General features: G+C 39.0%; 62 protein-coding genes, 1 other RNA gene and 1 riboswitch (2 of these 64 running past the window's edge). Of the genes, 15 read left to right on the forward strand and 48 right to left on the reverse strand.

All coding sequences use genetic code 11. The features are described from left to right. From ACH6EI_RS21670 to ACH6EI_RS21775, 22 genes are all read right to left on the reverse strand, one after another. On the reverse strand, positions 1–32 hold the beginning of the coding sequence (locus ACH6EI_RS21670; RefSeq protein WP_141483520.1) for a methionine/alanine import family NSS transporter small subunit. 85 nt of this gene lie to the left of the window's left edge; only the first 32 of its 117 coding nucleotides appear in the window; it begins with the start codon at positions 30–32; its stop codon lies beyond the left edge, outside the window. Further along, the gene (locus ACH6EI_RS21675; RefSeq protein WP_394530492.1) at positions 32–1,546 is read right to left on the reverse strand and encodes a sodium-dependent transporter; all 1,515 of its coding nucleotides are present in this window, start codon (positions 1,544–1,546) and stop codon (positions 32–34) included. The genes ACH6EI_RS21670 and ACH6EI_RS21675 overlap by 1 nt, the downstream gene beginning before the upstream one ends. A 248-nt stretch (positions 1,547–1,794) precedes the next feature. Beyond that, positions 1,795–2,547, reverse strand: a complete 753-nt coding sequence (gene yunB / locus ACH6EI_RS21680) for a sporulation protein YunB (RefSeq protein WP_034264201.1) — start codon at positions 2,545–2,547, stop codon at positions 1,795–1,797. Between the two features lie 89 nt (positions 2,548–2,636). Beyond that, positions 2,637–2,939, reverse strand: coding sequence for a YunC family protein (locus ACH6EI_RS21685; RefSeq protein WP_013059641.1), 303 nt, complete (start codon positions 2,937–2,939; stop codon positions 2,637–2,639). Between the two features lie 120 nt (positions 2,940–3,059). Further along, positions 3,060–3,914 carry a DUF72 domain-containing protein gene (locus ACH6EI_RS21690; RefSeq protein WP_048021828.1) on the reverse strand — a complete coding sequence of 285 codons (855 nt, stop codon included), beginning with the start codon at positions 3,912–3,914 and terminating at the stop codon, positions 3,060–3,062. A gap of 101 nt (positions 3,915–4,015) precedes the next feature. Then, positions 4,016–5,413 (reverse strand): Fe-S cluster assembly protein SufB, encoded by a 1,398-nt coding sequence (gene sufB / locus ACH6EI_RS21695; protein ID WP_013059643.1) that lies wholly within the window; start codon positions 5,411–5,413, stop codon positions 4,016–4,018. Between the two features lie 45 nt (positions 5,414–5,458). Continuing rightward, positions 5,459–5,893 carry a Fe-S cluster assembly sulfur transfer protein SufU gene (gene sufU / locus ACH6EI_RS21700; protein WP_251440666.1) on the reverse strand — a complete coding sequence of 145 codons (435 nt, stop codon included), beginning with the start codon at positions 5,891–5,893 and terminating at the stop codon, positions 5,459–5,461. Beyond that, positions 5,883–7,103 (reverse strand): cysteine desulfurase, encoded by a 1,221-nt coding sequence (locus tag ACH6EI_RS21705; RefSeq protein WP_098627025.1) that lies wholly within the window; start codon positions 7,101–7,103, stop codon positions 5,883–5,885. The genes sufU and ACH6EI_RS21705 overlap by 11 nt, the downstream gene beginning before the upstream one ends. Then, positions 7,103–8,410 carry a Fe-S cluster assembly protein SufD gene (gene sufD / locus ACH6EI_RS21710; RefSeq protein ID WP_098627026.1) on the reverse strand — a complete coding sequence of 436 codons (1,308 nt, stop codon included), beginning with the start codon at positions 8,408–8,410 and terminating at the stop codon, positions 7,103–7,105. The genes ACH6EI_RS21705 and sufD overlap by 1 nt, the downstream gene beginning before the upstream one ends. A 17-nt stretch (positions 8,411–8,427) precedes the next feature. Then, on the reverse strand, positions 8,428–9,213 hold the full coding sequence (sufC, locus tag ACH6EI_RS21715) for a Fe-S cluster assembly ATPase SufC (protein ID WP_013059647.1): 786 nt from the start codon (positions 9,211–9,213) through the stop codon (positions 8,428–8,430). Between the two features lie 238 nt (positions 9,214–9,451). Then, the gene (locus ACH6EI_RS21720) at positions 9,452–9,817 is read right to left on the reverse strand and encodes a carboxymuconolactone decarboxylase family protein (protein WP_016765828.1); all 366 of its coding nucleotides are present in this window, start codon (positions 9,815–9,817) and stop codon (positions 9,452–9,454) included. A gap of 121 nt (positions 9,818–9,938) precedes the next feature. After that, positions 9,939–10,775, reverse strand: a complete 837-nt coding sequence (locus ACH6EI_RS21725; RefSeq protein ID WP_014457885.1) for a MetQ/NlpA family ABC transporter substrate-binding protein — start codon at positions 10,773–10,775, stop codon at positions 9,939–9,941. Between the two features lie 17 nt (positions 10,776–10,792). Next, complete coding sequence (locus ACH6EI_RS21730; RefSeq protein WP_016765829.1) at positions 10,793–11,461, reverse strand: methionine ABC transporter permease; 669 nt, start codon at positions 11,459–11,461, stop codon at positions 10,793–10,795. Further along, a complete protein-coding gene (locus ACH6EI_RS21735; protein WP_034264210.1) occupies positions 11,454–12,479 on the reverse strand; it encodes a methionine ABC transporter ATP-binding protein in 1,026 nt (341 codons plus the stop codon). The genes ACH6EI_RS21730 and ACH6EI_RS21735 overlap by 8 nt, the downstream gene beginning before the upstream one ends. Positions 12,480–12,610: 131 nt before the next feature. Then, a riboswitch (SAM riboswitch) is annotated at positions 12,611–12,718 on the reverse strand. Between the two features lie 180 nt (positions 12,719–12,898). Beyond that, positions 12,899–13,198 (reverse strand): thioredoxin family protein, encoded by a 300-nt coding sequence (locus ACH6EI_RS21740; protein WP_033580445.1) that lies wholly within the window; start codon positions 13,196–13,198, stop codon positions 12,899–12,901. Positions 13,199–13,212: 14 nt separating this feature from the next. Beyond that, positions 13,213–13,563 (reverse strand): toprim domain-containing protein, encoded by a 351-nt coding sequence (locus ACH6EI_RS21745; protein ID WP_025752660.1) that lies wholly within the window; start codon positions 13,561–13,563, stop codon positions 13,213–13,215. A gap of 181 nt (positions 13,564–13,744) precedes the next feature. Next, entirely contained in the window at positions 13,745–13,990 is a 246-nt protein-coding gene (locus ACH6EI_RS21750) for a YusG family protein (protein WP_014457881.1), read from the reverse strand. Positions 13,991–14,069: 79 nt separating this feature from the next. Then, positions 14,070–14,453 carry a glycine cleavage system protein GcvH gene (gene gcvH, locus ACH6EI_RS21755; protein ID WP_014457880.1) on the reverse strand — a complete coding sequence of 128 codons (384 nt, stop codon included), beginning with the start codon at positions 14,451–14,453 and terminating at the stop codon, positions 14,070–14,072. A gap of 135 nt (positions 14,454–14,588) precedes the next feature. Then, a complete protein-coding gene (locus ACH6EI_RS21760) occupies positions 14,589–14,945 on the reverse strand; it encodes an arsenate reductase family protein (RefSeq protein WP_049166274.1) in 357 nt (118 codons plus the stop codon). A 115-nt stretch (positions 14,946–15,060) separates the two neighbouring features. Then, positions 15,061–16,845: an acyl-CoA dehydrogenase family protein gene (locus ACH6EI_RS21765; RefSeq protein ID WP_033580444.1), complete on the reverse strand. Its 1,785-nt coding sequence runs from the start codon at positions 16,843–16,845 to the stop codon at positions 15,061–15,063. Positions 16,846–16,868: 23 nt separating this feature from the next. Next, a complete protein-coding gene (locus tag ACH6EI_RS21770; protein ID WP_014457877.1) occupies positions 16,869–18,047 on the reverse strand; it encodes an acetyl-CoA C-acetyltransferase in 1,179 nt (392 codons plus the stop codon). A 12-nt stretch (positions 18,048–18,059) separates the two neighbouring features. Then, positions 18,060–20,441 (reverse strand): 3-hydroxyacyl-CoA dehydrogenase/enoyl-CoA hydratase family protein, encoded by a 2,382-nt coding sequence (locus ACH6EI_RS21775; protein ID WP_189643495.1) that lies wholly within the window; start codon positions 20,439–20,441, stop codon positions 18,060–18,062. 184 nt (positions 20,442–20,625) lie between these two features. Between ACH6EI_RS21775 and ACH6EI_RS21780 the strand changes: the two genes are divergently transcribed. After that, a complete protein-coding gene (locus tag ACH6EI_RS21780) occupies positions 20,626–20,775 on the forward strand; it encodes a YuzL family protein (protein ID WP_013059660.1) in 150 nt (49 codons plus the stop codon). A gap of 79 nt (positions 20,776–20,854) precedes the next feature. On the opposite strand, the gene ACH6EI_RS21785 is transcribed toward ACH6EI_RS21780, so the two are convergent. From ACH6EI_RS21785 to ACH6EI_RS21810, 6 genes are all read right to left on the reverse strand, one after another. Next, positions 20,855–21,772 carry a proline dehydrogenase family protein gene (locus tag ACH6EI_RS21785; RefSeq protein ID WP_028412084.1) on the reverse strand — a complete coding sequence of 306 codons (918 nt, stop codon included), beginning with the start codon at positions 21,770–21,772 and terminating at the stop codon, positions 20,855–20,857. Between the two features lie 178 nt (positions 21,773–21,950). Beyond that, entirely contained in the window at positions 21,951–22,208 is a 258-nt protein-coding gene (locus ACH6EI_RS21790; RefSeq protein WP_028412083.1) for a YusU family protein, read from the reverse strand. Further along, entirely contained in the window at positions 22,201–22,971 is a 771-nt protein-coding gene (locus tag ACH6EI_RS21795) for an IucA/IucC family C-terminal-domain containing protein (protein WP_028412082.1), read from the reverse strand. Before ACH6EI_RS21795 ends, ACH6EI_RS21790 begins: the two co-directional genes overlap by 8 nt. After that, positions 22,961–23,788 carry an ABC transporter ATP-binding protein gene (locus ACH6EI_RS21800; RefSeq protein WP_013059664.1) on the reverse strand — a complete coding sequence of 276 codons (828 nt, stop codon included), beginning with the start codon at positions 23,786–23,788 and terminating at the stop codon, positions 22,961–22,963. Before ACH6EI_RS21800 ends, ACH6EI_RS21795 begins: the two co-directional genes overlap by 11 nt. A gap of 26 nt (positions 23,789–23,814) precedes the next feature. Further along, a complete protein-coding gene (locus ACH6EI_RS21805) occupies positions 23,815–24,864 on the reverse strand; it encodes a FecCD family ABC transporter permease (RefSeq protein ID WP_028412081.1) in 1,050 nt (349 codons plus the stop codon). Continuing rightward, on the reverse strand, positions 24,861–25,865 hold the full coding sequence (locus tag ACH6EI_RS21810) for a FecCD family ABC transporter permease (RefSeq protein ID WP_028412080.1): 1,005 nt from the start codon (positions 25,863–25,865) through the stop codon (positions 24,861–24,863). Before ACH6EI_RS21810 ends, ACH6EI_RS21805 begins: the two co-directional genes overlap by 4 nt. Before the next feature lie 179 nt (positions 25,866–26,044). Between ACH6EI_RS21810 and ACH6EI_RS21815 the strand changes: the two genes are divergently transcribed. After that, positions 26,045–27,031 carry an ABC transporter substrate-binding protein gene (locus ACH6EI_RS21815; protein ID WP_028412079.1) on the forward strand — a complete coding sequence of 329 codons (987 nt, stop codon included), beginning with the start codon at positions 26,045–26,047 and terminating at the stop codon, positions 27,029–27,031. 112 nt (positions 27,032–27,143) lie between these two features. Continuing rightward, positions 27,144–27,317 (forward strand): YozQ family protein, encoded by a 174-nt coding sequence (locus ACH6EI_RS21820; protein ID WP_080754494.1) that lies wholly within the window; start codon positions 27,144–27,146, stop codon positions 27,315–27,317. 33 nt (positions 27,318–27,350) lie between these two features. Here the strand turns inward: ACH6EI_RS21820 and ACH6EI_RS21825 are convergent, their stop codons facing one another. Together ACH6EI_RS21825 and ACH6EI_RS21830 are read right to left on the reverse strand one after the other, a co-directional pair. Then, entirely contained in the window at positions 27,351–27,488 is a 138-nt protein-coding gene (locus ACH6EI_RS21825) for a hypothetical protein (RefSeq protein WP_014457868.1), read from the reverse strand. A gap of 36 nt (positions 27,489–27,524) precedes the next feature. Further along, positions 27,525–30,635, reverse strand: a complete 3,111-nt coding sequence (locus tag ACH6EI_RS21830; RefSeq protein WP_108674339.1) for an efflux RND transporter permease subunit — start codon at positions 30,633–30,635, stop codon at positions 27,525–27,527. Between the two features lie 268 nt (positions 30,636–30,903). Between ACH6EI_RS21830 and ACH6EI_RS21835 the strand changes: the two genes are divergently transcribed. Further along, complete coding sequence (locus ACH6EI_RS21835; protein WP_028412077.1) at positions 30,904–31,776, forward strand: TetR/AcrR family transcriptional regulator; 873 nt, start codon at positions 30,904–30,906, stop codon at positions 31,774–31,776. Between the two features lie 21 nt (positions 31,777–31,797). On the opposite strand, the gene ACH6EI_RS21840 is transcribed toward ACH6EI_RS21835, so the two are convergent. Beyond that, a complete protein-coding gene (locus tag ACH6EI_RS21840; RefSeq protein WP_028412076.1) occupies positions 31,798–32,382 on the reverse strand; it encodes a DUF502 domain-containing protein in 585 nt (194 codons plus the stop codon). A 170-nt stretch (positions 32,383–32,552) separates the two neighbouring features. On the opposite strand from ACH6EI_RS21840, the gene ACH6EI_RS21845 reads away from it, so the two are divergent. Together ACH6EI_RS21845 and ACH6EI_RS21850 are read left to right on the forward strand one after the other, a co-directional pair. After that, positions 32,553–33,347: an SDR family oxidoreductase gene (locus ACH6EI_RS21845; RefSeq protein ID WP_028412075.1), complete on the forward strand. Its 795-nt coding sequence runs from the start codon at positions 32,553–32,555 to the stop codon at positions 33,345–33,347. 129 nt (positions 33,348–33,476) lie between these two features. Beyond that, positions 33,477–34,679, forward strand: coding sequence for an MFS transporter (locus tag ACH6EI_RS21850; protein ID WP_108674340.1), 1,203 nt, complete (start codon positions 33,477–33,479; stop codon positions 34,677–34,679). A 38-nt stretch (positions 34,680–34,717) separates the two neighbouring features. Here the strand turns inward: ACH6EI_RS21850 and ACH6EI_RS21855 are convergent, their stop codons facing one another. From ACH6EI_RS21855 to ACH6EI_RS21865, 3 genes are all read right to left on the reverse strand, one after another. Next, complete coding sequence (locus tag ACH6EI_RS21855; RefSeq protein ID WP_014457862.1) at positions 34,718–35,149, reverse strand: carboxymuconolactone decarboxylase family protein; 432 nt, start codon at positions 35,147–35,149, stop codon at positions 34,718–34,720. A 136-nt stretch (positions 35,150–35,285) separates the two neighbouring features. Further along, entirely contained in the window at positions 35,286–36,179 is an 894-nt protein-coding gene (locus tag ACH6EI_RS21860; protein ID WP_108674341.1) for a LysR family transcriptional regulator, read from the reverse strand. Positions 36,180–36,336: 157 nt separating this feature from the next. After that, the gene (locus ACH6EI_RS21865) at positions 36,337–36,963 is read right to left on the reverse strand and encodes an FMN-dependent NADH-azoreductase (protein ID WP_108674342.1); all 627 of its coding nucleotides are present in this window, start codon (positions 36,961–36,963) and stop codon (positions 36,337–36,339) included. Positions 36,964–37,176: 213 nt separating this feature from the next. On the opposite strand from ACH6EI_RS21865, the gene ACH6EI_RS21870 reads away from it, so the two are divergent. After that, entirely contained in the window at positions 37,177–37,890 is a 714-nt protein-coding gene (locus ACH6EI_RS21870; protein WP_028412072.1) for an FTR1 family protein, read from the forward strand. Positions 37,891–37,920: 30 nt separating this feature from the next. On the opposite strand, the gene ACH6EI_RS21875 is transcribed toward ACH6EI_RS21870, so the two are convergent. The 3 genes from ACH6EI_RS21875 to ACH6EI_RS21885 all read right to left on the reverse strand — a co-directional run bounded on the left by ACH6EI_RS21875 (position 37,921) and on the right by ACH6EI_RS21885 (position 41,265). Then, complete coding sequence (locus ACH6EI_RS21875; RefSeq protein ID WP_033580431.1) at positions 37,921–39,276, reverse strand: sensor histidine kinase; 1,356 nt, start codon at positions 39,274–39,276, stop codon at positions 37,921–37,923. After that, entirely contained in the window at positions 39,254–39,979 is a 726-nt protein-coding gene (locus tag ACH6EI_RS21880; protein ID WP_025752630.1) for a response regulator transcription factor, read from the reverse strand. Before ACH6EI_RS21880 ends, ACH6EI_RS21875 begins: the two co-directional genes overlap by 23 nt. 158 nt (positions 39,980–40,137) lie before the next feature. After that, a complete protein-coding gene (locus ACH6EI_RS21885; protein WP_098627033.1) occupies positions 40,138–41,265 on the reverse strand; it encodes an MGDG synthase family glycosyltransferase in 1,128 nt (375 codons plus the stop codon). A 162-nt stretch (positions 41,266–41,427) separates the two neighbouring features. On the opposite strand from ACH6EI_RS21885, the gene ACH6EI_RS21890 reads away from it, so the two are divergent. The 3 genes from ACH6EI_RS21890 (at position 41,428) to ACH6EI_RS21900 (ending at position 43,550) form a co-directional block, all read left to right on the forward strand. Continuing rightward, positions 41,428–42,054, forward strand: a complete 627-nt coding sequence (locus ACH6EI_RS21890) for an undecaprenyl-diphosphatase (protein WP_098627034.1) — start codon at positions 41,428–41,430, stop codon at positions 42,052–42,054. Positions 42,055–42,443: 389 nt separating this feature from the next. After that, complete coding sequence (locus tag ACH6EI_RS21895; protein WP_016765850.1) at positions 42,444–42,881, forward strand: MarR family winged helix-turn-helix transcriptional regulator; 438 nt, start codon at positions 42,444–42,446, stop codon at positions 42,879–42,881. Positions 42,882–42,908: 27 nt separating this feature from the next. Further along, positions 42,909–43,550, forward strand: a complete 642-nt coding sequence (locus ACH6EI_RS21900; RefSeq protein ID WP_013059680.1) for a nitroreductase family protein — start codon at positions 42,909–42,911, stop codon at positions 43,548–43,550. Positions 43,551–43,582: 32 nt separating this feature from the next. On the opposite strand, the gene moaD is transcribed toward ACH6EI_RS21900, so the two are convergent. The 5 genes from moaD to ACH6EI_RS21925 are packed head-to-tail and all read right to left on the reverse strand — an operon-like array spanning position 43,583 to position 47,093. Then, complete coding sequence (gene moaD / locus ACH6EI_RS21905; RefSeq protein WP_028412068.1) at positions 43,583–43,816, reverse strand: molybdopterin converting factor subunit 1; 234 nt, start codon at positions 43,814–43,816, stop codon at positions 43,583–43,585. A gap of 2 nt (positions 43,817–43,818) precedes the next feature. Further along, the gene (locus tag ACH6EI_RS21910; protein ID WP_025752620.1) at positions 43,819–44,283 is read right to left on the reverse strand and encodes a molybdenum cofactor biosynthesis protein MoaE; all 465 of its coding nucleotides are present in this window, start codon (positions 44,281–44,283) and stop codon (positions 43,819–43,821) included. Then, entirely contained in the window at positions 44,280–44,807 is a 528-nt protein-coding gene (gene mobB / locus ACH6EI_RS21915) for a molybdopterin-guanine dinucleotide biosynthesis protein B (protein WP_108674343.1), read from the reverse strand. The genes ACH6EI_RS21910 and mobB overlap by 4 nt, the downstream gene beginning before the upstream one ends. Further along, complete coding sequence (locus ACH6EI_RS21920; RefSeq protein WP_394530498.1) at positions 44,795–46,060, reverse strand: molybdopterin molybdotransferase MoeA; 1,266 nt, start codon at positions 46,058–46,060, stop codon at positions 44,795–44,797. Before ACH6EI_RS21920 ends, mobB begins: the two co-directional genes overlap by 13 nt. Before the next feature lie 16 nt (positions 46,061–46,076). Then, on the reverse strand, positions 46,077–47,093 hold the full coding sequence (locus tag ACH6EI_RS21925; RefSeq protein ID WP_028412065.1) for a molybdopterin-synthase adenylyltransferase MoeB: 1,017 nt from the start codon (positions 47,091–47,093) through the stop codon (positions 46,077–46,079). A gap of 161 nt (positions 47,094–47,254) precedes the next feature. Between ACH6EI_RS21925 and mobA the strand changes: the two genes are divergently transcribed. Continuing rightward, positions 47,255–47,824, forward strand: a complete 570-nt coding sequence (gene mobA, locus ACH6EI_RS21930) for a molybdenum cofactor guanylyltransferase (RefSeq protein WP_028412064.1) — start codon at positions 47,255–47,257, stop codon at positions 47,822–47,824. Between the two features lie 13 nt (positions 47,825–47,837). Here mobA and moaA read toward each other — a convergent pair whose 3' ends face one another. The 3 genes from moaA to ACH6EI_RS21945 are packed head-to-tail and all read right to left on the reverse strand — an operon-like array spanning position 47,838 to position 50,056. Next, positions 47,838–48,854, reverse strand: coding sequence for a GTP 3',8-cyclase MoaA (gene moaA, locus ACH6EI_RS21935; protein ID WP_028412063.1), 1,017 nt, complete (start codon positions 48,852–48,854; stop codon positions 47,838–47,840). 44 nt (positions 48,855–48,898) lie between these two features. Next, positions 48,899–49,696 carry a formate dehydrogenase accessory sulfurtransferase FdhD gene (gene fdhD / locus ACH6EI_RS21940; RefSeq protein ID WP_033580428.1) on the reverse strand — a complete coding sequence of 266 codons (798 nt, stop codon included), beginning with the start codon at positions 49,694–49,696 and terminating at the stop codon, positions 48,899–48,901. Positions 49,697–49,711: 15 nt separating this feature from the next. Next, positions 49,712–50,056, reverse strand: coding sequence for a Na-translocating system protein MpsC family protein (locus tag ACH6EI_RS21945; protein ID WP_013059689.1), 345 nt, complete (start codon positions 50,054–50,056; stop codon positions 49,712–49,714). A gap of 366 nt (positions 50,057–50,422) precedes the next feature. Between ACH6EI_RS21945 and fdhF the strand changes: the two genes are divergently transcribed. The 4 genes from fdhF to modB all read left to right on the forward strand — a co-directional run bounded on the left by fdhF (position 50,423) and on the right by modB (position 55,440). Next, a complete protein-coding gene (fdhF, locus tag ACH6EI_RS21950) occupies positions 50,423–53,362 on the forward strand; it encodes a formate dehydrogenase subunit alpha (RefSeq protein ID WP_028412061.1) in 2,940 nt (979 codons plus the stop codon). Positions 53,363–53,373: 11 nt separating this feature from the next. Next, the gene (locus ACH6EI_RS21955; protein WP_028412060.1) at positions 53,374–53,853 is read left to right on the forward strand and encodes a helical membrane plugin domain-containing protein; all 480 of its coding nucleotides are present in this window, start codon (positions 53,374–53,376) and stop codon (positions 53,851–53,853) included. A 125-nt stretch (positions 53,854–53,978) separates the two neighbouring features. Beyond that, complete coding sequence (gene modA / locus ACH6EI_RS21960) at positions 53,979–54,776, forward strand: molybdate ABC transporter substrate-binding protein (protein ID WP_033580425.1); 798 nt, start codon at positions 53,979–53,981, stop codon at positions 54,774–54,776. Between the two features lie 7 nt (positions 54,777–54,783). Continuing rightward, a complete protein-coding gene (modB, locus tag ACH6EI_RS21965) occupies positions 54,784–55,440 on the forward strand; it encodes a molybdate ABC transporter permease subunit (RefSeq protein ID WP_034264255.1) in 657 nt (218 codons plus the stop codon). A gap of 154 nt (positions 55,441–55,594) precedes the next feature. On the opposite strand, the gene ssrA is transcribed toward modB, so the two are convergent. The 3 genes from ssrA to rnr all read right to left on the reverse strand — a co-directional run. Beyond that, positions 55,595–55,956: a transfer-messenger RNA gene (gene ssrA / locus ACH6EI_RS21970) on the reverse strand. Between the two features lie 137 nt (positions 55,957–56,093). Further along, positions 56,094–56,561 carry an SsrA-binding protein SmpB gene (smpB, locus tag ACH6EI_RS21975; RefSeq protein WP_013059694.1) on the reverse strand — a complete coding sequence of 156 codons (468 nt, stop codon included), beginning with the start codon at positions 56,559–56,561 and terminating at the stop codon, positions 56,094–56,096. A gap of 141 nt (positions 56,562–56,702) precedes the next feature. Then, positions 56,703–56,955, reverse strand: the end of a protein-coding gene (gene rnr / locus ACH6EI_RS21980; protein ID WP_028412057.1) for a ribonuclease R. Its footprint extends 2,090 nt past the window's final position; 253 of the gene's 2,343 nt are visible here — the last part of the coding sequence; its start codon lies beyond the right edge, outside the window; the stop codon is at positions 56,703–56,705.

Genomic DNA, 56,955 nt, shown 5'->3' on the forward strand with positions numbered 1-56,955 from the left:
ACAACCATCATTGTAATTGAACTTCCATCCATTATTTAGAAACCCCCTTCTCTTTAACTGACAAACGAGTCGCCCCATCTTTCCATCGTGCAAAAGAAAAAGCAATTCCTAAAATAACAGCCAGAGCTGCCACGCCCCAACCAAAAGGACCTACAAAAGTCGTTGCATACTGCTCGTAATTTTCTGAAATATTTTTTCGGAAGTTATCAAACATCATATACCCAAGTACAAGCGGTGTAACTACTCCTAAACATATCTTCCACCATGAACCGATTCGAATATCAGAAACTTCGTTTGCATGCTGCTGAAGGCTGCTCAGCTTTTTAAATACCCAAGCAACTAATACAACTTCTACTAAGCCTGCTAAAGCAACTCCGAAGTTATTAATGAAATAATCGACCACATCTAAGAAATAAAGTCCGCCCTGTGTTGCAAATAATAGGGAGCAAATTGAAGCGATTCCTCCGCCTATTAATACGGATTTTGTACGTGAGATAGTAAATTTATCTTGAATGCCTGCTACAAATGTTTCAATAATTGAAATAAGCGACGTTAACCCTGCTAATGTTAAGGAAGCAAAGAATAACATGCCAAACAGCTGTTTAAAGGCTGGAAATTCATTAATAATTTGCGGGAAAACAACAAAGGCTAGTCCTACGCCTCCCTGAACCACCTTATCGATTGGGATACCTTGCTGAGTAGCCATAAAACCAAGTGCGCTAAACACACCGATTCCTGCTAGTAATTCAAAAGCGGAATTACCGAATCCAGTAATAAACGCATTATTAGTTAAATCAGATTTTTTTGGAAGGTAACTGGAATAAGTGATCATAATAGCAAAACCAACAGATAAACTAAAGAAAATTTGACCATATGCTGCAATCCAAACCTTTCCATCTCCAATTGCGCTCCAGTTTGGTTTAAAAAAAGCGTGCAGACCTTCCATCGCTCCGTCCAATGTTACTGCTCGAATGACAATGATTAAAAATAGAACAATTAGTGTTGGTAAAAAGATTTTATTTGCCGCTTCAATTCCTTTTTTGATTCCTTTTAATAACACACCTAACGTCACAATCCATACAAGTACAAGCGGAATTAAAACATGTAATACGATGCTTCCTGTTTGTCCTGGTGCTTCGGCTAACTTTAAGTAATCTCCATATAAAAACTCTTCCGTATCCTTTCCCCAGCTTAACTTAAATGAAAAGATAAAATACGACATCGCCCATGCGATAATAACGGAATAGTAAACTGAAATAAAAAAGGAAATAGCTACTTGCCACCAGCCTAGCCACTCAGCCTTTGGACTTAGTCTCGCTAATGATAAAGGAGAAGAACCTTTATATTTATGACCTATAGCAAACTCCATGATTAAAATAGGAATCCCTGCCGTCAACAAAGCAAATAAATAGGGAAGAAAAAATGCTCCTCCTCCGTTTTCATATGCAGTAGCTGGAAACCTCCATATATTCCCTAGTCCAATTGCTGAACCTGCTGCTGCTAAAATAAACCCTGCTCTTGATCCCCACTGCGGCCTATTTTCCACCGTAATTCCCCCTCTTGTTCTCTCCCTACTCTCTTTTTATCGCAGATCAACGAGAATTTTTATAATTTTTAGATTATTCTTTCTATAACTTCCTATCTCAAATTATAGAAGGGAGAAGATAGTATGTCAAAATATTTTTTATAGAAAATTCAGACAAATTAACCAATGAATAAAAGCAGGTATGAAAGTCTTTTTGAACTTCCGTACCTGCTTTTTCAATAATACTTTATCACGTTAATATAATATTGTTAATTTTTCTTCGGAAGTTCAATCGCCGGAGAAGACGAGTTTCCACCGTTAAAATAGTCAGGAACATTTCCAGGAATAACGGTGCCTCCGACTGGGATTGTAGCCGTAACGGTTGTTTTTTTAGTTGCAAATGGAATAATGATTTGCATGTTTACTTTCACTTTGATAGATACTTCAAGAAACGCATTATTTATTCCATACTCCTCGATTTTTCGCACTACGTCTGTTTGAACGTCACCAATAGCATGAAATTTAACCGGAATCAGCGGACCCAGATTTCCAAGCAGCGCATTATTAGTCGCTTGCCCAAGCGGAACTTGGTAGACAATTCCTTGATTCCGCAACTTTTCATTTTTTTCAATACGAATATCTGTTGGAAGTTCAAGTGCATCTAAATTCCCTTTCTCTGCTTCTTTTAAGTTAGCCTGGACAAATGACGTAGTTTGAGCTCTAACTCGGTTCACAAGCGCTGTGTCAATTTTGGCTACTTGACCGTTAGGTGTAGATTCCACTTTAATGACATCTACGTCGAGCTGATCGAGTACCTGTTTATTCACCGCTTTATTAATAACTAAAGTTGCAATCTCTTTTGTTTGTGCTTCAGCATATTTCATCAACGTTGGTTCAATCCCTCTATTAATTAGCCATAATCCTACCCCTGTGGAAAGCATAAAAAAAAGAAAGGTGAGCAACAGAACGTAACGAAAAGGAAGCGGGCCTTTTCTTGTTAATTTCCGACGAAGTTTAACCAAAAAAAATCCCTCCTTACAAGCTATATGTATGCATGTATAAGGAGGTTCACGCTTCTTTTAAAAAGTTTTATCTTAAATTCTCGACTATATTAAAGCATTTTCAATAAAGCATCTTTGCCAATTGTGCCTTTAAAAATCCCTCTTTTTTCAGCTTCAAGCGTTACAGATTCAAGCGGCGCTTCAAGAAGCTGCTCAATTGTACGTACACCTACAGCTCTTCCAGCTATTATTTGACGATCAGCTAATTTATCATTTAATAGACCTACGTCTAGTGCTCCGCACATAATGTAGCCTTTATCTGATGAAATGGTTAACAAAGTTGTTTTTGGCAGCAATACGGTAACTGCATTAAACGTATGACCTTCAATTACGATAGGCGCTAAGGTAATCATAGTAGCTCACTCCTTTCTTAATCAATTTATGATTTTGAAAGAAAAAAGTGAGGTTTTACATATACTTTTCTACCTATTTAACGTTTAGAGTAATCCTTATACATTTTATAGACCTCGGTGCTAAAATTCGTTAAAAAAATCTAGTTGCTTAGGAGCTAAATTCTCATATTCAATATTTAATAAGCTCATGAGCTGTTTGGCATTATGTACAGCATCTCCGCCGGAGTTATTATTAAATAACAGGTAAATGTCCTTCGTTTGTTTTTGCAGCTTTTCAAGACGTTCTTTCCACTCTAGAAGCTCTTTTTCATTGTAGCGATACAAAAACCTTACCGCTCGCCAATTGCCTTCTGCGGGCTTATTCCAACCGTGCACGTTTCGTCCATGAAAACGTATAAGTGTTTTCTGTTTATCTGTAGCATGAATCACAGTGGGAATAGATCCTTCTCCTGCCTGCGGTTCATCACAAATACCATGAATCCACTTCTCTTGTTCCATAAACGTTAACGTTTTATCATAGAAAAACGGTTTAAACCAAGATTGATTTCGAAACTCCAGTGCTACTGGCAAATCTCCAAACTTCTCACGGCTATACCTCAAATAGGCTACGTTTTCTTTTGTACAGTCAAACCAAGGCGGCATTTGAAATAAAATCATACCAAGCTTATTTGAACTTACGTACGGCTTCACTGATTCTAAAAATGCATGAAACATTTCTTCTTTGCTATCAAACGGATTTCCTTCTCTCATATGCCCCGTCATGCCTTGATAGGCTTTTACCACAAAACGAAAAGATTCCGGCGTATCATTCACCCACTTTTCTACATTTGACTTAGGTTGAATGGCGTAAAAAGATGAATCGACTTCAACAATTGGAAAATGGCCTGCGTATACGGCAAGCTTGTCTCTTGATGAAACACCCGCTTCATATAATGAATCATGATCTCCCCAGCCTGTAACTCCAATATAAATCATGCCATTCCTCCTCTATTTTCTTAGATTGCTTTTCTTTATTTTAATACAAACGATACAAAAAAACTCGTTTGCTTAAACAGCAAACGAGTTTTTATCTATTATTAACCGATTGAACCTTCCATTTCAAATTTGATTAGACGGTTCATCTCTACTGCATATTCCATTGGAAGCTCTTTTGTAAATGGTTCAATAAAGCCCATTACAATCATTTCTGTCGCTTCTTCTTCAGAAATACCGCGGCTCATTAGATAGAATAATTGTTCTTCAGATACTTTTGATACTTTCGCTTCGTGTTCAAGTGAGATGTTGTCATTTAAAATCTCATTGTACGGAATTGTATCAGAAGTTGATTGGTTATCCATAATTAGCGTATCACACTCAATGTTCGCACGTGCACCTTCTGCTTTACGGCCAAAGTGTACGATACCGCGGTATGTTACTTTACCGCCTTGTTTTGAAATTGATTTTGATACGATCGTTGAAGATGTGTTTGGTGCTAAGTGAATCATTTTTGCACCAGCATCTTGGTGCTGTCCTTTACCAGCAAGGGCAATGGATAATGTCATACCGCGTGCGCCTTCGCCTTTTAAGATAACAGCTGGATATTTCATTGTTAACTTAGAACCGATGTTTCCATCAATCCATTCCATTGTTGCGTTTGCTTCACAAACTGCACGTTTTGTTACAAGGTTGTATACGTTGTTTGCCCAGTTTTGAATTGTTGTATAGCGGCAATACGCGTCTTTTTTGATGATGATTTCTACAACGGCACTGTGAAGAGAGTTTGTTGTATAAACAGGTGCTGTACAGCCCTCTACATAGTGGACGTGTGAGCCTTCATCAGCAATAATTAACGTACGCTCAAACTGTCCCATATTTTCAGAGTTAATACGGAAATAAGCTTGTAATGGTGTATCTACTTTTACGCCTTTTGGTACGTAAATGAATGATCCACCAGACCAAACCGCTGAGTTAAGAGCAGAGAATTTGTTATCCGTTGGCGGGATAACTTTTCCAAAATGCTCGCGGAAAATATCTTCGTTTTCTTTTAGCGCCGTATCTGTATCTTTAAATACGATACCTTGCGCTTCAAGATCTTCTTTCATATTGTGATAAACAACTTCAGATTCGTACTGAGCTGATACACCCGCAAGATATTTTTGCTCTGCTTCAGGAATACCAAGTTTATCAAACGTTTGTTTAATTTCTTCAGGAACTTCATCCCAAGAGCGTTCAGACTTCTCAGATGGTTTTACGTAGTACGTAATTTCATCAAAGTCTAAGCTTGCCATGTCTCCGCCCCACTGTGGCATTGGCATGTTGTAGAAGTGCTCTAGAGATTTCAAACGGAAGTCAAGCATCCATTGTGGTTCCTCTTTCATACGAGAAATTTCTTCTACGATTTCTTTTGTTAAACCGCGTTTAGAGCGGAAAATTGATACGTCTTTATCGGAAAATCCATATTTATAATCGCCGATTTCTGGCATTTTTTTAGCCATCTTTTATTACCCCCTACTTGATAGGATTGGGAATGAATGAAGGTCTTATCTTTGTTCGTTAAGACCTTTTTCCATCGCTTTCCACGCTAGTGTTGCACATTTAATACGCGCAGGAAATTTTGCTACACCTTGAAGTGCTTCAATATCTCCTAAATCTATACTATCATCATACTCTTTACCTTGCATCATGTCAGAGAAGATATGGGCCATTTTAAACGCTTTGTCTACTTCTTGACCTTTAATTGCTTGTGTCATCATTGAAGCTGATGACATTGAAATTGAACATCCTTCACCTTCGAACTTTGCATCCACCACTTTGCCGTCCTCTACTTTTAAAGAAAGTTCAATGCGGTCTCCGCACGTCGGGTTATTCATATGAATGTTCACAGTATCTTCATTCAATGTTCCACGATTACGCGGGTTTTTATAATGGTCCATAATTACTTGACGATAGAGAGTATCTAAATTATTAAAAGCCATTTGTAAAATACTCCTTCGTTTTTATTAATGATGACACCAATTTATCTACTTCTTCTTCCGTGTTATACAGATAGAAGCTTGCACGTGCAGTAGACGATACGTTTAAATATTTCATCAGCGGCTGCGCACAGTGATGACCTGCACGAATCGCAATTCCATCAGCGTCTACTACTGTTGCAACGTCGTGCGGATGCACATCTTCAATATTAAACGTCACAACACCCGCTCGCTCTTTCGGTCCGTAAATCGTAATTCCATCTACTTGCGATAAGCGATCCAGTGCATATTGCGCTAGCTTGTGCTCATGTGCTTGAATGTTATCTAAACCAACTTCTTCTAAGAAATCAATCGCTGCACCTAAACCAATTGCACCTGCAATGATTGGCGTACCTCCTTCAAATTTCCAAGGAAGCTCTTTCCACGTTGATTCGTATAAGTTTACGAAGTCAATCATTTCGCCGCCAAACTCGATTGGTTCCATTTTTTCAAGAAGCTCTTTCTTTCCATAAAGAGCGCCGATTCCAGTCGGTCCGCCCATTTTATGTCCAGAGAAAGCAAAGAAATCACAGTCTAAATCTTGTACATCCACCTTCATGTGAGGCGTACTTTGCGCACCATCCACAACCATTACTGCACCGTTAGCGTGTGCAATTTCTGCAATTTCTTTTACTGGGTTAATTGTACCCAATACGTTAGATACTTGCATAATCGATACAATTTTTGTGTTAGATGTAATCGTGCTTTTTACCTCTTCTAGTGAAAGTGCATGATCTTCTGTTAGTGAAATATATTTTAACGTTGCACCTGTTTCCTTGGCAACTTGCTGCCAAGGAATGATGTTACTGTGATGTTCCATATAAGTAATCACAATTTCATCACCAGGTTTAAGATTCGCACGGCCATAGCTTGCAGCTACTGTATTAAGAGCTGTCGTTGTACCGCGCGTAAAGATAATCTCTTCCGTTGATTTTGCATTAATAAACTTACGAACCTTTTCACGAGCGCCTTCGTATCCGTCTGTTGCTCTTGTACCAAGCGTGTGAACACCTCGGTGTACGTTTGAGTTATATTCTTTGTAATAATTCTCAATTGCTTCAATTACAGCAAGCGGCTTTTGTGAAGTTGCTGCACTGTCTAAATAAACGAGTGGGCTGCCATTTACCTCTTGGTCTAAAATAGGAAATTGTTTACGAATATCAGAGATATTCATTATCGAACTTTCCTTTCAATTAAATCCGTTAATTGTTTTTTAACCGTTTCGATTGGCAACTCGTTTACCACTGGTGCTAAGAACCCGTGAATAACTAGACGTTCTGCTTCTGTTTGCGGAATACCGCGGCTCATTAAGTAGTAAAGCTGAATTGGATCTACGCGTCCAACAGATGCAGCGTGTCCTGCTGTTACATCATCTTCATCAATTAGAAGAATTGGGTTTGCATCTCCACGTGCTTTTTCACTTAACATTAACACACGGGATTCTTGCTCAGCGTTTGATTTAGAAGCACCGTGTTCAATTTTACCGATACCGTTAAAGATTGAAGACGCGCTTTCTTTCATAACGCCGTGTTTTAAAATGTAGCCTTCAGAATGTTTTCCGAAGTGTACGATACTTGTTGTTAAGTTTTGAGACTGCTCTCCACGTCCAACTGTTACCGTTTTTGTATCTCCATATGAACCGTCGCCCATTAGATACGTTGTATTTTCTGAAACTGTATTTCCTTCACTCATTAAGCCTAAAGCCCACTCAATGCGACCATCTTTGCCCGCTACGCCGCGGCGGTTCACATAAGTAGTTGTACCTTTAGCTAAGTAGTCAACAGCTCCAAACGTTACTTTTGCATTGCTGTTAGCGAATACTTCCGTCACGATATTGACAACACCGTTTGACTCTTCAGCAGTAGCAATGTAGTTTTCTACATATGTTACTGAGCTGTTGTCTTCAGCTACAACAATAACATGGTTGAATAAAGCTGCTTCTTCATCTTCACGGACAAATACAGCTTGAAGAGGCTCTTGTACTTCTACATTTTTAGGAACGTATACAAATACACCGCCGTTTAATAACGCTGCGTTTAATGCAGTTAAACGGTGCTCATCTACTTTAACTCCGTCTTTCATGAAGTACTTCTCAACAAGGTCGCTATGCTCTTTAGCAGCTGTTTGAATATCTGTGAAGATAACGCCTTGAGATTTTAGCTCTTCTGTTAATGTTGAGTATGCAGCTGTTTGGTCACGCTGAACATATAGATTTTTAACCGCTTCTGTATCAATCAGTGCTTTAACCACTTCTGGAAGCTCGTCTACGGATGAGATTGTGCTTGCCTGTGAAGTGTGCTTGTCAAAAGCAGTAAAGTTCCATTTCGAAATGTTTGTTTTATCTGGCTTTGGAAGTGCAAGATCTTCTGCTTTCGCAAGAGCTTGTAAGCGAAGATCTAGCAGCCAACTTGGTTCATTAGCTTTTTTTGAAAAGCTGCTGATGTACTCTTGATCAAATGGTAATTTCGTATCAATAGTCATAGAGATCCTCCTAACTCTTAAGCTTCTTGCTCTACAGTTTCGTCTTCAATACCTAATTCTTGTTTGATCCAGTCATAACCTTCTGCTTCTAGACGCTGCGCTAATTCTGGTCCACCTGATTTTACAACGCGACCTTGCATCATAACGTGAACTTTATCTGGTGTAATGTAGTTTAATAAACGTTGGTAGTGAGTGATCATTAAGCAACCAAACTCGCTGCCGCGCAGTTCATTAATACCTTTTGATACAACTTTTAACGCATCGATATCTAAACCAGAGTCGATTTCATCTAAAATTGCAATTCCTGGTTGAAGCATCATTAATTGAAGAATTTCGTTACGCTTCTTCTCACCGCCAGAGAAACCTTCGTTTAGGTAACGCTGAGCCATGTCTTGATCCATTTCTAAGAAATCCATGTTTTTGTCTAATTGACGGATGAATTTCATTAGTGAAATTTCTTCCCCTTCTTCACGACGAGCATTAATTGCTGAACGTAGGAAGTCTGCGTTTGTTACCCCGCTGATTTCACTTGGATATTGCATCGCTAGGAATAGACCTGCACGAGCGCGCTCATCTACTTCCATCTCAAGTACATCTTCGCCGTCTAGCGTGATGCTTCCTTGTGTAACCTCGTATTTAGGATGTCCCATGATTGCTGAAGATAATGTTGATTTACCAGTACCGTTTGGTCCCATGATTGCATGGATTTCGCCGCCCTTAACTTCTAAATTAACACCTTTTAAAATTTCTTTACCTTCAATTGCAACATGAAGATCTTTAATTGTTAAAGTTGACCCTGCCATATTAAAACCTCCAGTTATAGACGTATATAGTAAAAAACGATATACCTATATCTTTTTAATTATTCTCATTTTATTCTCATTACAATCTTATAACAAATGAAAACTTATAGCAACCTTTTGACCCAAAAGGTTTTAAACCATTATGTACGTTTTTTAAGACTAAATCCACTCATAAAAAAGTTGCCTTAAAAGACTCGATAGAGCCTTCTAAGACAAGCTTTTTACCCGCTTTATTTACTTAGTGCGTGTGGCTAGTCAGTTCTGAAACACACTCTTGGACAAGCGTAACGGACTGACTCATCGCTGCGCCTCCGCCAAATGCCGCTGATACTCCGCATGCTTCTAAAATTTCTTGCTCAGTTGCACCTTGATCAATGCAGCCTTTTGTATGATAAATCATACAGTACTCGTCTTGAGCTACTACGCTGATTCCTAGCGCGATTAACTGCTTTTCTTTTTTAGAAAGAGAACCTTCTCCAAAACATGCTTCAGTAAACGCATTAAACGTTTTTGTTACTTCCGGCAATTTTTCGCTAAATTTCCCAACACCCATTTTATAATCATGAAGTGCTTGCTCAGTTGAATGACGTGCTTCTTGCTGCATAACGTCAGCTCCCATCATCAGTAAAGTTTTCACGGTTAGTATGCGTGAGAAAAATAAGAGTTATTCGTTTTGATGCATACAAAAAAGCACTTGCCCAGAGTGGGCAAGCGCTTTTCTTCTATTATTTATTTACCGGTAATACTCCGCCTTTGTATTTTTCTTTAATGTAGTCTTGAATTTCTTTAGAGTGAAGAACTTTTACTAAAGCTTTCACTGTATCTTTATTTTCGTCACCTTTGTGAACCGTAATGATGTTTGCATATGGGTTATTTTCTTTGCTTTCCACTGCGATTGGATCTTTTACTGGATCTAAACCAGCATCGATAGCATAGTTAGCATTGATAACAACAGCGTCGCCTTCATTGTTTTTGTACATTTGAGGTAACAATCCGCCTTCAACATCGGCTTTAAATTTTAAATTCTTAGGGTTTTCCACAATATCTTTAATTTGTGCGTCTGTTTTCTTTACGCCTGGTTTTAATTTGATCACGCCAGCTTTTTCAAAAATCGATAAAATACGTCCTTGCTCTGCTACTGCATCACGCATAATAACTGTGCCGTTTTTCGGAAGATCTTTTAAGCTTTTGTATTTTTTAGAGTAGATACCAATTGGTTCAATGTGAATGGCACCGGCACTTACGAAATCATACCCTTTTTCACCTTTATGATCTTTTAGCACTGAATTCATATAAGGAACGTGCTGGAAGTAGTTGGCATCAATTTCATTGTTTGCAAGAGCTGTGTTCGGTAAGATGTAATCTTGGAATTTTTTAATCTCTAAATCAATTCCTTGTTTTTCCAAAATAGGTTTTGCTTGTTCTAAAATTTCAGCATGAGGCGTATTAGATGCACCCACGACAATTTTCTTTTCATCTTTTGATCCATTGTTAGATCCACACGCCGCTAATCCTACTACTAGCGCAGATGTTAATGCTAAAGCTGAAAGCCATTTTTTCATAATAAATAATCCTCCCTTTATCTTTTATCAATTTTTGCAGTAATCGCATCTCCAATAAGTTGGATAATAAATACAATAATCAAAATTAAGATCGTAGCGGCTAGCGTTACGTCATTATGACTGCGCTGGAATCCTTCTAAATATGCAAGGTTTCCAAGACCTCCAGCTCCAATCACACCCGCCATTGCCGTATAGCCGACTAACGCAATGGTTGTTACTGTCAAACCGGAAATCAAAGCTGGCAGCGATTCAGGTAACAGCACTTTAAAGATAATAGTGCTTGTTGTGGCTCCCATTGATTTAGCAGCTTCAATAACACCTTTATCAATTTCACGCAGACCAATTTCTACAAGACGCGCATAAAATGGTGCTGCTCCAACAATTAAAGCCGGTAACGCTGCATTAGCGCCTAAAATACTTCCTACCAATGCTTTGGTAAATGGAATCAGTAAAACAATTAAAATAATGAATGGAATGGAACGAAAGATATTTACAACCGCCGACACAATGGCATATAAAGGTTTGTTTTGCCAAAGCTGTCCTTTGGACGTTAAAAATAAAAGCAAGCCCAATAAAATACCTAGAACAAATGTGGCTACAACTGAAATAGCCGTCATATATAGTGTTTCATTTGTCGCTTGAATAAAATCATCTAAAATAACGTTTGGAAATAGTTTCTCAAGCATTTGTCATTACCTCCACTTCTACCTGCTGCTCATGAATGTATGCAATGACTTTTTCAACTTCTGTTAATTCTCCGTCTAAATGAACGAACAACGTCCCGTATGAACCTGTTTGTGTATGAGAAATCTTTCCTTGCAAAATATTAATCGTTACATCAAACTGTTTTAAAATCGTTGTAATGAGCGGTTGCTCTGCTTTTCCGCCAACAAACGTCAGCTGAATAATTTGCCCGCTTGGATACAGCTCTTTTACTTGTTCAATCGTTTCAAACGTTTCCTCTGGTTCAGAAATCTGTTGAACGAATCGTTTTGTAATCGGCTGCTTAGGTTTTCTGAATACTTCTAGCACTTGTCCTTCTTCTACTACTGCCCCATTTTCCATAACGGCTACTCGATGACAAATTTTACGAATGACGTGCATTTCATGAGTAATCAATACAATGGTTAACCCTAGCTTCTCATTAATATCTACTAACAGATCTAAAATAGAATCTGTCGTTTGAGGATCAAGCGCTGATGTTGCTTCATCACAAAGCAATACTTTTGGATTGTTCGCTAGGGCTCGAGCAATCCCAACACGCTGCTTTTGTCCCCCGCTAAGCTGTGATGGATAAGCATCTTCACGCCCTTCAAGCCCGACTAGCTTAATAAGTTCGTCTACTCGTTTCATTCTTTTTTCTTTTGAAATCCCTGCTATTTCTAACGGAAAGGCAATATTTTCTCGTACCGTACGCGACCACAAGATATTAAAGTGCTGAAATACCATACTAATTTCTTGTCTAGCTTTTCTGAGTTTTCCGCCTTTAATTTTTCCAATATCATTACCTGCTACTTCGACCGTTCCTGTCGTTGGTGTTTCTAATCCGTTTAGCAAGCGAATCAAAGAACTTTTCCCCGCTCCGCTATAACCAATAATTCCGTAAATTTCACCTTGGTTAACGGTTAGATTCACATTATCAACAGCTGTTACTTGACCGCTTTTGGCCTGATAAATTTTTGTAACGTCTGTTAATGTAATCATATTTCTTCACCTTCTTTAATAAAAACTTAATTATGTTAGGTTGCCCTATAGGATGAAAAAGCCGTAAAACAATTTTCCCTATTAAAAAAGCCTCTCTGCGCATGACAGAAAGGCTCGATATTTAATCCTTTCTCTCATCTTTCAAAGCGCATAGCTTTGCAGGAATTGGCACCATTTCAGTTAGTCTGACGGTTGCCGGGTTTCACAGGGCTCAGTCCCTCCACCTCTCTTGATAAGAGTTCGCAACAATTATTTTGTTTTTGGGAAATATTCATTCATTTATGAACATTCATGAGTGTGATTTTAGCATGTGTCAGATAGGCTGTCAACAGATTTTGTTCTTGGGATAATATCCCAAGATTTCAACAGCCCCAACGGTTCGCTCTCTTTCCACTTCTTCATTTTAAACAAACGTTTGATTATCGAAGCTCCTCGAGTACGTGCTCGATGGAATGAAACGCGTAGAGTTTTTTTACCATTTCACCATTTTCCACTTCAATCAAACAAGGTACGCTTTCAATAGAAAATAATTCTGCTTTTGAAGGCATATAATTTAAATTGCTCATTCCGATGGTTACATCCGGCAGCATCGCTTCTGCCACGGTTAACATTTTTTTTGCCAGCTGACATGTCCCGCAAAAAGGCGTATGGAAAAAGATAAAGGCTCTTTCTCCTTCTTTTAACTGATCATCCAGCTGTTTTTCGCTCCATTCTTGCATGTTGCTCATTCCTTTTATGTTAAAAATTCTGCATTAACATCGATATTGGCACTCAGCAATACTGTTGCTATGTGATGTCTAGGGGCGGCAGCAACTTCTCGGTACATTTTATCAATATATAGATGCTCTGCTTCCGGAAGCTCTCGTTTAAATTGTTTTCTCAGCTTATTCCCTGAATCATCAGAGTCAACGAGTATGTATACCTCTTTGTTAAACGTACAGTCAATAATTTCATCCAGCTTTGATAAACTAATCGTACCGTTTGTACAAATAATTTCAATTGGTTCTCGAATGATATCTTGAATACGCTTTTTATCTGACTTTCCTTCGACAATAATTACTTTTTCAATTTCAATTAGCCCCATTTTCATCACCCATAATCGTCAGTTGTATAGTAACATCATTTCTTTATGCTATACAATATTCGTTAATGTATCACAGTTCACCTGTTTTTTAAAAGAAATTTGCAAGAAAGAACTCTTTTAAAAGGCAGTTTAGGCCATATTATTTCCATAAAACAAGAAAAACAGCGGCAGTTGCCACTGTTTAGCACCATCCTGCTTCTTCGTCGCAGTCTGTATATTTTTGCGTTTCACCTTGTTTTTGTACGTCCGCATATTGATAGAACTTATTATTTTCTTGCGAATATCCTTCTTCAAAGCGGTATTCATTGCCGCTTGTCCCATAACTAACTTCACCAATTGGCTGCTTATCAACATATAATTTCATACCGCCGTCATGAAATTTAGCTGTAACGCGATCTGTAACGTCCATTTTTTGTTTTTCAAACATAAAAAGACACTCCTTTAGCTTGTTTACTAATAGAGTGTCCAGTCAAAAACTTTTCATAAAGACAATTTATGGAGGAGTATTATCCTTCGTTTGTCATTTCTTCGTATTGCTCTGCTGTCATCAGCTTGTCTACTTGAGAAGCATCAGATGGTTTGATTGTAATCATCCATGCTTCTTCGTATGGAGATTCATTAACAAGTTCAGGACTATCGCCTAAGTTGTCGTTTACTGCTACAACTTCACCGCTAATTGGTGCGTAAAGCTCAGAAACTGTTTTTACTGATTCAACGCTACCAAACGGCTCGTCAGCTTCTACTGTTGCTCCTACTTCTGGCAATTCAACGAATACGATGTCTCCAAGCTCAGCTTGAGCGAAATGTGTAATACCTACGCGGACAACGTCTCCTTCTGTTTTTACCCATTCATGCTCTTCAGAATAACGCAAATCTTTTGGTGTACTCATCTTAATCCCTCCAAAATATGTATCGTAATTTGTTTATATAAAAAGCGCCTTCAACGTGGAGAACACTTTCTACAACCTAAAATAACTTCCTATTAACAGTGTAACGTAAAAGGTAAAAATTTTCTATTTGAAAACTTACTTCCACACGTCCTCAAACTGCTCTTCTTTGAAACCAAGCGTTACTTTTTGTCCATCTGCTAGCAGCGGACGCTTAATTAACATGCCATCTGAAGCAAGAATAGACAGAAGTTCGTCTTCACTCGCACTGCTTACTTTATCTTTAAGACCTAACTCGCGATATTTTTTACCGCTTGTATTAAAGAATTTTTTTAATTCTAGGCCGCTGTTCTGATAGTAAGCTTGCAGCTGCTCTTTTGTTGGCGGATTTTCTACAATATGAATTTCTTCATATGCTACTCCGTTATCATCGAGCCACTTCTTTGCTTTTCGGCACGTACCGCACTTTGGATATGAATAAAAAAATAATGACATTTCGTCAACCACCCTTTATTTTAAGCTTTTTTCGTATTTTAACACATCCTTTATCATTTACCTAGATAGAGGCTTCTTAAACAAAAAGGAGCTCGCAAAACGAGCTCCTTTTTCCTTAAACTGTGAACTTCTCTACTTCTAGAAGCGTTTTTGCAACCTCGCGCTTTACGCTAATTACATTGATTGGTGTATAGCGAGTTAATTTGCGAAGAGACGAAAGCATGACTCTAAGCGTATCACCTTGTTCAACGCCAATTAACGTTTCTTTTGCATCTGCTTCGATTCGATTAAATGCTTCTTGGCAGAATACTTGCGTGTATTTTAATTTTAAGCTGTTTTGATCTACTCCTGTTTTGGAAATGGCTTTTTCAGTACGTAAAACAGTAGATTCCATTGCATATACGTTACTAATCATATCAGAAATATTAACGAGAATTTCTTGTTCTTTTTCTAATTCTTTGCCATACTTTTGTGCAGCTAATCCCAAAAGCAAGAGCGCAATTTTCTTCCCGTTTTGCACAAGCATTTTTTCTTGATCTAACGGCTCATTTCCTACTTCCTGCGGCATAAGCATCATCAATTCTTCTTGAAGCGTTTGTGCTTTTTGAAGCAGTGGAAGCTCTCCTTTTAACGCTTTGCGTAAATATGTGCCTGGTACTAAAAGACGGTTAATCTCATTTGTTCCCTCAAAAATACGATTAATGCGAGAATCGCGATACAGACGCTCAATTTCATACTCGCTCATAAAACCGTAGCCTCCATGAAGCTGCACGCCTTCATCTACAATGTAGTCAAGAGCTTCCGTGGCAAACACTTTATTTAATGAACATTCGATAGCATATTCAGCAATGGAAGCAGCAATTTGTTTTCCGTCTTTTTGCTGTTCTTCTGAAAGCTGGCCCATATGGTCTTCAAAAAGTCCTACCGTACGATATACAGAGCTTTCAGTTGCATACAATTTAGAAGCCATTGTGGCTAACTTTTCTTGTGTTAATGAGAATTTAGCAATTGGGGTTTTAAACTGCTGACGCTGGTTAACGTATTGAGACGTAATTTCTAACGCACGTTTCCCTGCTCCAACTGCTCCAACTCCAAGCTTATAGCGCCCAATATTTAAAATGTTAAAGGCAATCACATGGCCTTTTCCAATTTCACCTAGCACGTTTTCTTTTGGAACAAGCGCATCTTCAAGAATCAACGTTCTGGTTGATGAGCTTTTGATTCCCATTTTCTTCTCTTCCGGGCCAACCGAAACGCCTGGAAATTCGCGTTCAACGATAAAAGCAGAAAATTTATCGCCGTCAATTTTTGCGTACACCACGAATACATCAGCAAATCCAGCATTCGTAATCCACTGCTTTTCTCCATTTAACACATAGTGTGTACCTTCTGCGTTAAGGCGAGCTGTTGTTCGAGCACCGAGAGCATCCGAACCAGAACCCGGTTCAGTCAGCGCATAAGCCGCTATTTTTTCCCCTACCGCTAAAGCAGGTAAATATGCTTGTTTTTGCTCTTCTGTTCCAAATAAGACGATTGGCAATGACCCAATTCCTACATGAGCACCATGAGTGATGGAAAATCCGCCTGCTCGAGACATTTTTTCAGCAATTAAAGCCGAAGTAATCTTATCTAAACCAAGCCCACCGTATTCTTCCGGTACATCTGCACCAAGCAAGCCTAATTCACCAGCTTGTTTTAATAGCTTTACAGAACGGTCAAATTCATGCTTTTCTAAATATTCCACTTGCGGAAGGACTTCATTTTCTACAAATTCATCTGTCGTCTTGGCAATCATTTTTTGTTCAGATGTATAATCCTCCGGCGTGTAGACGCGGCTTGCATCGCCTTCTTCAATTAAAAAACTTCCACCTTTAATCATTTGTTTTGTTTTATTTGACATGTTCATATCCCCCTTTGAAATGATTATGCTAACAATTCAAATACACCAGCAGCTCCCATTCCTCCACCAATACACATGGTGACAATTCCAAACTGCTCATTTCGACGCTGCATTTCGTGCATTAAGCTAAGAGTCAGCTTAGCTCCAGTACAGCCTAATGGATGACCTAAGGCAATAGCGCCTCCGTTTACATTTACTTTATCTTCATTAATATTTAATTCACGAATAACGCCAAGTGCTTGAGAAGCAAATGCTTCATTTAATTCAAACAATCCGATATCAGAAAGCTCCAGCCCTGCTAGTTTAAGAGCTTTAGGGATGGCAGCTACCGGGCCAATCCCCATTACTTCAGGCGGAACTCCTCCAACTGCAAATGAGCGAAACTTAAGCAAAGGCTTTAAGCCTTCTGCTTCAGCTTGTTCTTTATCCATTAGAAAAACGGATGCAGCTCCGTCACTTGTCTGCGAAGAGTTTCCAGCTGTGACGGATCCTTTAATCGAAAAGGCTGGACGAAGTTTCCCTAATACGTCCGCAGTTGTGCCAGGACGAACTCCTTCATCTTGAGAGAACATCAGCTTTTGTTCACGTAGCTTATTGTTTTCATCGATTTTCCGAAGCGTCACTTCCACGGGAACAATTTCGTCGTTAAACTTCCCTTCTTGAAGTGCTTTTGCTGCTTTTTGATGGCTGCGTACGGCAAATGCATCCTGGTCTTCACGTGAAATGCCGTATTTCATCGCCACTTGTTCTGCTGTATGTCCCATGCCCATATAATACTCCGGCGCATTTTCAACCAGCTGAACATTCGGACGCGCTACGTTTCCAAACATCGGAACAAAACTCATTGATTCTGCTCCTCCAGCTAACACTGCTTTGGCTTGCCCTAGCATAATTCGTTCTGCACCGTAGGCAATACTTTGCAAACCTGATGAACAATAACGATTAATCGTTATTGCTGGCACCGTATAAGGCAAACCTGCAAGAGCGCCAATATTTCGAGCCATATTCAAACCTTGTTCTGCCTCAGGCATCGCACAACCAATAATTAAATCATCAATCGGTCCTTCGTATCCGCCTGCTCGGCGAAGAGTTTCTTTAACCGCAATAGCTCCCAAATCATCAGGTCTAACACTTGCCAATGAACCTTTTTTTGCTTTTCCGACCGGTGTCCTAGCACCTGCTACAATAACTGCTTCTCTCATTTTTTCTCCCCCTTAATTGCGCAGTGGCTTTCCTTTAACTAACATGTGCTGCATACGTTCTTGAGACTTCGCTTCTCCAACAAGGCTTAAAAATGCTTCTCTCTCTAAATCAAGCAAATACTCTTCATCCACTTCGGAACCAAACGCTACGCGTCCTCCAGCTAATACAAATGCTAACTTACTAGCAATTTTGTAATCATGTTCTGATATATATCCTGAATATTTCATGGATTGAGCTCCTAGCAGCAACGTTGCATATCCTGTTTCTCCAACGACAGGAACTTTAGTTTTTACAGGCGGTTTATAGCCCGTGTCGTGTAAAGCAAGGACTGAGTTCTTTGCATCATTCAGCAAGTGATCTCCGTTTACACTGATAGCATCATGGCGGTTTAAAAAGTTTAGCTGCCTAGCTTCTGCAGCAGAAGTAGATACTTTTGCAGTAGCAATTGTTTCAAATGTTTTATTGGCAATTTGCTGAAGATCGAGCGTTACACCGTTCGGTAAACCATTTAGCTGTTTGATATAAAGCTCCTTGTTACCTCCTCCGCCAGGAATTAACCCGACTCCTACTTCTACAAGGCCCATGTAAGTTTCAGCAGAAGCTTGGATTTTAGCTGACGGTAAGCAAATTTCTGCTCCGCCTCCAAGAGTCATCGCAAATGGAGCTGCAACAACCGGCTTTTCGTTATATTTCACCTTCATCATTGCCTGTTGAAATTGTTTAATGACAAGCTCAACTTCAAAATAATTGTCATCTTGTGCTTCCATCAAAATCATAGCTAAGTTAGCGCCAACGCAGAAATTTTTTCCTTGGTTTCCTATGACCAGCCCCTTATAATTCTTGTTCACTTCTTCAAGAGACTGATTCAATAAGCTGATAATATCTAGCCCAATCGCATTGTTAGGAGAAGTAAACTGCAGGCATGCCACATCATCTCCTAAATCAATTAAGCTCGCTCCGCTGTTTTCTAAAATGACATTATTTTGAGAGCGTAAAGATGACAGGTGGATCACCTTTTTATTTTCTTTTACTGCTTTATACTCATCCTCTTCGTAGTAAAGCGTTTGACCTTCCATTTCTTTATAAAAGCTTGTAAATCCATTTTCCTGCATTTGTTTTACCCACTGCGGGATGGCTAAGCCAGACTGCTCCATCTTCTCAATTGATTTTTCTAAACCAATTGCATCCCACGTCTCAAAAGGACCCATTTTCCAGCCAAATCCCCACTTCATAGCTTGATCAATGGCGACGATATCGTCGGCGATTTCATTTTTCAACTGTGCTGCATACACAAGAACGGGGCTGATAATGTTCCAAAGAAGCTGTCCAGCACGATCATCAGAATATATAAGCGCTTTCATTTTGTTTTGCAGCCCTTGTGCCTGCTTACTTAATTCGGTAGAAGCTGTTTTTAACTTCTTTCTTTCGACGTATTGAAGTGTATTAGGATCAAGTTCTAAAATTTCCTTGCCTTTCTTTAAAAAGAAGCCTTGCCCCGACTTGCTTCCCAGCCAGCCATTTTCCTGCATTTGTTTCATAAATAAAGGCACGTCGAATACCTCTTTTTCTTTGCCTTCCACTTTGTCAAACACATTGTTGGCCACATGAATAAATGTGTCTAGTCCCACTACGTCTAACGTTCGAAACGTTGCGCTTTTTGGTCTTCCAATTAAGGGACCCGTCACAGAGTCAACTTCTCCCACGCTGTAATTACCTTTTAACATTTCTTGAACGGTCACAAGTAAACCGTACGTACCGATACGGTTGGCGATAAAGTTAGGCGTATCTTTTGCAATAACTACTCCTTTACCCAATACATCTTCACCAAACGTTTTCATATATTCAACAATTTCTGATTTTGTGTCATGAGTTGGAATAATTTCTAATAACTTTAAATAACGAGGTGGATTAAAAAAGTGCGTTCCTAAGAAATGCGCTTTAAAATCTTCTGAGCGTCCTTTAGCCATTTCGTGGATCGATATTCCTGAAGTATTTGAACTTACAATACTTCCTTTTTTTCGTACGCCGTCAATTTTTTCAAACAACTGCTGTTTAATATCAAGGCGTTCCACTACTACTTCAATGATCCAATCGCAGTCGCTTAACTGCTGTAAATGATCTTCAAGGTTTCCCGGCGTAATTAACGATAGTGACGACTTCGACGTTAAAGGTGCCGGTTTTTGCTTCGTTAATTTAGCTAAAGCAGTTGTGCTCAACCGATTTCTGACTTGCCTATCTTCAAGCGTTAGCTGTTTTTTTTTCTCGTCTGGTGTTAATGAAGCTGGAACCACATCTAGCAAAAGCGTTGGAATTCCTACATTCGCTAAATGAGCTGCAATTCCAGAGCCCATAACTCCTGAACCTAAAACGGCGGCTTTTTTTATGTTCATAATTATCCCCACATCCCCTTTGATATATTGAATGAATGGTCATTCATTTTATGTGTAAAAAAAGAGAGTCACTGTTAATCTCTGTTTTTACTATAAAGCATTTTTTAAATTTTCGCAATATATTCACAATATTATCTCTAACTATTTTTAATGTGTTTGGTTATCTTAATACACAGGAGGTGATTTTGTGAGTAAATTAAAGAAAGATCCATCTTCAGCAGGCGTAAGCGCAGCAAGCGTTAAAGGAAATGCTGGACCGGTTAATGAACCGCACGGACGCGGCAAAAAGACATCTCAAAACCAGCAGTACACAAAGCATAATACACAAGGACATTAACCTCAAAATCGAACATGAGTAATCGAATCATGTTCGATTTTTGACTATTTCTTATTCTGTCATCACGACCATTTCATGGTTATTTTTTTACGATTCCTTTTAAGACAAATGCGACATTTGCAGGTCTTTCTGCAAGGCGCCTCATAAAGTACCCATACCAGTCCGTTCCATAAGGAACGTACACTCTCATTTGATATTGTTCTGCTACGAGCTGAACCTGCCTTTCTGGTCGAATACCGTATAGCATCTGGAATTCAAACTGATTCATTGAAATTCCATGCTTTTTAACAAACTCTTTTGTATACTGAATGATTCGTTCATCATGAGTAGCAACTGCTGTGTAGTGACCGTTTAATAAATGAAGTCCAATTATGTTTTTGAAGTTTTCGTCTACGTCTTCTTTATCAGGAAAAGCCACGTCTGCCGCTTCTTTGTACGCTCCTTTTACTAACCTTAATTTAGGAGCATAAGCATCTAATTCGCGAACGTCACTTTCTGTTCGATATAAGTATGCCTGAAGTACCGTCCCTACGTGGTCATACTCACTTTTTAATTGTTTAAACAGCTTAATCGTCTTGCTGCATCGCTTATAATCTTCCATATCAATCGTCACGAACACGCTATATTTTTCCGCTTCATTTAGAATATGACGCATATGATGAAGCGCCAGATCTTCAGAAATATCAAGTCCCATAGACGTTAATTTCAAAGAAATTTCTGAATCTAACCTTTCTTTGTGTATAAGATGGATGGCCTTTATGCATTGAGCCACAGCATTATTGACTTCAGCTTCACTTTCCACAAACTCTCCGAGATAATCAATCGTTACTTTTAATCCCTGTTCATTTAGCTTTTTTATCACACTAACAGCTTCATCGATGGTTTCCCCTGCAACAAACCTTGCTGCCCCAAAACGTAAACCATAGCGCTTAGCCAGCTTTGTTAACTTTTTGCTTTTTGATAACAATAAAAAAAAGTTTCTTATCGTTTGTTCCAAAGCAACCCCCCGCCTTCACTTGTCATACACCTCACAAATTTTATCTAATTATCATTAATTTTACCATTTTATCAACCAGATAGATAGGCACCCTTCATTAACATATGCACACTAGATCAAAAAGCTACCTGGAGCTTTTTTGATAAAAAAACATTCATCAGCTTCGTGATGAATGTTTTTATTCTGGTTTTCGCTGTGACGCTCGATGCGCTTCATTCAGCTCTTTTATTTCCTTCACAATTTCAATCATTTCCGCTTTTGCGTCTGGATATAATTGATTCCAATGCTTTGTTAAAGGCGGCATAGATTTTGAGATATGGTTGTAAAGTGCCCACATTTTCACTTTTTCCTGCAGCTGTTCATCACTTTCTCCAACCATTAGTTCCGTATACTTTTCAATCAAACCGTCGAATTGCTCTTGAAAGGTTTTACTCATGCGCAGTCACTCCTTTCTTTGGTTTACAAATAACCGGACACGTTCGACAATAAGTCTCTTTATCTCCTGTTTGGTAGGACAAACAGCACGTTTTTCGTACTCTTATCTCCTGCTTTTGTTTCTCTATATATTGAGGAGGTGAACTGTACCGAGCAAGCGGATTGTTATGATATGAACCAAAGTGACGTCCCTCAGCTTCTTCTAACACGTATCGTAAATTCTTTTGCACTTTCACATTGTCTATTTCTTCGTTTGCTAAAAGCAAATCATAAAGCCAGTGAATATAAACAGCTACGTTTTCCCACAGCGTCAGCTTTGAGATTTTTGTCACTTTACGCAGTACTGACCACATCGGCTCAATTTGATGAGCAAACAATTCATCAAGAAGTTCATCAAGAAGAATTTCGCGATTATCCTCTGTTACTTCTGTCGTCTCAATTTCTGAGATAAACACTTTTGGAAGCCACATCGTTTCAACTTGTTCGGTATGCAAAGATACATTTTTAGTCGATACATTTATCTTTTTTTGAAACACAATAAATGAATACAAAGCCGCAACCACAACAAAACTATACCGCTTTGCTAACATTGAAGCAGCTGCTCTCAAACTAGCGGCCTCCATCGTCTCTTGAATCCATAATAGCTGCACCTTCACCTTACTTTCATCCATGCAGCTGGCAGGAGAAAACCTGTACAGCGAGTTATCTTTAAACGTACAGCGGAATTTTTCTGCTAACTCGCTTTGCTCATTCCTACTGAGCATGCTGCGTTTCAACTCGCAGCTTATTCACAATACATCGTCCGCGCCCATGAGGAATACAAAGAGGCGTTCCAAATAACGGATCAACCGTCACTTCACAGTTCATATTAAAGACTCGCTGTACTAAATCGCAGTTAATGACTTCTTCTGGTCTTCCCTGTGCATAGATTTTTTTATCTTGAAGCGCCACAATATGATGAGCATAGCGGCAAGCTAAGTTTAAATCATGCAGCACCATTACGATGGTACGATTTTCTTTTTCATTCAGTTCAAACAACAAGTCCAAGATCTCAATTTGATGCGTCATATCTAAATATGTTGTCGGTTCATCAAGTAAAATAATATCTGTATCTTGCGCTAGTGTCATGGCAATCCATGCGCGCTGACGCTGTCCCCCAGAAAGCGAATCAACTTGACGATCTGCCAAGTCTGCTAAGCCTGTTGCTTCCAGTGCATTTTGCACTTTTTCTTCATCCTCTTGAGACCACTGGCGGAACCAATTTTGATACGGATAGCGCCCTTGTTTAACAAGCTGCAGCACAGTCAGACCTTCAGGTGCAACAGGACCTTGAGGAAGGATTGCTAGCTGCTTTGCAATTTCCTTGGTAGGAAGAGAAGAAATTTTAGAACCTTCTAGTAAAATAGAGCCTGCATGTGGCTTCAATAACCTTGCCAGTGAACGCAGCAGCGTAGATTTTCCGCATCCATTACTGCCGATAAAAACCGTAATCTCACCCTTTGGGATGGTAACGTCAAGCTCATCTATAATCATCGCTTCTCCATATGATAATGTTAGCGACTTTGTTTCTAACGAATGCATGCGAATCGCTCCTTCTACAAAGAATGCTATACGTTTCTTTGTTTGTATAGTAAATAAATGAAGTATGGTGCGCCAATTGCAGCTGTAAATACACCTGCTGGCACTTCGATTGGCAAGAAGAATGTTCGGCCAATTAAATCTGCTGCTGTGATTAAAATCGCTCCGATTAGTGCCGATAGCGGTATTAAAGCGCCGAATGACGAACCTACAAGCTTTCGGGCAATATGTGGAGCAAGTAACCCTACAAAGCTAATTCCACCGGCAAATGCAACGGCGCTCCCGGTTAAAGCTGTGCTCATCAGCAATAGTGCCAATCGATTTTTTTGAACGCGACTTCCAACGTTAGTCGCAATTTCTTCACCTAATTCTTGAACATTTAAATTTCGAATCATTAAAATCGTAATTATAACCAGCCCTGCAGTAACTGGAACTAGTACGGAAACACTGGCCCAATTTGAACCATACACCGTTCCGGTAATCCAAATATTTGCCTGGCTAGCGCGGTAGATAGGACCCATAATCATAAACAGCGTGGTCATAGCTTTCGTTAACGCTGTTAATCCAATTCCTATTAATACTAGTGTAATAGGAGAGACACCATTTTTCCAGGCAAACACATAAAGTAAAAGCGCCACTGCCACGGCACCTAAAAATGCGCTAACAGGCATCCAATTAATACTTACGGTTAACGAGTTGCTTTTATCACTAAATAGTGTCAAAAATAACACTACACCAACTGACGCTCCTCCTGTTAATCCAATTAAGTCTGGTGAAGCAAGCGGATTTCTCACAAGCCCCTGCAAGATAGCGCCCGCAATAGCTAGACAAATACCAGCACAAATGGCAACAATAATACGCGGCAGTCTAAAAGATGTAACAACTAATCGTTCAAACTCCAACCCATGACCCGCTAAAATTTTAATTACACGAAATGGATTAATAAATAAGTCACCCGTACCTGCACTTAACAAAAAGAGTGCAACAAGGACAGCTGAAAATCCGGTAATGATTAGAGCAGCTTTTATATTAACTAAAAATGAAATTCTCTTTAAGCGAAGAGATAAGTATGTTTTCATGACGTCTTCGCCCCTTTCCTTGCCATATAGATAAAGAAAGGTGTACCAATAACAGCAGTCATGACTCCAACAGGGATTTCTTGAGGCATAATGACGTACCTTGCGCCAACATCAGCTAATAAAATTAAAATCCCGCCGACAACCGCACTATAAGGAAATACCCAGCGATAATCTTGTCCTACGATTGCTCTTACAACGTGAGGAACAATGATTCCTACAAAGCTAATGGGACCGGCTACTGCAACGGCTCCCCCCGCTAAAATCGCAATAATGATGCCGCTTATAATTTTGACAAGAGCTGTTCTTTGACCTAATCCTTTGGCTACGTCTTCACCAATCGTTAAAATATTAATTTTTGAAGCGATAAAAAAAGTAACAATAATTGCTGGCACTACATAAGGCAGTATGCCATACAACATTTCAACCTTGCGTCCTTGCACAGACCCTGCCAGCCAAAAGAGGACTTGATCAAGCGAAGATTCATCCACAGCTAGCAGTCCTTGTGTTAAAGAAGAGAAAAAGGCTGCAATAGCCGCTCCTGCGAGCGTCAGTTTGATAGGCGTTAGCCCTTCTTTTCCAATGGACCCAAGAAAATAGACAACCACTACGGTTAGTGCCGCTCCTACAAATGCAATCCATGTAAAAGCTTGAAGTGAATTGACCGAAAAAATCATCACTGCAACAACAATAAAAAAGCTGGCCCCAGCGTTCACACCGATAATATCCGGTGAAGCAAGTGGGTTTTTCGTTAACGCCTGCATCATTGCTCCTGCAATTCCTAAACAAATACCTACCACAGCACCGATTATAGCGCGCGGCAATCGAATATTTTGAATAACTATGTGCTCATTCGAACCGTTAAACGCTTGAAAAGCTTCAAATGCTGTTTTGATACTTGTATCTGTGTATCCGAGTACGATACTTAATCCAATACAGATTAAAAGCAGCATGATTCCAATGATGAGCCCCATTACTTTCATTTGAACACTGCGTAGCATCATTTTCATTGCTCTCCTCTAAGATGATTCCTATATATATCTAACCTTTAGTTTAGGAAACATTGAAAAAAGTGTCAATGATTTTGAGAATCATTTTCAATTTTTAATTGACACCGCTTAAAAGTTAGAATATTATCTTAATTGTTAATGAAAATCATTATCACTTACGAGGGGGAAAAGATGTGAATACATATTCTAAAGGCAAGTTGTCATATTTGTTGTCCATTCTTACCATTATGACACTGCTTGTGCTGGCAGCCTGCGGTAATTCAAACGGCGCTGACAGCGATAAAAAAGAAAAAACTGAGGGTTCTGGCGAAACTTACACAGTAAAACACGCAATGGATAAAACCGATATTAAAGGAACGCCTAAACGAGTGGTTGTTTTAACAAACGAAGGTACTGAAGCTCTTCTTGCAATGGGTGTAAAGCCTGTGGGCGCTGTTCAATCATGGTTAGGAAATCCGTGGTATGACCATATTAAAGGTCAGATGAAAGGCGTTAAAAGTGTGGGTACAGAAAGCGAGCCAAGCTTAGAAGCAATCGCTGCTTTAAAGCCTGACTTGATTATCGGAAATAAAATGCGACAAGAAAAAGTATACGATCAGCTTAGTCAAATTGCTCCGACTGTATTCTCTGAGGAGCTGCGCGGAGATTGGAAATCAAACTTTAAGCTATATGCAAAAGCTGTAAACAAAGAAGAAAAAGGTAAAGAAGTATTAGCTGACTATGACAATCGCGTAGCAGATTTAAAGAAACGCCTTGGAGATCAGTTAAAACAAAAAATCTCAGTTGTACGCTTTACAGCTGGAGACGTTCGTATCTATCATAAAGATTCATTCTCAGGTGTTATTTTAGATCAGCTTGGATTTGCTCGCCCTGAGTCTCAAGACAAGGATGATTTTGCTGAAATGAATGCAACAAAAGAACGCATTCCGGCAATGGACGGCGATCAGCTATTTTACTTCTCTTATGAAACGGGAGACGGTGAAGCAACAAAGCTTGAAAAAGAATGGATAAACGATCCTCTCTTTAAAAAGCTAAAAGTGGCTCAAGAAAATCATGTTCATAAAGTAGATGATGCTACTTGGAATACAGCAGGCGGTGTGTTAGCAGCTAATATCGTACTTGATGATATTGAAAAAATCTTCTTAGATAAAAAACAATAATAATATGAAAGAAAGAGCTTCGACGAATCGAAGCTCTTTCTTTCATGTATAATGTATTTCCTTTCATCGCACACTAACCGTGGTCTCACTTTATTAAATAGGAGTGGTGAAAATGAATTCAAAAAAACAGCCTAAAAAGCAGCCAGATACAAATGAAATGGCTGACCGTCAGTTCGAAACAGAAGATTATAACCGACAAGATGCACTCTCACAAGGTCTAGCAGAAACACATGAGCAAATAAGCGACGCCTATCAAGAAGGATCATTTGAAGATACAGATCGTTAATAAAAAAAGAGCTGACTCTAAGTCAGCTCTTTTTTATTTTGAATGCTGCCATGCCGTTTTAGGCAATGACATGGACATCCACTGCTGGCGCTTTGATTTATCAATCGTCACTTTCTTTGCTTTAATTCCTTGTTGAATCAGCTGTTTCATTAGTTTATCAATTGACTTCATCGCTATTCACCTCAAAAGCGGAAATTTGTCTTGCTTCTACTCTTTTACTTTTTTGCTCTTAAACTTCATAAAAAACTCATAGACAATTGGAACGATAATGAGCGTAAGCAGCGTAGAACTTGTTAGTCCTCCAATCACGGTAACCCCTAGCCCTTTTGAGATAAGGCCTCCACCTTCAAATCCAAAAGCTAATGGAAGCAGTGCACCAATCGTTGCAATAGCTGTCATTAAGATCGGGCGAAGACGTGTCATTCCAGCTTCTAGTAAAGCTTCACGCGTTGAAAGACCCTCTTGCTCTTTATGAATCACGCGGTCAATCAGAACAATCGCATTGGTTACCACAATTCCAATCAACATAAGAGCTCCAATCATCGAAGAAATACTAATCGTTTCCCCAGAGATTAAAAGTGCCACTAGCGCACCAATGAGTGTAAATGGAAGTGAGAATAAGATAGCAAATGGCGCTAAACCTCCACCAAATGTCAGTACAAGTACGAAGTACACGATACCAATGGCTGCGAGCATGGCAATTCCTAATTGACTAAATGAGTCATTAATTTGCTCTGATGCTCCGCCAAAGTTAATGTCCATATCACTTGGCAAATCAATTTTCTTCACTTCTTTTTGAACGTTAGAAGAAACGCCGCCTACATCGTCACTCTTAATATCGGCACTTACCTCTGCATAAATTTTATTATCACGGCGCGTTACCGTATTCGACGTTTTACCTTTTTTAATATCGACAACTTCATTTAATGTAACTTCCTGTCCAGTTTGAGAGGTCACTTTTGTGCTTGAAAGTTCGGCAAAAGTAGAGAAATCCTCTTTTTCTTTTGGAAGGTATACGTTAATTTCGTTTCCGTCTTTTTGGATAGTTGTTAATACTTCACGCTGTCCAAGGTTGGAAATTTGCATTCCGATTTGACTAGCAGACAAGCCGAGTTCAGCGGCTTTCTTTTGGTTCGGTACTAGCGTATATTCATCAAACGTATCTGAAAGCGTAGAATCGACATTTTTCAGTTCTTTATGCTTTTCTAAAACGCGCTGAACTTTGTCAGCATAAGGTTTGATTTCGTCTAAGCTATCTCCGTAAATAAGGACGTTTAATGAATTATTGCTGCCGCTAGACGCCGTATTCATGGAGCCCCATTCACCTTGATTCGCTTGTTTATTAAGAGCTTTTAATACTTTATCCTGCTCTTTATCAAAGTTTTGTGTATCCTCGTCATATTGCACAAATGTTAAAACGTTATTTTTGCTTCCCGGATTAAAAGAGTTACCTTCACCGAACGAATACTGAACCGTTTTGACACCATCTCGCTTCATCAAGTACGCTTCTGCGCGATTCGCTGCTTTTTCCACGTCGCTTTGAGACTGTCCGGCTTTCGGTGTATACGTAAGCGTCAGCGTTTTTTCTTGATCGGATGATAAAAAGCTAACCCCAATAGAAGGAACTAAAAATAAACTTCCTACTAACAGTAGTACGGCTAACCCAAAGGAAATAAGCTTATGGTTTAGCGTCCAGTTCAAAATTCGCTTATATCCGTGCGCTAGTTTGCTTGGCTTTTCTTCTTTGACTTTTACATTTGTTTTAAATAACGAATGAGCAAGCATTGGCACGAGTGTTACCGCTACTAGCAGTGATGCTAACAGTGCAAAAACAACCGTTAACGCAAACGGTAAGAATAGCTCTCCTACCGGTCCTTCTACGAGACCTAACGGTAAGAATACGGCCACGGTTACGACTGTAGAAGAAAAAATTGGAACAAACATTTCTTTCGTCGCCGCGACAATTAAATCTTTTCCTGTAAGCTTTTCTTCCTGATAAGCCATGCGGCGGTAAATATTTTCAATAACGACAATGGAATCATCTACAACCCTTCCGATGGCTACAGTCATCGCTCCAAGCGTCATAATATTTAAAGAGATATCCATTGATTTGAGCGCCAAAATGGCGATTAATAGCGAAAGCGGAATTGAAATAACGGCAATAATCGTTGAACGAATATCACGTAAAAATAAAAGAATAATAATAACCGCAAAGACCGCACCGATAATAGCTTTATTTAGCATCGTATGAACAGAATCTTCAATCGGTTTACCTTGATCAAAAATATTGTCAACGTGAAGGTCTTTATTTTTCTTTTCTAGGCTATTCATTTTTTCTTTAATATCATTTACAACATTTACTGTGTTCGCATCCTTCGCTTTGACAACTTGTACAGCAATTGAAGGTTTTCCGTTCGTGCGAGAAATGGATTCTGCTTTCCCCGTCACTTTAACATCCGCAATTTCTTTTAATTTCACAGTTGGAATCGAAGCTGCGGACGGCGCCTGCTGCACGGCTCCTTGTGTTTGCTGCTGGCTCATTCCTTGTTGCTGACCTTGAGCAGCTCCTTGACTAGGCACAGCTGGAATCTCTAAGTTTTCCAAATCTTTTTCTGTTGTCATCTTTCCGTCTACCACAACAGATTTTTGAGATCCATCCATCGTATACGTACCAGCCGGCACTTTTGCATCGGATGCTTGGATCAGCTTTTTCACCGTATCTTCATCGAGTCCCAGCTGCTTGAGCTTGTCTTGTTTGAATACAAGTTCTGCTTCTTCAACTTGTTCTCCTGAAACGCTGACCGAAGAAATGCCTTGCACTTTTTCAACTTGTGGAACAACGGTATTTTTTACATACTTCGTTAAGTCTTCTAATGATTTTTTATCATCTGAAACACTTAATGAAATAATCGGAAAATCACTGATGCTTTGTCTTGAAACATTTGGTTCCTCTACATCATCTGGCAGATCCACGTTTGAAAGAGCTCGTCTGACTTCGTCTTCTGCCTTCTCCATATTTTTACTAAAGCCATATTCAACTTGAATGGTAGCCATATTTTCATAAGAAGACGAGCTAACTGTGTCAACGCCGCTCAGTCCCTGAAGCTTTTGTTCAATTGGCTTACTCACCTTGTCTGCCACTTGTTCCGGAGTGGCGCCCGGATAAGTTGCACTGACTGTTACAACAGGCGTTGATATATCAGGAATAGTCTCTAGCTTCATATTAAATCCTGAATACAGCCCTGCAATAATGACAAAGAGTGTTAACAGCCATACTGCAAATTTATTTTTCAATGAAAATTTAATAAACTTCCCCAATGCATATCCTCCTTCAAATATATGTATACTAATAAAATTGACTGATTGGTCACAACAACTTAAAATATAAATGACTAACCGGTCAGTGTCAACCCTAAGCAGTCTCTCTCCTAATATGTTCATAATAAAGACATATTTACGATAAATCTTTTTTAGAGGAACTGACTCCCGTTCTTAACTTTGATATATACCTTTATCTTTTTTAGTGTATGATACTATTATCTAACGAAATGAATGGTCAAATTGTTTAATAAAGGAGGTAGAATACTTGAAAGAAAAAGAAAAAAGAATAATTGAAGCTTCGATTAAGCTTTTTGCAAAAAAAGGATTTAATGCTACCTCTGTGCAAGAAATTGTAGATGAATGCAACATTTCAAAAGGTGCATTTTACCTGCACTTCAAATCTAAGGATGCACTTTTATTATCAATTCTAAACTTTTACTATGAAAAGCTCTTTAGCTCTGTTTATGCTCTCGACGAGGAAGTAAACGATGCCCGCAGCCGCTATATGAATCAGCTCATCTATTTCTATGAATTTATTACAGAGCACAGAGATTTTATTATCATGCAAATCCGTGAAAAATCGATTCCATTTAACAAAGAAGTGGAGACCTTTGTTCATAAAATGCAGCGAGAAACGTTTTACTTTCATCGCAAAAGCCTCGTTAGCGTATACGGAGAAGACGTAACTCCTTATATCTCCGATTTAACGAAAATGATTGAAGGTATTCATCATTCCTTTTTAGAAATTATTATCTTCAATCAATACGAGCTTACCTTTAAAGAAGTCGCGCAGTACATAATGGAACGAGTTGACGTATTAGTAGAAGATTTATTAGCTAGAAAACCTCGTCCCCTTATTCCCGCTTCTTTTGGTGAAGATATATACGGAAAGGAACGAACGACTTTTCTAAGTAAAAATGAGCAGGTAAAACAAGCTCTTGAGGAAATTAAACATCTGCTAGACACCAGCGATCATATTTCTGATGAACACGCAGACAGCTTTCACATTTTACAAACGGAGCTAAAAAAAGATAAGCCTACCGCTGCTATTGTAAAAGGCATGGTTGGAAATTTAACGGAACTTAAACCGTTGGAAGAACCGCTTAATCTTTTAACAGCTTTACTCCAACAAAAATAACAGAAGGCTTCAAGCCTTCTGTTATTTTTCTGCTTTTGAACTAGATACTCCCCCAGATAACACGAACTTCATTGCTTCTTCCGGCTTAATATCTAACCATTCAATTTCTTCTTTTGGAATTAAAAAAGTAAAACCGGCTACTTGAAAAGTTTGTGGAACATAGACAGCGACATGGTCTTTTAACGAGTGAATAACCTCTTCTACTTCTTCAGAGGTCACAAACCCTATGACTTTCATTGACGTGCCGGGCATTGGCACTAAAGCTACTTTTGAAAAAGACTTTTTCTCTCCAAGAAAAGATTGAAATGTATCTTTAATGACACTATATAGCGTTTTAACAAGCGGTATTTTTTCTAACAATCGATCAATTAAGTTAATAATTTTCCCAGCGAAAAAACGGGTAGATAACCACCCTAAGAACGTAATTAAGACAAGCGTTGCTAAGATTCCAATACCAGGTATATAATCCTGCTTCATATAGGGCTTCAATACGTTCCCTAAAATGCTGTCTAAAAAATTAAATACTCTTACCAAAATATAAATAACAAGGATAATAGGGACAATCGTTAAGAGTCCATTAATAAAACTTTTTATGATTGCTTTCATACAAACACCTCATTTTTCCTGACATACTGCTGTTCATTATACAATGGATTTGTTTTGCTGCGTCTTTTTATTTCTATTCACATACGTATAAACTAGCGACGTTTTATCAAAATAATAGATGGGTACATGAACATACATACTTATATATTTATTTTTTCGGAGGGATACAATTGGGACGTTTAGAATCAAAAATTGCTGTTATTACAGGGTCAAGCTCTGGTATAGGAAAAGCAACTGCTGAGCGCTTTGCGAAAGAAGGAGCGGTTGTTATTTGTGCCGATATTAATTTGGACGGGGTAAAAAAAGTAGCAAAAGAAATTAAAGACGCTGGCGGTGAAGCATACGCCTACTATATCGATGTAGCTGAAGAAGAAAAAGTAAAAGAGTTCACAGCGGAAATTGAAAAGAAATTTGGAAAAGTGGATATTCTTTTTAATAATGCGGGGACAGACACAGAAGGCGGCAAGCTTCACGAATATCCTGTAGAACTTTGGGATCGCTTAATGTCGGTAGATTTACGCGGAACATTTCTTGTAAGCAAATATGTTATTCCGCTGATGTTAGAAAATGGCGGGTCGATTATTAATAATTCATCCGTATCCGGACTGGCAGCAGACTTAGACCGTTCTGGCTATAACGCGGCGAAAGGTGCTATTACCAACTTAACAAGAACCATGGCAATTGACTACGCTCGTGAAGGTATTCGCGTTAACTCAATTGCTCCTGGAACAATTGAAACGCCTCTTCTTGATGATTTATCAGGCGCTGAAGAAGGAAAAAAATTCAGAAAAGCATATGAATGGGTCGATCCCATGGGCCGTTTAGGCAAACCAGAAGAAGTAGCCGGTGCCGTATTATTTTTAGCATCCGATGACAGCTCATATGTAACGGGTGACTGCATTACGGTAGATGGCGGTCATATGGCGTATACATGGCCTGGAAAAATGCTTTACGATAAAATGTGAGAATACAATTAGCTCTATACCTTAAGGTATAGAGCTTTTCCATTTGCATTTTTTCTTTAAAATAGACGTGACATTATGTCAAGACAGGTGTAAACTTAAAGCAAAATTCTTTGCTTCTAGGAGGAAGACATGAAAACAAAACAATTATCAGAACGTCAGCTTCTTGGCATCGCAGGGCTAGGATGGCTCTTCGATGCAATGGATGTTGGCATTTTGTCTTTTATCATTGCAGCTCTTCACGCTGAATGGGGACTTTCCCCTACTGAAATGAGTTGGATAGGCAGCGTTAACTCGATCGGGATGGCCGTTGGAGCTCTCGTGTTCGGGCTGCTGGCTGATCGAATTGGGCGAAAAACCGTTTTTATTGTGACTCTTGTTCTTTTTTCAGTGGCAAGCGGACTTTCGGCTCTTACTACTACCCTTGCTGCTTTTTTAGTATTTCGATTTTTAATTGGAATGGGTTTAGGAGGAGAGCTGCCTGTTGCTTCTACCCTTGTGTCTGAGACCGTGGCGCCGGAAAAACGCGGTAAAGTGGTCGTCTTGTTAGAAAGTTTTTGGGCGTTCGGCTGGCTACTGGCAGCGCTTATTTCTTACTTTGTAATTCCAGCTTACGGGTGGCAGCTAGCTCTTATCCTAACGGCTATACCAGCATTTTATGCCATTTATTTGCGCATCAAACTGCCAGATTCTCCTCAATTTTTAGAGGCGACAAAGGAAAAGAAACCGTCTATTGCGGACAATGTAAGAAGCGTGTGGTCTAAGCCTTATCGTCAATCTACCGTTATGCTGTGGGTTCTGTGGTTTTGCGTTGTATTTTCATATTACGGCATGTTTTTATGGCTACCTAGCGTCATGGTCATTAAAGGATTTAGCTTAATCAAAAGCTTTGAATACGTATTGATTATGACATTAGCTCAGCTGCCTGGCTATTATACGGCTGCTTGGTTTATTGAACGCATGGGCCGAAAATTCGTATTGGTCACATATCTGTTAGGTACGGCTGCCAGCGCATATATCTTCGGAAATGCGGAGTCACTTTGGCTGCTGCTAACAGCAGGAATACTGTTGTCTTTCTTCAACTTAGGCGCTTGGGGAGCTTTGTACGCGTATACACCTGAGCAATATCCGACATCTATTCGAGGCACAGGAGCTGGAATGGCCGCTTCTTTTGGACGAATTGGAGGAATTCTAGGACCGCTGTTAGTTGGGTATATGTCAACTCAAGGTGTTTCTTTAACCGTTACGTTCTCAATCTTTTGTGCAGCTATTTTAATCGGTGTTGGTTCGGTTGTTTTTCTAGGAAAAGAAACCAAACAAAAGCAGCTCGCATAAAAAAAAGACGCTCTTTTAGAGCGTCTTTTTTGTGCTTATTATTTATTTTCTACTAGCTCTTTTTCGCCTGTCTCTACTTCCACGTCACGCTGAGCGAATACTTTCTTAGCTACGCTTAAAGCATTTAACACGCGAGGGAAACCTGTGTATGGAATTAATTGAATGATGCTTTCCACAATTTCATTCGGCTCTAGTCCAGCTGTTAAACCTGTGTTTAAATGCAGCTCAAGCTGAGGCTCTGTACCCTGAGTAACCAGTGATGAAATGGTTACTAATGCTCGCTGCTTATTCGTTAAACCTGGTCGTGAATAAATGTCTCCATAGGCAAATTCAATAATATATTTCCCAACGTCAGGAGCTAGGTCTTTTAAGTCTTCCGTAATTTTTAAATGAGTCGAAATATCATCGTTACTCGTTAACGTATATTCCATTAATTTATCTAAACCTTTTTGATAACTATTTTGTGCCATGTAAAATCAGCCTCCGTATTTTTTACTGACACCGCGCGGAATCAATGTTTGTTTTCGTGTATGTTTTCTACACTATCTACTTTAGCGCACATTCTTTCTTTCGTAAAATACATATATTCAATACAACATATGCATTTTATCTATATAAAACAGAATGCTGTTCATTCATATAGTGGAGGAATTGTTTAGAGGCATATGAAATATATTTACCTTTTTTTAAAATCAATCCTAAATCCCATGAAATTGAAGGATTAGTAATAGGAACTGCTTTTACGATAGCAGAATCCACTTTTGCTGCAATGGATTGTGGAAAGATAGATACACCTAAGTTTTCCGCGATCATTTCACCGATAAAATCCCATTGAGAGCTCTCGTAAGCTACATTAGGTTCAAATCCTGCTTGTTGACACGCCTGAATAAGCCGGTCGTGAAGCGTAAAATCTTCATTAAACAAAATAAATTTCTCTTGGGCTAGTTCATTAATTTCCACATGAGTTTTAGAGGCTAAAGGGTGAGAGTGGTGAACATATAAAAGCATTTTTTCTGAGATAAAAGGATTAATGTCAAAAAGATGTTCATTTACTGGAAGCACCGCTACACCTAGGTCTAACTCTCCTTTTTCTACTGCTTTTTGAACACGATTGGCTCCGTATTCAATAAGTTTAATTGTGATATCTGGATAGAGCTGCTGAAACCCTTTAATAATCTTTGGAAAGAACAGCACTCCAATCAATGGAGGAATTCCAATTTTAATCATTCCTTTTTTCAGATTCATCACATCATATAAATAAGTCGATAGCTCATCAATGGATGCCATAACTTTTTGTCCTTGCGCATACACAACTTCCCCGGCATCCGTTAAATCAATCTGTCTTGCGGAACGATCAATTAATTCTACTTCCAATTCTTCTTCTAAGTTTTTCACCATTTTGCTCAAGGTCGGCTGTGAAATATGAAGACTTTGAGATGCTTTAGTAAAGCTCCTTAATTTGGCGACTTCTAAAAAATAATTAAGCTGACGAATATCCATCTCTGCTCCTCCTATAGATAAAGCGAATATTTCTTATCTTATTTATTCATTTTACCTATTAACTTTTAAGATATACAGCAAAAAACCCGAACGATTTATCGTTCGGATATACCTTCACCTAAAATACTTTTGTCCTGTCCTTTTTTACTACGGTTATTTAAAATGTTTTGGCTGCTTGTGCTGCTTGTTCTAGGCCACTTTCAATAATTTCTTGAGCACGATCCGGAAACTGATTATGTCCTTCAATAATAACAGAGTTCACATCCGTAACTCCAAAAAATTGAAGTACGCTGCTGACATATTTAACGGCCATTTCGACCTCAGCTGATGGACCTTCTGAATATACTCCGCCTCGCGCGTTTAATAACATCACTTTTTTATCGCCCAGTAATCCCACAGGACCTTCTGGCGTATACTTAAACGTTTTGCCTGCTTGATTTAAATAATCAAAGTACGTATGAAGCACGGCCGGCACAGTAAAATTCCAAAGAGGAAAGGCAATGACAATTTTATCAGCTTTCACAAATTGTTCTAGGTAACGATTAGCAATTTCTGCTGCTTTGTTTTCCGCTGCCGTCACTTCTAGCCCTCTTGCTAATTTAAACTGACCGTTTATCATGTCAGCACCTAAATAAGGAAGTTCTTCTTTGAACAAATTCAGCTCCATTATTTCTTCACCTTGGTGCGATTGTTGATAGCTTTCTAAAAACGCATCATATAATTTTACGCTGACCGCTTCACTTGCCGATCTGTCATTTGCTTTTATAAAAAGAGTATAACTCATACTAAAACCTCCACTGATTGTTGATACTCTTATTTTATTCGCTTTGTCCTTGCGTTTCGCACGACTTTATAATGAAATACTTTCATACTTTAGTCTGAAAAATCCTATATAAGAATTTATTAAAGAGCCAAAAATCACATTGACAACGATAATCATTATCATTAAAATTAGAGAGAAATTATTATTTATCATTTAACGTAAGGGGAGCTTTTTATGTGGTCAAGTTTGGCTTTGTCGCTTCGTGAAGGTTTAGAAGCATCACTTATCATTGGAATTATTTTAGCTCATGTTACAAAAATCGGCCGAAAAGACTTAAAATATTCCGTCTTTATTGGCGCTGCTGCTGGCCTTATTTTCAGCTTAGTATTTGGCTTTATTGGTTTTAATGAGGCGAAAGAGTTAGAAGAAGAGTCAGAAGAAATTTTTGAAGGAGTCATGATGCTTTTAGCTGCTGGCCTTATTGCTTATTTTATTCTGTGGTTGCACCGAAGCAAAGAAGTGACATCTTCAGTTACATCAAAAATTTCCAAAAGCTCTTCCAAGTGGGGATTAATCGTTTTAGCCTTTTTATCTGTCTTTCGTGAAGGAACAGAACTAATCATTTTTAATCTGACACAAGTGAATCAACACGCCTCTTCTATTGTATTCGGCAGTATAAGTGGCATTTTGCTGGCCGTCGTTATTACATACATTTTGTTCAAAACAGCTATTAAGCTGAACCTTTGGATTATTTTTAAAGCGCTTGGTATTTTCCTTATTTTTATTGGGGGAGAGTTATGCGGTGAAGGTTTGGTTAAGCTATTTGAAGCTGGTGGAGAACCCCTTGAGATAATTGGATTTAGTGTATTTACAGTTGCATCACTGTATCTATTCTTCCAAACGGAGTTAAAAAAATTAAGAGTAAGAAAACAAAAATCAGCATCATAATCATAAAAAAGCCGCCTAATGGCGGCTTTTTTAGTTTATAGATGAAACGGGAAGATGAATCACAACTTCCGTCCCTTGTTCTTCTTCACTTTTAATAAAAATCTCGCCTTTATGCTGACGGACAATAGTTTGTGCAATCGATAGTCCAAGCCCCGTTCCTCCCGTAGCTCTGCTTCTAGCTTTATCCACTCGGTAGAAACGTTCAAAAATATGTGCAAGATCTTCTTTTGGAATACCAATTCCATAGTCTTTCACTTTGATAATGACATCTTCCTGCTTTTTTTCCACGGTCACTTCAATTTTATTCGTACTGTATTTAATTGCATTATCAAGCAAAATAATCAGCACTTGCTTCATTTTCAGTTCATCCACTTGAATCATAATGGGCGTTTGATCATAATGAAGAACTAATTCTCTTTTGTATACCTGCTGCAGCTGCTTAACGATTTGTTCAAAAATAAGAACAAGATCTGTTTGCTTCATATCAAGCGTTTGTTCTTTTTCCACACTTGCCAGATCAAGCAGCGTTTCAATCATTTTTTGCATTTTGGTTGCTTCCGCATAGATGGTGTCGATCGCATCCAGCGTAATTTCTTCATTTTTAATCCCTCTTCTTCTTAATAAATTAGAATAACTGCGAATAACGGTTAGAGGGGTTTTTAATTCGTGAGATGCATCAGAAACAAACTGATTTTGCTTTTCAATATTTTCTCGCAAGCGGTCAATCATATGATTAAACGTAACGGTCATACCCTGCAGTTCATCTCTCGTCTCCGTTTGAATGAGAACTTTTTTAGGAACACCGCTCTCTTCAATCTCTTTCATCGTTGTGACCATATTTTTAATAGGATGCATAATGACGCGTGATAACCATCTTCCTCCTAAAAGCGACAGTAAAATGGACACAAGCGAACAAAAAATCAAAATTGATAGCAAAATATCTTTGCGGGTTTCAAAACCAGTCAAGAGCTCGCCAATCTCAAGCGTTTCAACGACTTGATTATTGACTTTGACAGGCATGCGAATAACCAATACTTGCTTTTCTCTGATTTTGCGAAGCTTCACCTTTTTTTTCTTTGAAAACTCGGGCTTAATTTTCACCAGATGAGGATCATTTGATACTTGATTAATGACCGTAGAATTTTCTGAGACTGTTCGGATAAATGAATGGTTGGTCAAATAAAATTTTAGTAACTCCGGCGAGAGCTCCACGGAATGATCTTGCTGACCTTTTTGAATAATCTCGCGTGCTTTTTCGAATAAAATGTCCTGTTCCATATTCACCGTAGATTTAGTGAAGGAGAAAAAAACAACGATGTTCATGATTAATAAAATAACCACTAGCCATGCTGTTGTCAGCAAATTAATCTTCGTCGTGATCTTCATGTTTCTCCTCTTTCATCATATATCCTACGCCCCGCACCGTATGAATGAGAGAAGTAGAAAAACCTTCATCTACTTTTTTTCTTAAGTGGCGAATATACACATCAATTACGTTTGTTTCTCCTTCATATTCATAGCCCCAAACGTTTGTGAGAATCCCTTCTCTCGTGACAATTTTATTTTTATTCGTAAGCAAATACACGACTAAATCATACTCTTTCGGTGTCAACGTAATGGATTCATTGTTTCTTAGGACTTCCCTTGTTTCAAGATTAATGGTCAAATCACTAATCGTTAAGAGCTCTGCTTCAGCTTCTTTCGTTCCTGATGCTTCTACGAGCGAACGATAGCGAATACAAGAGCGAACTCGTGCTAACAGCTCTTCAATTTCAAACGGTTTTGTAACATAATCATTAGCCCCTTGGTCTAACCCCATTACCTTATCTAACGTCGTATTTCGGGCAGTTAATAAAATAACTGGCGTAAACACTTCTGCTTTCCGAAGTCTTCTTAACACCTCAATACCGCTCAGACTTGGAAGCATCACGTCGAGCAAAATGAGGTCATATTGAGCGGATATTGCCGTCTCTAAACCCGCTTTCCCGTCGTACTCAACATCTACTTCATAATCTTCAAATTCCAATTCAATCTTTAGCACTTTCGCAATTTGCGCTTCATCTTCCACAATTAAAATTTTCTCTTTCATATTATGCACCTCTCACCACATGTCTTAAGTGAAAGAATAGCTTCTTTAGATAAAAAAACAACACCTTTTTCAAAAGATGTTTGTTTTTTTATCTAAACCCTACTTTTTCAACATAATTGTTCTTTAGCTTATCCTTATTGTTTGTAAACATGAATGTTTTACGCATGAAGACCAATCGTTTGCTTTTCACCTAGAATCCAATTGACTACTGCTAAAAGTTCTTCAGGCGTTTGTGCTTCGATTTCTTTATGGTAAGCAGCAATCGCGTTATACAATGTGCTCATTTTATCAGCATCCTGCAGCACTGTCTGCAGCTGACTTTCTAACGATTGATCCGCCTTTAGTTCTTTAACTAAGTTTCGTTCTGTTAAATAGCGTAAATTCACTTCTTCTTGACCTGGTAAAGCGGAGTGAACAAAAATTGGTAAACTCTTACGAAGAGCTTCACTGACCGTGATACCACCTGGCTTTGTTACAATAGCATCCACTCGCTCATACAGTTCATTCATTTTTGTGCGTGATGAAATGTACGGAATTGGTGTAACGTGTTGTAGTTCCCACCCTTTGATTTCTTCATATAACTTTTGATTTTTGCCGCATAAGACAAAGTAATGAAAATGGCGCGCGTCTTTTAAATCATTGTAAAAATCCATAATATTGCCTAGACCGCTGCTGCCTCCGGCAATTAAAATATTTCGGTTACCATGATGCTTAACAGTTCTTGTTTTTGTTATTTCTTCATGTACCGGTATCCCTGTGACCATCATATTTTGAAGTGGAATTTCACTTTGAGCACGAAGCCCTCTTTTTACTTCTTCACTAGGAAGAAAGTGAAAGTCAATCTCTTCTTTTCCCCATAAATTATTAATAAAGAAATCCGTGTAGACATTTATAATAGGAACATTGCACTTGCCTTTTGCTTTTAATTGGCTGAGCAAATAAGAAGGAAATCCATGTGTGCATATAATTAAATCCGGATTTTCTTCTTTAACTAAGTGCTCCATTTTTTTTGCGAATACGTGATGATACCATTTGAATGAATGAACAGGCGGTTCATAAAAGAGATGTTTGTATGCCATATTGTATGTTTCTGGAGCATAACGAATCCATTTCAAATATGTGCCTGTAACCACTTTTTCTAATAGTTCGTTTGTATAGCTTAATAAATCTATTTTTTTATAACAAATATTTGTTGTCCTTCTTTCCAATATATCCATTAACGCCTCTGCCACTTGATGATGGCCAGAAGGCATTTTTAGAAGAGGTAAAAATAAAACCTTTTTCAACTGTTTCATCTCCTATTCTAAAAGCAGTTTCTTCCTCTCCTTTTTATATCATTAAATGTCCTTGAATTTCGGATTTTAATTGATTTTTAATGTGAAATTCATCGTTTTTTTAGAGTGTCAATCTAAACTAAGAGTGAAAAGTACTGCATAAGGAGAAAACAAATGAACCTCAATTACGAAGTATTTCAATGGATTAACTCGTTTGCTGGTAAATCCAGCGCAATGGATTCTGTCATGGTTATCATTACGAATAGCGTTCCTTATTTTATAATGGCTTGTTTGCTTTTGCTTTGGTTTAGCGGAAAAACAGAAAGAACAATTTATCACCGTTATACGGCTTTATACATGTTGTTTACAATTGTACTTTCTCTATGTATCAATGAAGTCATTCACCTGGTGTATTACCACCCGCGTCCGTTTGTGACTCATCACGTTCATAAGCTGATTCCGCACCCGGCTAATTCATCTTTTGTGAGTGATCATTCGATTTTAGTCTTTTCTGCCGCTTGGATCATGTGGTTACGAAAAAACAAATGGAGAAGCGTCATTTTTATATGGGCTGTCATCTCGGGCCTTTCACGCATTTACGTAGGTGTCCACTATCCAGCAGATGTACTTGGAGGCATGGTAATTGCGGGAGCTATCAGCTGCTTTGTTATCTATCTTTCAGATAAAACAGCGCCTCTTATCCAGCGATTATTCTGGATTCACGATGTGATTATCAAGCGTATTCCGTTTCTGTCTCCTTACACGCATGAACAAATTAGTAAAAAAAATCATTCAGCTTAAAGACGCTGAGACAAAAATAGTATAGTTGAAGTGAAAAACGAACCACTAATCAAACCGTTTGATCAGTGGTTCGTTTTTTTGGTTACGATGAACGTAGATTTTATCTGTTTCGTTCCTTCTGGCAGTTGATTGGAGGGAAAAGCGAAGTCTTGCACGGAAATCAACTGCCGTGTCACAAGCGGTCCATACAGGCTCATTTATCCGATTTGTTCGTCTTTAGATTGCATTGATTTCGTTATATCTCAATCTCTTTTTATTATTTATAAAAAAAGATTGTTCACTTTCTTGACTTTCACTTTTATTTATTTTATATTAGTTGATGTATCAAACATTGATGTATCAAATATTAATCCATCAATAAATATCATAGAAAAAAGGGAGCGACTTTCTTGTCACATTCATGTTCTAAAAAAGCAAATGTTCTGTATGCTCTGCAAGAAGTTAATAAACAAATTAATCAAAAGTTTGAGCATTGTACCGGTGTTAGCCAATCACGTCTTGATATTTTACATCAGCTTTATGAAACAGGTGAAATGAGTCAAAAGGCGCTTCAACAGCAAGTAAACATTGATAATGCTGCAATTACAAGGCATTTAAAGCAGCTAGAAGAAAGAGATGTTGTATCACGCCGTAAAAATCCTGATGACAACCGCGTAACATTTGTAAAGCTTACGAAAAGCGGACATGAAAAAATCGGTGCATTTCGAAACGAAAAAGCTCGCTTTATTGATGAAGCATTTAAAGATTTCAGCGAAGAAGAACAGCTGCTGCTTTCCAAAATGCTTGAGCGTTTAAAAGTAAACATTTCGGCCATTGAACGGTCATAACATTTTTAACATAAAGGAGAGTTCATCATGACACAAACAAAAACACTAAACAATGATTTCCAAGATATTATTACAGGGCGCAGATCTATTCGTTATTACGATCCATCTGTCAAAATCAGCCGTGAAGAAATGAAAGAAATTTTAACAGAAGCGACGCTAGCTCCATCTTCTGTTAATGCACAGCCTTGGCGCTTTCTAGTAATTGATAGCCCTGAAGGAAAAGCAACACTAGCTCCGCTTGCTAAATTTAATCAATCACAAGTAGAAACATCGGCAGCTGTTATTGCGATATTCGGCGATTTAAAAAGCGAAGAAAATTTAGATGAAATTTACGATAAAGCTGTTGAACTAGGCTATATGCCACAAGAAATTAGAGATATGCAAATTCCTAAAATCAAAGCGCACTACGCAGCTGCTTCTGAAGAATTAAATAAAGAAACGGTATTAATTGACGGCGGTTTAGTATCTATGCAGTTAATGCTTGCTGCACGTGCTCACGGTTATGATACGAATGCTATTGGCGGTTATGAAAAAGATCAAATTGCCGAAGCATTCGGTTTAGACAAAGAACGCTATGCACCGGTTATGTTACTTTCAATCGGCAAAGCAGCAAATAGCGGTTACCCTTCTGTACGTTTACCAATTGAAAAAGTAGCTCAATTTAGATAATAAAAAAGGTGCTGTGTATTCAGCACCTTTTTTTATCCTCCACTAACGGGTGGAATAAATGCAACGGTATCTCCCGTTCCAATGATTTCTTCATCTGTTACAAACTCTTCGTTGACTGCTGTCATCGTTTGATTCAGAGAGGACAGCTTATATGTTTTTTGCACATATTCCTTTAATTCCTTCACCGTTATATCTTGCTTATCAACTGTTACTTGTTCCACTCCAGCCTCTTCACGTATAGCAGCGAAAAATAAGACGTTAATCATTTTTACATCTCCTTCAATGGCTTTCCTTCAGGATATTCTTTTGTTTCTAACTGATCGCCAATCCATTTTGTTCCATCTTCCCAAAATTCCTTTTTCCAAATTGGCACAATTTGCTTAATACGTTCAATAGCATACTCATTTGCTTCATAAGCTGTTTTGCGATGCGGAGAAGAAACCGCAATAACTACTGCGACTTCTGTTATATCAAGCTTTCCGATTCGATGAGTAATAGCTGTCAAAGCATCCGGCCACTTTTCCTGAATTTCGTCACCAATTTGGCTGAGCATTTTCACTGCCATTGGCACATAGGCTTGATATTCAAGAGAGAGCGTCTTTTTGCCTTTTGTAAATTCTCTTACCGTTCCAATAAATGTCGTAATAGCTCCCGCGTCTCTTCTAGAAACTTTTTTAATTATTTCATCTACCGCAATTGGCTGATTTACTACTTCAAATAAGTGCTGGTTCATCTTCTTTCCCCCACTTCTTTCAATAAAAAATTAAGATAAAGCTCGTCTTCTTGTAAGTGAAACATTGGATATGCTCGCTGCACTTCGTTTTTAAGCGGAATGTGACTAATCACGCATATGATATTGGTTAGAGAGGAAAGCAGAACAAGATCTTCTTCACTTCGAATCAAGACTGCTTTTGGATAGGATTCTTTTTTATATCCTTCAACAAAAATGACATCTGGCGAGAAAAATTGATAAAAATCAATCAGCTTTTTTAGGCTCCAGTCTTTACTGTTTGCCGTAAGCTGAAGGAGCCCACCTCCTTCTACACCTGCCACATCGGCACCTGCTTGCTGGTGGCGATGACTGTCTTTTAGCTCACTGCTGCTATCTGGAGGTCCGCCGTGTCCATGGTGCTTAATAGAACCTACACGTAGATCGAATTGTTTCGCTTTTTTAATTAGCTTTTCCACTAAAGTAGTTTTTCCGCTGTTTTGAAATCCAACTACTTGTAAAACGGTGCAACTTGCTACCAAGGCCATTCACTTCCCTGCACGTCATCTAGCAATAAGACGTCAACCAGCATTCCTTCTTTGTACCCTCTCGTCCCTCCGGGAAATATAATTAACGTATCCGCATGAGCTAAAGAAGAAACAGCACTAGATTTTGTAAAGCTTAATGGAGAAGCAATCAGCTGTCCTTCCCTGTATGAAAGCCTGCCAGATACAAATCGCATAAAAGGATTTGGCTTTAAGAAGTCTTTTCCTAACAAAGCTTTTTCTTTCCGGAGGTGAGGGGTTCTTTTCCCCGCATATGTACTGATGACCGGACGAGCTAGCAGTTCAAAACCAACGTAGCAGGCCGTAGGGTTTCCCGATAGACCAAATAAAAGCTTGTCTTCCATACGTGCAACTGTTGTGACACTGCCTGGTCTCATCGCTATTTTATTAAAAAGAACTTCGGCCTGTAATTGCTTATACACCTCTGGTAGATAATCATAATCTCCTACTGAAACGCCCCCCGTTGTAATCAGCATGTCCACTTCTGATAGCGCAGATTTTACCGCGCTGTAGCACTGACTTAAATCATCGGGCATAATACCAAAATAGTTTACTTCTCCTCCAGCTTTTTCAATTTGGGCACGAAGCATATGAGCATTGCTATTACGAATTTTCCCTCGCTGAACAGGATCACGTACTTCCACTAGTTCACTTCCCGTTGCAAGTAATCCAACTACAGGCTTTTTGAAGACAGCTACGTTACTATAACCAAATGTGGCTAAAAGAGCAGCTACTCCCGGAGTGATATACGTTCCTTTTGAAACTAACATAGTGCCTTTTTTTGTTTCTTCTCCTTGAAACGAAATGTTATCTCCGCTGTTAAACGACCGCTTGATTTGAACGACGGGCTGGTTGTCTTTTGTATATTCTTTTGTTATTTCAAGCATTGCCACCGCATCGCAGCCTTTTGGAATAGGAGCTCCTGTCATAATACGCACAGCCTGCATCGCGTTGACTGTATGTTCAAAAACAGAACCCGCTCCTATCTCTCCTCGAACATCCAGTTCTACTGGATGAAGTGATGATGCTTTTTTCGTATCTTGTGACCGAATAGCAAAACCATCATATGGAGAACGATTAAAAGCAGGCACATCATGATCTGCCATTAAATCTTCTGCTAAAAATCTGCCGTGAGCTTCTTCAAGCGCAATGATTTCTTGCTTTCCGCTTTTGACATACTGCATCACTCGCCCAACGCATTCTCCGACAGGGATAGGAGTTCGCTTTTCTCTCATTTTTTCACTCCTTTACTCATCCTAATAAACGATAATATAAACTTCTCGCAAATTGAATATCATTCGTTCCATGAATAAATACACGGCCATCTTGAAAAATAACAAAGCGCTGCTCTGGAAGCTGACATGACAGAAGATATGGGTTGCGGTCTACTTTCCCTTGGTTTTTTAAACGCTTTTCCAATTCATCAAAGTTGTGTAAATGCTGCTGCGAGGGTCTGATCTGAACCGTCTCTCTGCCGCAAAGAACTTCTGTTTTAAGCTGATTTTCATACGCTAAGTACGGATATGTGCGTGCCGATCCGCAAGAAGAACATTCATAACTTTTCATTTTACCCGTCTTAAATTCAGCGTGCTGATTATTCCAGACGTCAAAAGTTAGAAATGTGTGTCGCAAAGCTTCAACGTCTCCCACTAAAATTTTTAATGCTTCGGTTATTTGATAGGCTGCCACAATTTGAACGGCTGGACTGATAATTCCTGCTGTCTCACACGTCGCTCCTCCCACAGGCACTTTTTTCAATATGCAGTGCAGACAAGGGGTTACGTTTGGGATAACGGTATAAGTGGTGCCATAACTCCCTACACATGAGCCGTAGATCCAAGGAACTTCATACTTATGTGACAAATCATTTAAAATAAAGCGAATGTCGAAATTGTCTGTCGCATCGATAATCAAATCAGCTGTTTGGACGATACTTTCTAAATTAGCAGGCTGAGCATCCATCACCAGCGCTTCGATTTTCACTTCTGTGTTTATTTGACGCAAACGATTTTTGGCTGCTACAGCTTTAGGCAGTTTGTTTTGCGCATCTTGTTCTGTATAAAGCTGCTGACGCTGCAGATTACTCCATTCTACATAATCACGATCTACAAGAGTCAATTTTCCAATTCCAGCACGCACGAGGGCTTCTGCACTAGCGCTGCCTAGAGCCCCTGCGCCTACAACTAAAACATGCTTACTTCTAATTTGCTGCTGCCCTTTGTTTCCAATGGGCTGGAAAAGCTGCTGACGTGAATAACGTTCTGTCACTCTTTTCTCTCCCTTTCTCGTTCAATCTATGACCTCACTATCTATTCCTTCGTCAAAGATATTTCTTTAAAAACATGCTATTATACACATAAAGCTAAGCTGCTTTACGGACGCTTATGTGCATAAATATACAAATATATTTTGATGGAGGTATTTAATAAATGTCCATTGCCGGCATTGTATTAGCAGGAGGAAAATCTTCTCGCTACGGTCAACCAAAAATGTTTGAAACCTATAACAAGAAATCATTTTACGAATATAGTATAGATGCATTAAAAGAAAATCACGTCACACCTATACTTGTGTCTACCAACCAAGATTTACTTCCTTATTTTCAAAGAAAAGATGTTTCATTTGCAGTTGAAAAATGCCCGTATCAAGGACCTTTGTATGCAATTCATCATGCTTTAACTGCAATTGATTGCCGTGCTGAATGGTTCTTTATTCTTTCGTGTGACATTCCTTTTGTTAATGCTGAGTTTGTTCATAATATGATTACCCTAACTCAGGCGAACTCAGCTGATATTGTTCTTCCTGTTCAGCCAAATCACATGCACCCGCTTCTAGCCCTCTATCACCGTAGAACGCTTCCTCTTATTGACCAACTCGTTACACAAGGTGAAAGAAGGCTTACAGGATTGTTGAATCAGGCAAACGTCCTTCGCGTGCCTTTTTCAGCAGAAGATCCTACTTTTATAAATGTGAATCATCGCAGTGATTGGCATTTATAAGGCTTTTTTTGAATTATCCACCAATATGAGACATTTCCACTTTCTCAGCGCCTTGGACCTGTCTTCCGTTAGCCCGCTCATCTGAGTAACGATCTTTCCGATGATTCCAGATATCAGAAATGGTGTCACAAACAGTATGATCAGATGCTTGTGATCGTATCAGTTTCCGGAGGTCGTACCCTTTTGACGCAAACAAGCAGGTATAGAGCTTTCCTTCAGCCGATACTCTTGCGCGTGAACAAGTCGAACAGAATGAATCTGTCACGGATGAAATGATACCAATTTCCTCTTCTGTCCCAACATACCGATACCTGGTAGCTACTTCTCCCGTGTAATGAGGCGGAATTTCTTCAAGAGGCATTTCTTGTCCAACTATATCAAGAATTTGTTTCTTTGTTATAACCTCATCCATTTTCCATCCGTTTGAATTTCCAACATCCATGTATTCAATAAAGCGCAGCGTATGTTTTTTGCCTTTAAAATATTGGGCCATCGGAAGGATATCCTGCTCGTTCTTGCCTTTTTGGACAACCATGTTTATTTTGACTGAAATCCCCGCAAGAGCTGCTGCCTCTATTCCTTCTAACACTCGTTTGACGCTTCCTCGATTTCCGTTCAGCTCTTGAAATCTCACTTCATCAAGCGAGTCTAAGCTGACGGTTACTCTTGATAATCCCGCTTTTGATAAGGCTTCTGCATGCTTCTTTAACAGTGAGCCGTTTGTTGTTATGGCAATATCATCTATACCCTCAATTTGCTTCAGACGATTGATTAGATCTGGCAAGCCTTTTCTTAGCAGTGGCTCTCCTCCCGTTATACGCACTTTTTTTACTCCTAGCGATGCGAATAATCTCGTGAGTCTCTCTAATTCATCAAACGAAAGAATATTTTCGGCAGGTAAAAATGGATAGTCTGCCCCAAAAATTTCTTCAGGCATACAATATCGACAGCGAAAGTTACAGCGATCTGTTACGGACAAACGCAAGTCTCGTAAAGGGCGCTTTAACGTATCAACTATAGTGTATGACATCTGCCTCATCTCTCCTCTCTAGCTGTCAGCTTCTCCACAGCAGATTAACTTTCTCTTAAAATTCTTTCCGGGCATGTATAAATATTCAACGAATCACTTCGGATAAACCCTACCGTTGTAATTCTCAATTCTTCTGCTAGATTTAAAGCAAGTTCAGTCGGAGCGGATTTTGAAAGAACCACTTCACACCCGATCTTCGCTACTTTCAACAAAATTTCTGAAGAAATACGGCCGCTGAAAACGACTACTTTATCCCTAATTGAAATATGGTGTTTTAAGCAATACCCATATAGTTTATCTAGAGCATTATGCCTGCCAATGTCCATTCTGCTAAGCATGAAACCATTTTTATCACAAATGGCAGCGTTATGAACGCCACCCGTTTCTTGAAACGTAGCAGCAGATTGCTGCAGCTTATTCATGAGTTGAAAACAATCCTTAATTGAAAGTTCTACCGATATATCATTCATTTTTTTAGCAGTCAGCGCATCATTTATAAAGACAAACCCTTGTCTGCTCGCCCCGCAGCAAGACGTGATATATCGTTTATTTTGAAGGTTTTGAAAATACGGGTTTAATTTATCTATTGTAACATGAACATACCCTTCTTTTTCTTGAACCCATATGTTTTTAATGTCTTTGTATTCTCGAATAACCCCTTCAGATGCTAAATAGCCAATTACCATATCTTCAATGTATTGAGGGCTACATACCATCGTGACAAACTCTTCTTCATTAATTTTCACAGTCACAGGAAACTCCGTTACAATTTTATCTTCCACGCTTTCCATTTCACCATTTTTAAATCTAAGAACTGTACGCTTCTTAACGGTCGAATTCATGTGATGTCTCCTTTTTTAAATAATGTTTTTATCAAAAACAAATACGGAAACCGCTATATTTTCTTTTATTTTCATATCTGAAAATAAATTAACCAGCTTTGCTCCTACCAATTCTTCTAGCCCTTCCGGCGGATTCGATGCATATACATCTTGAATCATTTTTGTTCGAGCTAAATGAACCATGTCACACCCTTCAGAAGTGCTTGCAATAAATGTTTCTGTCGGAGTTAAATTTCCATACAGTGTTGAGACAGCCATATTTTCAACAAAAACCGTATGTATTCTTTCCGGTCCTTTTCCAAATAAATCTTTTCGAAGCTTCCGAATAATATCATTAAATTCATGAATTGTTTTTGACATAATCAACGCTCTCCCACCGATTAAAATTAAATTGTGCATTTTATTCCTACAGTTTTTTTATCATAAATCAACACTTCAAAAAATAAAAGCCTAAAATCTTTGCAGCAAAACTTTTGAAGAGAGTTGGGTATTTAAAAAAGTTGTGCATTTAAAAACGTAGCGATATAATTATAAATAACCGAGATGGAATAATAATAATAATGAATTGTTATTACTCTATCACTTTTTCTTAACGATATAAATGGGCCGGATTGGCATATTAGTAAGACCTGCTAGTAAACTATTCCACCATGATTGCACTTCCCTTATTTAATTAGGCATGTGTATTCATGGTGGTTTTTTGTTTTATATAAAGGAGGAAAACAAATGAGTCGTGAAATCATCACTGTTCATATAAATGGCAACGAATATAAGGCAGCTTCAGGTTCTACCATACTCGAAATTATTAACCAGCAAAACATCGAGCATCCTCAGATTTGTTATGTGCCTGAAGTAGACCCTATTCAAACTTGTGACACATGTATTGTTGAAATGAATGGCGAGTTAGTTCGTTCTTGTTCTACAAAAGCTGAAAACGGCATGAAGATTGAATTACAATCAGCACCCGCAAAAGCGGCACAGACGGAAGCAATGGATCGCTTATTAGAAAATCATTTGCTATACTGCACCGTTTGCGATAATAACAACGGAAACTGTAAATTACATAATACAGCCGAAATGATGGAGATTGAACATCAAAAATACCCCTATACGCCAAAGGCCTCAGAGGATGAAGTCGATATGTCTCATCCATTTTACCGTTATGACCCTAATCAATGCATTGCTTGTGGACAATGTGTAGAGGTTTGTCAAAATCTTCAAGTTAATGAAACGCTCTCTATCGACTGGGAAGCGAAACGTCCCCGCGTTCTCTGGGATGATGGTGTAGCAATCAATGAATCTTCTTGTGTGAGCTGCGGTCAATGTGTAACAGTATGCCCTTGTAATGCCTTAATGGAAAAATCTATGCTCGGAGAAGCTGGATTCATGACCGGACTTCCAAAAAGCGTTTTGAATCCAATGATTGATTTAGTTAAAGAAGTGGAACCAGGGTACAGCGGAATTTTTGCTGTTTCAGAGGTGGAAGCAGCTATGCGTGAAACTCGGACGAAAAAAACAAAAACCGTCTGTACATTTTGCGGAGTTGGATGTTCATTTGAAGTGTGGACAAAAGGCCGCGAAATCCTTAAAGTTCAACCTAGCTCAGATGCTCCCGCAAACGCTATTTCAACCTGTGTGAAAGGAAAATTCGGCTGGGATTTTGTAAACTCTGAAAAACGTATTACTAAGCCTTTAATCCGAAAAAATGGCGCATTTGTAGAGTCGTCATGGGAAGAAGCGCTCGATTTAGTAGCAAGCAGGTTAAACTCTATCAATCAGCAGTACGGACATGGATCCGTTGGTTTTATCTCTTCTTCTAAGATTACAAACGAAGAAAACTATGTTATTCAAAAGCTGGCTCGCCAAATGTTTGAAACAAATGACGTAGACAACTGTTCTCGCTACTGTCAGTCTCCTGCAACCGATGGATTATTTCGAACAGTCGGAATGGGAGGCGATGCCGGCACGATAAAAGACATCGCAAAAGCTGGACTGGTTATCATCGTTGGAGCTAACCCTGCCGAAGGTCACCCTGTATTAGCAACTCGTATCAAACGCGCGCATAAGCTTCATGACCAAAAACTAATCGTCGCAGATTTGCGCAAAAACGAAATGGCTGAACGCTCTGACATTTTTATCAGTCCAAAACAAGGTACGGACCAAGTATGGCTAATGGCTGTAACAAAATACATGATTGATCAAGGATGGCACAACGAAAAATTCATCCAAGAAAACGTCAACTATTTTGAAGACTTTAACTCTTTGCTTGAAAAGTACACGCTTGAATATGCTGAACAAATTACGGGTATTTCAGCAGCAACACTCATTCAAATAGCTGAAATGATTCGAGACGCCGATGGAACCTGTGTGCTGTGGGGTATGGGCGTGACGCAAAATACAGGAGGCTCTGATACATCAGCGGCTATCTCAAACCTGTTGCTTGCTACTGGAAACTATCGACGCCCTGGTGCAGGCGCTTATCCACTCCGAGGCCACAATAACGTGCAAGGCGCATGCGATATGGGAACTCTTCCCGCTTGGCTTCCAGGTTATCAGCACGTCACGGACTCAGTCGCTCGAGAAAAATTTGAAAAAGCATACGGCGTGAAAATTAAAGACAAGCCGGGTCTTGATAATATCCAAATGCTTCATTCAATTGATGAAGGAAAAATGAAAGCTATGTACCTTGTAGGAGAAGATATGGCTCTTGTCGATTCGAACGCTAATCACGTACACGAAATATTATCAAATCTAGATTTTTTTGTTGTCCAAGACATTTTCCTTTCAAGAACGGCTCAATATGCTGATGTTGTACTCCCTGCTGTTCCTTCTCTTGAAAAAGACGGAACGTTTACCAATACGGAGCGACGCGTACAAAGATTGTATCAAGCATTGCCAACGCTTGGTGATTCGAAGCCGGATTGGTGGATTGTTCAAGAGATTGCAAACCGCTTAGGTGCAAATTGGACGTATACACACCCTGGTGACATCTTTTCAGAAATGGCTAGTCTATCACCTCTGTTCAGCCAAGCCAGCTACGAAAACCTTGAAGGCTGGGATAGCTTCTTATGGGGGAGCTTAGAGGGGAAAAGCACGCCTTTACTTTACGTCGATGGGTTTAATTTCCCAGATAAAAAAGCGCGCTTTGCTTTATCAGATTGGGTTCTTCCTGCTGAATTTCCAGAGGAATATGATTTGCACATTAATAACGGACGAATGTTAGAACATTTTCATGAAGGGAATATGACCAATAAATCGAGCGGTATTCAATCAAAGGTACCGGAAGTATTTGTAGAAATTTCACCTCAGCTTGCCAAGGAGCGTGAAATTGAAGACGGTTCGCTTGTCAGATTAATCTCACCGTTTGGAGCAGTAAAAGTACAGGCATTAATTACAGAGCGAGTAAAAGCAAATGAGCTGTATCTTCCGATGCACTCCGTTCATAAAGATTCGGCTATTAACTTCTTGACGGGGCCTGCAGTAGACCAACGAACAAATACGCCGGCTTACAAACAAACAAAAGTACGGATGGAAGTATTAAGCAAAGGTGGAAAAACGCCTTTACCGTCTACAAATCCGCGTAACAAAAAACGTCATCCTCAAAATGGGGTCGAGGTTCAGCGTAAATGGAATCGTCCTGGCTACGTCCATTTAACAAGTAAATAGGAGGAGAAAAGATGGCACAACCTATTACAGAAATTAAAAAGCCTCTTCCAAGCGAGGAAGAAAAAAAACAGCAAAAATTAGAAGACTTGACTTCCCTGCTGGCAGATAATGAAGAAGCGCTGAATCGTATTCTCGGTATTGTCGGAGAACTTAACGACATGGGTGTTCTTGAAGCTGCTGATTCAATGATTCAAGCAAAAGAAAAAATCTCAAAAATTGCGCTTCATCAAATTTCTAGAGAACCCGTAACCAATTTAATTAATACCCTTATGGGTGCAAGCAGCGGTTTGATGAAGGCAGACCCAGAGGTAACCGCTAAACTTGTGAACAGTGCAACAGCTGGTATGAACGAAGCAAATGAATATGTAAAAACAGGAAAAAAAGTAAGTGCGTTAGCTCTTATAAAAGCGCTAAATGATCCAGATGTTAATCGTGCAATTGGATTTGGACTTCACTTTTTAAAAGGAATGGGCAAAGCGTTGGAAGAGTAAATAAGACAGCGACTTGAAAGTTTTTTCCCTTTCAAGTCGCTGTTTTCTTTTTAGGAAGTCCCTTTCTAAGTGAACGTGATATAGTTATACTAAATTGCTCTACTAAAACTAATTGAGGTGACACGATGCAACAATACTTTAAACCCTTATTCGCACTATTATTTTTAATTATGTTTACTGCTGCTTGTTCGAACGGAACAAATACGAGTCAATCAGCGGCTCAGCACCAAAACGTCAGCTTAACGATATCCGCTGCAGCCAGCTTAAAAGATGCGCTTACCGATATTCAAAAGCAATATGAAACAAAGCATCCGAATGTCGACTTAAAATTTAATTTTGGGGCTTCAGGCTCGCTGCAACAGCAAATCGAAAACGGCGCACCGGCTGATTTGTTTTTTTCAGCAGCGGAAGATAAGTTTGATGCACTGGTAAAGTCAGGAGTTATTTCTAAAGAAAATGGAACTGACTTGGTTGGCAACGATCTTGTGCTTATCGTCCCAAAGAATAATTCGGCTGCCATCAAAAATTTTGAAGATCTATCAAAGCCTGCTGTTCAAAAAATTTCACTTGGCATACCGGAATCCGTTCCTGCCGGACAGTATGCAAAAGAGACTTTTGAACACATGAATCTGTGGACAAACATTGAGCCTAAAACCGTCTATGCAAAAGACGTACGCCAGGTGCTTTCCTATGTGGAGACAGGAAACGTTGAAGCTGGAGTTGTTTATAAAACCGATGCGTTGATTTCAAAAAAAGTGAAGATTGTCGCCACTGCAGATCATAGCACTCACAAACCAATTGTATATCCTGTAGGCGTTATTAAGGATTCGAAACATCCACAAGAAGCAAAGGATTTTTATCAATTTTTACAAAGTAAGACGGCTCTTAACACGTTTAAAAAATACGGTTTCACTGCGAATTGAGATTGCTATGATTCAAGAGTTTTTATCTCCTCTTCAGCTATCGCTTAAAATTGCATTAGTAGCGGGATTTGTCGTGATTATTCTAGGCACTGTTATAGGAAAACTGTTATCAAGGAAACACTTTAAGGGAAAAGTGATGGTTGAAACGGTGTTGATGCTACCATTGGTCCTGCCTCCGTCCGTTGTTGGGTTTTTATTGATTGTCATATTCGGAAAACACAGCCTACTCGGCCGAGCAATTGAATGGGTCTTTCAACAACCCGTTATTTTTACGTGGTGGGCAGCTGTTATTGCATCCGTTGTCGTTGCGTTTCCCCTTATGTATCAATCTGCCAAAACGGGCTTCCAAGGCGTTGATCATGAAATTGAAGACGCAGCTCGAGTAGATGGTGCAAGCGAATGGAAAGTCTTTTTCTTTATTTCCATTCCTTTAGCTTCTAAAGCTATCGTAACAGGAGGTGTGTTAAGTCTGGCAAGAGCACTCGGAGAATTTGGAGCCACTTTGATGTTTGCTGGCAATATTCCAGGTGAAACTCAAACTGTTCCTACCGCTATCTACGTCGCGATTGACTCTGGAAACATGAATCTCGCTTGGCTATGGGTTATCTCGATCGTCTTTCTTTCCTTTCTTATGCTGCTTTTTGTTCAGCTTAAACAAAAGTAAAAGGATGCCTCTTTGTGTAAGAGGCATCCTTTTACTTTTGTACCGCTTTTTCAATTTTACATACATCATAAATTAAAAAGGAGCTAATCAAATGCAGATCATACATTTGATTAGCTCCTGTTATAAGTAAGGTAAGCCACCAAAAATATGTATTTGGTGGAGACGGTGGGAGTCGAACCCACGTCCAGAAATATCGCCACTTAAGCGTCTACGAGTGTAGTTGGCATATTGATCATTCGCGAGCTGTTCTGCCTACCAACAGGCGTCCCAGTCGCTAGTCTGATTATTCTCTTCCTTCGTCCTCAGACGGCGAACTCCGGCGTAGCCCACTTAAAGTGAGTCCCTTACCCTACCACATGGGCGATGGAGGGAGGAACCGCTAAGCTACTATTATGCAGCTAAAGCGAAGTTATTGTTAGATTTGCCAGTTATTATTGGCGTTGATGTTTTAACGAGGCCATCTCCTCGACTCGCAACCTAAGCTCGAACTATCCCTGTCGAATCCGTAACGTCCCCATATAAAAGGGAGTCGGAATGTGTAAGAAAAATTCTTACATCAGATAGCGACTTCAGTGTGCAAAATGAAATCTAACTGATAACAATATTTATTATATCACAAAATGAGCATTTTGCAATTGTAAGATTTTGTAATTTTACATCTTTTGACGATCACGAAATGCTCGTTCGATATCACGCTTGGCTTCTTTACGCTTTAAGTCTTCACGCTTATCATATTTCTTTTTACCCTTACCAAGCCCTAGTAAAACCTTTGCGTATCCATTTTTCAAATACACTTTTAACGGAACTAGTGAATAACCTGTTTCTTTTGAATAGCCAATTAGCTTGCTGATTTCGCGTTTATGTAGCAATAGCTTTCGTGTACGAAGTGGCTCATGATTGTATCGATTTCCTTGTTCATAAGGACTAACGTGCATATTGTGTAAAAATACTTCTCCGTTTTGCACACGAGCAAAAGAGTCCTTTAAATTCACACGACCATTACGAATTGATTTAATTTCCGTTCCTTGTAGAACAATACCCGTCTCATATGTTTCTTCAATAAAAAAGTCGTGGCGGGCTTTTTTGTTTTGTGCAATTAATTTCCCTTCACCTTTTGGCATAAAACGTTCCTTCCCTTCAGCCGTACTTACGTATATGTATGATATTATCATTTTACTGTATGGAAATCTAAACAACAACTAAAACGTTTAATAGAGCTGTTTTGAAGCAGAAGGTCTATCCTTCTGCTTCACTGCTGTCGATTATTTGCGCTTTTTCTTTTTGCGCTTAACGTTTGGAGCGCCTTCGAAGAATCTTTTTTTCTTTTTCTTCTTTGGTTTTTGAGTAGACCACTCTTCATTTTTGCTTCGGCTGCCCTCTCGACCTTTTCCTTTATCATCTTTGCGTGACTTTTGTTTTGCCTTAATCACTTTAGGACGATCTTTAGATAAGCGTTTGCGGCCTTCTTTCATTCCCACAATAACAAAGTCCACTGAACGCTCGTCTTTATTCACA

Origin of the sequence: Priestia sp. JSM ZJ58 (assembly GCF_044383985.1) — a bacterium.
Lineage (GTDB): Bacteria > Bacillota > Bacilli > Bacillales > Bacillaceae_H > Priestia > Priestia zanthoxyli.

Coding starts and splice junctions, on each gene's coding strand:
- ACH6EI_RS21685 (WP_013059641.1), bottom strand. CDS start 2,939: ATGATTACCTTAGCGCCTATCGTAATTGAAGGTCATACGTTTAATGCA.
- ACH6EI_RS21690 (WP_048021828.1), bottom strand. CDS start 3,914: ATGATTTATATTGGAGTTACAGGCTGGGGAGATCATGATTCATTATAT.
- sufB (WP_013059643.1), bottom strand. CDS start 5,413: ATGGCTAAAAAAATGCCAGAAATCGGCGATTATAAATATGGATTTTCC.
- sufU (WP_251440666.1), bottom strand. CDS start 5,893: ATGGCTTTTAATAATTTAGATACTCTCTATCGTCAAGTAATTATGGAC.
- ACH6EI_RS21705 (WP_098627025.1), bottom strand. CDS start 7,103: ATGAATATCTCTGATATTCGTAAACAATTTCCTATTTTAGACCAAGAG.
- sufD (WP_098627026.1), bottom strand. CDS start 8,410: ATGACTATTGATACGAAATTACCATTTGATCAAGAGTACATCAGCAGC.
- sufC (WP_013059647.1), bottom strand. CDS start 9,213: ATGGCAGGGTCAACTTTAACAATTAAAGATCTTCATGTTGCAATTGAA.
- ACH6EI_RS21720 (WP_016765828.1), bottom strand. CDS start 9,817: ATGCAGCAAGAAGCACGTCATTCAACTGAGCAAGCACTTCATGATTAT.
- ACH6EI_RS21725 (WP_014457885.1), bottom strand. CDS start 10,775: ATGAAAAAATGGCTTTCAGCTTTAGCATTAACATCTGCGCTAGTAGTA.
- ACH6EI_RS21730 (WP_016765829.1), bottom strand. CDS start 11,461: ATGCTTGAGAAACTATTTCCAAACGTTATTTTAGATGATTTTATTCAA.
- ACH6EI_RS21735 (WP_034264210.1), bottom strand. CDS start 12,479: ATGATTACATTAACAGACGTTACAAAAATTTATCAGGCCAAAAGCGGT.
- ACH6EI_RS21740 (WP_033580445.1), bottom strand. CDS start 13,198: ATGCAAGAATGGAGCGAAAAACAGCTGGATGATCAGTTAAAAGAAGGA.
- ACH6EI_RS21745 (WP_025752660.1), bottom strand. CDS start 13,563: ATGGGGCTAATTGAAATTGAAAAAGTAATTATTGTCGAAGGAAAGTCA.
- ACH6EI_RS21750 (WP_014457881.1), bottom strand. CDS start 13,990: ATGTTTGAAAAACAAAAAATGGACGTTACAGATCGCGTTACAGCTAAA.
- gcvH (WP_014457880.1), bottom strand. CDS start 14,453: ATGAGTACACCAAAAGATTTGCGTTATTCTGAAGAGCATGAATGGGTA.
- ACH6EI_RS21760 (WP_049166274.1), bottom strand. CDS start 14,945: ATGTCATTATTTTTTTATTCATATCCAAAGTGCGGTACGTGCCGAAAA.
- ACH6EI_RS21765 (WP_033580444.1), bottom strand. CDS start 16,845: ATGTCAAATAAAACAAAACAAATGATTAAAGGTGGAAGTTTTTTAATT.
- ACH6EI_RS21770 (WP_014457877.1), bottom strand. CDS start 18,047: ATGAGAGAAGCAGTTATTGTAGCAGGTGCTAGGACACCGGTCGGAAAA.
- ACH6EI_RS21790 (WP_028412083.1), bottom strand. CDS start 22,208: ATGAGTAAAACCTTTCAAGAGCAATTCGACGGTTTGATTGAAAAGTAT.
- ACH6EI_RS21795 (WP_028412082.1), bottom strand. CDS start 22,971: ATGCTCAGTAGGAATGAGCAAAGCGAGTTAGCAGAAAAATTCCGCTGT.
- ACH6EI_RS21800 (WP_013059664.1), bottom strand. CDS start 23,788: ATGCATTCGTTAGAAACAAAGTCGCTAACATTATCATATGGAGAAGCG.
- ACH6EI_RS21805 (WP_028412081.1), bottom strand. CDS start 24,864: ATGAAAACATACTTATCTCTTCGCTTAAAGAGAATTTCATTTTTAGTT.
- ACH6EI_RS21810 (WP_028412080.1), bottom strand. CDS start 25,865: ATGATGCTACGCAGTGTTCAAATGAAAGTAATGGGGCTCATCATTGGA.
- ACH6EI_RS21820 (WP_080754494.1), top strand. CDS start 27,144: ATGAATTCAAAAAAACAGCCTAAAAAGCAGCCAGATACAAATGAAATG.
- ACH6EI_RS21825 (WP_014457868.1), bottom strand. CDS start 27,488: ATGAAGTCAATTGATAAACTAATGAAACAGCTGATTCAACAAGGAATT.
- ACH6EI_RS21840 (WP_028412076.1), bottom strand. CDS start 32,382: ATGAAAGCAATCATAAAAAGTTTTATTAATGGACTCTTAACGATTGTC.
- ACH6EI_RS21850 (WP_108674340.1), top strand. CDS start 33,477: ATGAAAACAAAACAATTATCAGAACGTCAGCTTCTTGGCATCGCAGGG.
- ACH6EI_RS21855 (WP_014457862.1), bottom strand. CDS start 35,149: ATGGCACAAAATAGTTATCAAAAAGGTTTAGATAAATTAATGGAATAT.
- ACH6EI_RS21860 (WP_108674341.1), bottom strand. CDS start 36,179: ATGGATATTCGTCAGCTTAATTATTTTTTAGAAGTCGCCAAATTAAGG.
- ACH6EI_RS21865 (WP_108674342.1), bottom strand. CDS start 36,963: ATGAGTTATACTCTTTTTATAAAAGCAAATGACAGATCGGCAAGTGAA.
- ACH6EI_RS21870 (WP_028412072.1), top strand. CDS start 37,177: ATGTGGTCAAGTTTGGCTTTGTCGCTTCGTGAAGGTTTAGAAGCATCA.
- ACH6EI_RS21875 (WP_033580431.1), bottom strand. CDS start 39,276: ATGAAGATCACGACGAAGATTAATTTGCTGACAACAGCATGGCTAGTG.
- ACH6EI_RS21880 (WP_025752630.1), bottom strand. CDS start 39,979: ATGAAAGAGAAAATTTTAATTGTGGAAGATGAAGCGCAAATTGCGAAA.
- ACH6EI_RS21890 (WP_098627034.1), top strand. CDS start 41,428: ATGAACCTCAATTACGAAGTATTTCAATGGATTAACTCGTTTGCTGGT.
- ACH6EI_RS21900 (WP_013059680.1), top strand. CDS start 42,909: ATGACACAAACAAAAACACTAAACAATGATTTCCAAGATATTATTACA.
- moaD (WP_028412068.1), bottom strand. CDS start 43,816: ATGATTAACGTCTTATTTTTCGCTGCTATACGTGAAGAGGCTGGAGTG.
- ACH6EI_RS21910 (WP_025752620.1), bottom strand. CDS start 44,283: ATGAACCAGCACTTATTTGAAGTAGTAAATCAGCCAATTGCGGTAGAT.
- mobB (WP_108674343.1), bottom strand. CDS start 44,807: ATGGCCTTGGTAGCAAGTTGCACCGTTTTACAAGTAGTTGGATTTCAA.
- ACH6EI_RS21920 (WP_394530498.1), bottom strand. CDS start 46,060: ATGAGAGAAAAGCGAACTCCTATCCCTGTCGGAGAATGCGTTGGGCGA.
- mobA (WP_028412064.1), top strand. CDS start 47,255: ATGTCCATTGCCGGCATTGTATTAGCAGGAGGAAAATCTTCTCGCTAC.
- moaA (WP_028412063.1), bottom strand. CDS start 48,854: ATGTCATACACTATAGTTGATACGTTAAAGCGCCCTTTACGAGACTTG.
- fdhD (WP_033580428.1), bottom strand. CDS start 49,696: ATGAATTCGACCGTTAAGAAGCGTACAGTTCTTAGATTTAAAAATGGT.
- ACH6EI_RS21945 (WP_013059689.1), bottom strand. CDS start 50,056: ATGTCAAAAACAATTCATGAATTTAATGATATTATTCGGAAGCTTCGA.
- fdhF (WP_028412061.1), top strand. CDS start 50,423: ATGAGTCGTGAAATCATCACTGTTCATATAAATGGCAACGAATATAAG.
- ACH6EI_RS21955 (WP_028412060.1), top strand. CDS start 53,374: ATGGCACAACCTATTACAGAAATTAAAAAGCCTCTTCCAAGCGAGGAA.
- modA (WP_033580425.1), top strand. CDS start 53,979: ATGCAACAATACTTTAAACCCTTATTCGCACTATTATTTTTAATTATG.
- modB (WP_034264255.1), top strand. CDS start 54,784: ATGATTCAAGAGTTTTTATCTCCTCTTCAGCTATCGCTTAAAATTGCA.
- smpB (WP_013059694.1), bottom strand. CDS start 56,561: ATGCCAAAAGGTGAAGGGAAATTAATTGCACAAAACAAAAAAGCCCGC.